This window comes from Mycobacterium sp. IEC1808 (assembly GCF_002101935.1).
In the GTDB taxonomy this organism is placed as follows: domain Bacteria; phylum Actinomycetota; class Actinomycetes; order Mycobacteriales; family Mycobacteriaceae; genus Mycobacterium.
Genome location: NZ_LQPV01000024.1, coordinates 1 through 57,671 on the forward strand (window position 1 = coordinate 1; position 57,671 = coordinate 57,671).

At 67.6% G+C, this 57,671-nt stretch carries 46 protein-coding genes (1 of these 46 running past the window's edge); 27 read left to right on the forward strand and 19 right to left on the reverse strand.

What is annotated here, in order from left to right; all coding sequences use genetic code 11:
• Together AWB92_RS14910 and AWB92_RS14915 are read right to left on the reverse strand one after the other, a co-directional pair.
• On the reverse strand, window positions 1-2,149 hold a 2,149-nt coding region (locus tag AWB92_RS14910; RefSeq protein ID WP_142282105.1), incomplete at its 3' end, for a PE family protein.
• Between the two features lie 262 nt (window positions 2,150-2,411).
• The gene (locus tag AWB92_RS14915; RefSeq protein WP_085186627.1) at window positions 2,412-3,407 is read right to left on the reverse strand and encodes a Gfo/Idh/MocA family oxidoreductase; all 996 of its coding nucleotides are present in this window, start codon (window positions 3,405-3,407) and stop codon (window positions 2,412-2,414) included.
• An 89-nt stretch (window positions 3,408-3,496) separates the two neighbouring features.
• Between AWB92_RS14915 and AWB92_RS14920 the strand changes: the two genes are divergently transcribed.
• On the forward strand, window positions 3,497-4,708 hold the full coding sequence (locus AWB92_RS14920; RefSeq protein WP_085186629.1) for a glycosyltransferase family 4 protein: 1,212 nt from the start codon (window positions 3,497-3,499) through the stop codon (window positions 4,706-4,708).
• Window positions 4,709-4,810: 102 nt separating this feature from the next.
• On the forward strand, window positions 4,811-6,460 hold the full coding sequence (locus AWB92_RS14925) for a GMC family oxidoreductase (RefSeq protein WP_142282106.1): 1,650 nt from the start codon (window positions 4,811-4,813) through the stop codon (window positions 6,458-6,460).
• Window positions 6,461-6,494: 34 nt separating this feature from the next.
• Here AWB92_RS14925 and AWB92_RS14930 read toward each other — a convergent pair whose 3' ends face one another.
• A complete protein-coding gene (locus AWB92_RS14930; protein ID WP_085186631.1) occupies window positions 6,495-7,763 on the reverse strand; it encodes a glycosyltransferase in 1,269 nt (422 codons plus the stop codon).
• A 481-nt stretch (window positions 7,764-8,244) separates the two neighbouring features.
• Here AWB92_RS14930 and AWB92_RS14935 point away from each other — a divergent pair, with 481 nt between their 5' ends.
• The 5 genes from AWB92_RS14935 (at window position 8,245) to AWB92_RS14955 (ending at window position 17,811) form a co-directional block, all read left to right on the forward strand.
• Complete coding sequence (locus AWB92_RS14935) at window positions 8,245-9,579, forward strand: hypothetical protein (RefSeq protein ID WP_241523459.1); 1,335 nt, start codon at window positions 8,245-8,247, stop codon at window positions 9,577-9,579.
• A gap of 125 nt (window positions 9,580-9,704) precedes the next feature.
• Window positions 9,705-11,189 carry a wax ester/triacylglycerol synthase family O-acyltransferase gene (locus AWB92_RS14940; RefSeq protein ID WP_241523460.1) on the forward strand — a complete coding sequence of 495 codons (1,485 nt, stop codon included), beginning with the start codon at window positions 9,705-9,707 and terminating at the stop codon, window positions 11,187-11,189.
• A gap of 278 nt (window positions 11,190-11,467) precedes the next feature.
• Complete coding sequence (locus AWB92_RS14945) at window positions 11,468-11,884, forward strand: MmpS family protein (RefSeq protein ID WP_068184521.1); 417 nt, start codon at window positions 11,468-11,470, stop codon at window positions 11,882-11,884.
• Window positions 11,881-14,751 carry an RND family transporter gene (locus AWB92_RS14950; RefSeq protein WP_085186635.1) on the forward strand — a complete coding sequence of 957 codons (2,871 nt, stop codon included), beginning with the start codon at window positions 11,881-11,883 and terminating at the stop codon, window positions 14,749-14,751. Before AWB92_RS14945 ends, AWB92_RS14950 begins: the two co-directional genes overlap by 4 nt.
• Window positions 14,752-14,895: 144 nt before the next feature.
• Complete coding sequence (locus tag AWB92_RS14955; RefSeq protein WP_085186637.1) at window positions 14,896-17,811, forward strand: RND family transporter; 2,916 nt, start codon at window positions 14,896-14,898, stop codon at window positions 17,809-17,811.
• A 24-nt stretch (window positions 17,812-17,835) separates the two neighbouring features.
• Here the strand turns inward: AWB92_RS14955 and AWB92_RS31075 are convergent, their stop codons facing one another.
• From AWB92_RS31075 to AWB92_RS14970, 3 genes are all read right to left on the reverse strand, one after another.
• Window positions 17,836-18,411 carry a PE family protein gene (locus AWB92_RS31075; RefSeq protein ID WP_277622294.1) on the reverse strand — a complete coding sequence of 192 codons (576 nt, stop codon included), beginning with the start codon at window positions 18,409-18,411 and terminating at the stop codon, window positions 17,836-17,838.
• A gap of 317 nt (window positions 18,412-18,728) precedes the next feature.
• Window positions 18,729-19,196 (reverse strand): hypothetical protein, encoded by a 468-nt coding sequence (locus tag AWB92_RS14965; RefSeq protein WP_241523461.1) that lies wholly within the window; start codon window positions 19,194-19,196, stop codon window positions 18,729-18,731.
• A 68-nt stretch (window positions 19,197-19,264) separates the two neighbouring features.
• The gene (locus AWB92_RS14970; RefSeq protein WP_085186643.1) at window positions 19,265-20,602 is read right to left on the reverse strand and encodes an adenosylmethionine--8-amino-7-oxononanoate transaminase; all 1,338 of its coding nucleotides are present in this window, start codon (window positions 20,600-20,602) and stop codon (window positions 19,265-19,267) included.
• Window positions 20,603-20,665: 63 nt separating this feature from the next.
• Between AWB92_RS14970 and AWB92_RS14975 the strand changes: the two genes are divergently transcribed.
• The 6 genes from AWB92_RS14975 (at window position 20,666) to treZ (ending at window position 30,814) form a co-directional block, all read left to right on the forward strand.
• Window positions 20,666-21,121 (forward strand): hypothetical protein, encoded by a 456-nt coding sequence (locus AWB92_RS14975; RefSeq protein WP_085186645.1) that lies wholly within the window; start codon window positions 20,666-20,668, stop codon window positions 21,119-21,121.
• 390 nt (window positions 21,122-21,511) lie between these two features.
• On the forward strand, window positions 21,512-22,258 hold the full coding sequence (gene ripD, locus AWB92_RS14980; RefSeq protein WP_085186647.1) for an NlpC/P60 family peptidoglycan-binding protein RipD: 747 nt from the start codon (window positions 21,512-21,514) through the stop codon (window positions 22,256-22,258).
• 119 nt (window positions 22,259-22,377) lie between these two features.
• A complete protein-coding gene (locus tag AWB92_RS14985) occupies window positions 22,378-24,534 on the forward strand; it encodes an acyltransferase family protein (RefSeq protein WP_085186649.1) in 2,157 nt (718 codons plus the stop codon).
• Window positions 24,535-24,627: 93 nt separating this feature from the next.
• The gene (gene glgX / locus AWB92_RS14990; RefSeq protein WP_142282107.1) at window positions 24,628-26,784 is read left to right on the forward strand and encodes a glycogen debranching protein GlgX; all 2,157 of its coding nucleotides are present in this window, start codon (window positions 24,628-24,630) and stop codon (window positions 26,782-26,784) included.
• 3 nt (window positions 26,785-26,787) lie between these two features.
• Complete coding sequence (gene treY, locus AWB92_RS14995) at window positions 26,788-29,088, forward strand: malto-oligosyltrehalose synthase (RefSeq protein WP_085186650.1); 2,301 nt, start codon at window positions 26,788-26,790, stop codon at window positions 29,086-29,088.
• Entirely contained in the window at window positions 29,081-30,814 is a 1,734-nt protein-coding gene (treZ, locus tag AWB92_RS15000) for a malto-oligosyltrehalose trehalohydrolase (RefSeq protein WP_085186652.1), read from the forward strand. The genes treY and treZ overlap by 8 nt, the downstream gene beginning before the upstream one ends.
• 58 nt (window positions 30,815-30,872) lie before the next feature.
• Here treZ and AWB92_RS15005 read toward each other — a convergent pair whose 3' ends face one another.
• Window positions 30,873-32,111 (reverse strand): GNAT family N-acetyltransferase, encoded by a 1,239-nt coding sequence (locus tag AWB92_RS15005; RefSeq protein WP_085186654.1) that lies wholly within the window; start codon window positions 32,109-32,111, stop codon window positions 30,873-30,875.
• Window positions 32,112-32,229: 118 nt separating this feature from the next.
• Between AWB92_RS15005 and AWB92_RS15010 the strand changes: the two genes are divergently transcribed.
• Window positions 32,230-33,132, forward strand: a complete 903-nt coding sequence (locus AWB92_RS15010) for a class I SAM-dependent methyltransferase (protein ID WP_085186655.1) — start codon at window positions 32,230-32,232, stop codon at window positions 33,130-33,132.
• On the opposite strand, the gene AWB92_RS15015 is transcribed toward AWB92_RS15010, so the two are convergent.
• Complete coding sequence (locus AWB92_RS15015; protein ID WP_068184442.1) at window positions 33,129-33,779, reverse strand: response regulator transcription factor; 651 nt, start codon at window positions 33,777-33,779, stop codon at window positions 33,129-33,131. The genes AWB92_RS15010 and AWB92_RS15015 overlap by 4 nt on opposite strands.
• 103 nt (window positions 33,780-33,882) lie before the next feature.
• Here AWB92_RS15015 and AWB92_RS30055 point away from each other — a divergent pair, with 103 nt between their 5' ends.
• The 4 genes from AWB92_RS30055 to AWB92_RS15030 all read left to right on the forward strand — a co-directional run bounded on the left by AWB92_RS30055 (window position 33,883) and on the right by AWB92_RS15030 (window position 35,893).
• Entirely contained in the window at window positions 33,883-34,038 is a 156-nt protein-coding gene (locus AWB92_RS30055; RefSeq protein ID WP_173817425.1) for a DUF6131 family protein, read from the forward strand.
• Window positions 34,039-34,125: 87 nt separating this feature from the next.
• Window positions 34,126-34,701: a hypothetical protein gene (locus AWB92_RS15020; protein WP_085186657.1), complete on the forward strand. Its 576-nt coding sequence runs from the start codon at window positions 34,126-34,128 to the stop codon at window positions 34,699-34,701.
• On the forward strand, window positions 34,698-35,231 hold the full coding sequence (locus AWB92_RS15025; protein WP_142282108.1) for a hypothetical protein: 534 nt from the start codon (window positions 34,698-34,700) through the stop codon (window positions 35,229-35,231). The genes AWB92_RS15020 and AWB92_RS15025 overlap by 4 nt, the downstream gene beginning before the upstream one ends.
• Window positions 35,232-35,287: 56 nt before the next feature.
• Window positions 35,288-35,893, forward strand: coding sequence for a mismatch-specific DNA-glycosylase (locus tag AWB92_RS15030; protein WP_173817426.1), 606 nt, complete (start codon window positions 35,288-35,290; stop codon window positions 35,891-35,893).
• On the opposite strand, the gene AWB92_RS15035 is transcribed toward AWB92_RS15030, so the two are convergent.
• Window positions 35,871-37,184, reverse strand: a complete 1,314-nt coding sequence (locus AWB92_RS15035) for an aminotransferase class I/II-fold pyridoxal phosphate-dependent enzyme (RefSeq protein ID WP_085186658.1) — start codon at window positions 37,182-37,184, stop codon at window positions 35,871-35,873. The two genes, AWB92_RS15030 and AWB92_RS15035, sit on opposite strands and share 23 nt — an antisense overlap.
• Window positions 37,185-37,224: 40 nt before the next feature.
• Here AWB92_RS15035 and AWB92_RS15040 point away from each other — a divergent pair, with 40 nt between their 5' ends.
• Window positions 37,225-37,875 carry a pyridoxamine 5'-phosphate oxidase family protein gene (locus tag AWB92_RS15040; protein ID WP_085186659.1) on the forward strand — a complete coding sequence of 217 codons (651 nt, stop codon included), beginning with the start codon at window positions 37,225-37,227 and terminating at the stop codon, window positions 37,873-37,875.
• Here AWB92_RS15040 and AWB92_RS15045 read toward each other — a convergent pair.
• Genes AWB92_RS15045 through AWB92_RS15060 form a run of 4 tightly spaced genes read right to left on the reverse strand, consistent with a single transcriptional unit; the run spans window position 37,847 to window position 41,080 of the window.
• Complete coding sequence (locus AWB92_RS15045) at window positions 37,847-38,746, reverse strand: phosphatase PAP2 family protein (RefSeq protein ID WP_085186660.1); 900 nt, start codon at window positions 38,744-38,746, stop codon at window positions 37,847-37,849. The two genes, AWB92_RS15040 and AWB92_RS15045, sit on opposite strands and share 29 nt — an antisense overlap.
• A 7-nt stretch (window positions 38,747-38,753) precedes the next feature.
• Entirely contained in the window at window positions 38,754-40,034 is a 1,281-nt protein-coding gene (gene ilvA, locus AWB92_RS15050; protein WP_068184425.1) for a threonine ammonia-lyase, read from the reverse strand.
• A gap of 23 nt (window positions 40,035-40,057) precedes the next feature.
• Window positions 40,058-40,495: a nitroreductase family deazaflavin-dependent oxidoreductase gene (locus AWB92_RS15055; protein ID WP_085186661.1), complete on the reverse strand. Its 438-nt coding sequence runs from the start codon at window positions 40,493-40,495 to the stop codon at window positions 40,058-40,060.
• Window positions 40,496-40,522: 27 nt separating this feature from the next.
• Complete coding sequence (locus AWB92_RS15060; RefSeq protein ID WP_085186663.1) at window positions 40,523-41,080, reverse strand: TetR/AcrR family transcriptional regulator; 558 nt, start codon at window positions 41,078-41,080, stop codon at window positions 40,523-40,525.
• A 94-nt stretch (window positions 41,081-41,174) separates the two neighbouring features.
• Here AWB92_RS15060 and AWB92_RS15065 point away from each other — a divergent pair, with 94 nt between their 5' ends.
• Genes AWB92_RS15065 through AWB92_RS31080 form a run of 3 tightly spaced genes read left to right on the forward strand, consistent with a single transcriptional unit; the run spans window position 41,175 to window position 43,028 of the window.
• Window positions 41,175-41,582 (forward strand): hypothetical protein, encoded by a 408-nt coding sequence (locus AWB92_RS15065; RefSeq protein ID WP_085186665.1) that lies wholly within the window; start codon window positions 41,175-41,177, stop codon window positions 41,580-41,582.
• A complete protein-coding gene (locus AWB92_RS15070) occupies window positions 41,579-42,454 on the forward strand; it encodes an FAD-dependent oxidoreductase (RefSeq protein WP_277622295.1) in 876 nt (291 codons plus the stop codon). The genes AWB92_RS15065 and AWB92_RS15070 overlap by 4 nt, the downstream gene beginning before the upstream one ends.
• Window positions 42,348-43,028 carry an FAD-dependent monooxygenase gene (locus AWB92_RS31080; RefSeq protein WP_277622296.1) on the forward strand — a complete coding sequence of 227 codons (681 nt, stop codon included), beginning with the start codon at window positions 42,348-42,350 and terminating at the stop codon, window positions 43,026-43,028. Before AWB92_RS15070 ends, AWB92_RS31080 begins: the two co-directional genes overlap by 107 nt.
• Before the next feature lie 49 nt (window positions 43,029-43,077).
• Here the strand turns inward: AWB92_RS31080 and AWB92_RS15075 are convergent, their stop codons facing one another.
• The 4 genes from AWB92_RS15075 to AWB92_RS15090 form a co-directional block, all read right to left on the reverse strand.
• On the reverse strand, window positions 43,078-44,967 hold the full coding sequence (locus AWB92_RS15075; protein WP_142282113.1) for a lysophospholipid acyltransferase: 1,890 nt from the start codon (window positions 44,965-44,967) through the stop codon (window positions 43,078-43,080).
• 14 nt (window positions 44,968-44,981) lie between these two features.
• Entirely contained in the window at window positions 44,982-46,808 is a 1,827-nt protein-coding gene (fadD11, locus tag AWB92_RS15080; protein WP_085186669.1) for a fatty acid--CoA ligase FadD11, read from the reverse strand.
• A gap of 73 nt (window positions 46,809-46,881) precedes the next feature.
• Window positions 46,882-47,361: a VOC family protein gene (locus AWB92_RS15085; RefSeq protein ID WP_085186671.1), complete on the reverse strand. Its 480-nt coding sequence runs from the start codon at window positions 47,359-47,361 to the stop codon at window positions 46,882-46,884.
• Between the two features lie 16 nt (window positions 47,362-47,377).
• On the reverse strand, window positions 47,378-47,779 hold the full coding sequence (locus tag AWB92_RS15090) for a MerR family transcriptional regulator (protein WP_085186673.1): 402 nt from the start codon (window positions 47,777-47,779) through the stop codon (window positions 47,378-47,380).
• A gap of 61 nt (window positions 47,780-47,840) precedes the next feature.
• Here AWB92_RS15090 and AWB92_RS15095 point away from each other — a divergent pair, with 61 nt between their 5' ends.
• The gene (locus AWB92_RS15095) at window positions 47,841-48,287 is read left to right on the forward strand and encodes a PPOX class F420-dependent oxidoreductase (protein WP_085186675.1); all 447 of its coding nucleotides are present in this window, start codon (window positions 47,841-47,843) and stop codon (window positions 48,285-48,287) included.
• Window positions 48,284-49,231: an MBL fold metallo-hydrolase gene (locus AWB92_RS15100; protein ID WP_085186677.1), complete on the forward strand. Its 948-nt coding sequence runs from the start codon at window positions 48,284-48,286 to the stop codon at window positions 49,229-49,231. The genes AWB92_RS15095 and AWB92_RS15100 overlap by 4 nt, the downstream gene beginning before the upstream one ends.
• A gap of 29 nt (window positions 49,232-49,260) precedes the next feature.
• Here AWB92_RS15100 and AWB92_RS15105 read toward each other — a convergent pair whose 3' ends face one another.
• Both AWB92_RS15105 and dnaE read right to left on the reverse strand, forming a co-directional pair.
• A complete protein-coding gene (locus AWB92_RS15105) occupies window positions 49,261-52,440 on the reverse strand; it encodes an adenylate/guanylate cyclase domain-containing protein (RefSeq protein ID WP_085186679.1) in 3,180 nt (1,059 codons plus the stop codon).
• A gap of 180 nt (window positions 52,441-52,620) precedes the next feature.
• On the reverse strand, window positions 52,621-56,166 hold the full coding sequence (gene dnaE / locus AWB92_RS15110; protein WP_085186681.1) for a DNA polymerase III subunit alpha: 3,546 nt from the start codon (window positions 56,164-56,166) through the stop codon (window positions 52,621-52,623).
• 100 nt (window positions 56,167-56,266) lie between these two features.
• Between dnaE and AWB92_RS15115 the strand changes: the two genes are divergently transcribed.
• The 3 genes from AWB92_RS15115 to AWB92_RS15125 all read left to right on the forward strand — a co-directional run.
• Window positions 56,267-56,875 carry a TetR/AcrR family transcriptional regulator gene (locus AWB92_RS15115; RefSeq protein ID WP_085186683.1) on the forward strand — a complete coding sequence of 203 codons (609 nt, stop codon included), beginning with the start codon at window positions 56,267-56,269 and terminating at the stop codon, window positions 56,873-56,875.
• Between the two features lie 118 nt (window positions 56,876-56,993).
• Complete coding sequence (locus AWB92_RS15120; RefSeq protein WP_193791404.1) at window positions 56,994-57,440, forward strand: MmpS family transport accessory protein; 447 nt, start codon at window positions 56,994-56,996, stop codon at window positions 57,438-57,440.
• Window positions 57,437-57,671 carry the start of an MMPL family transporter gene (locus AWB92_RS15125; protein WP_085186685.1) on the forward strand. Its footprint extends 2,702 nt past the window's final position, so only the first 235 of its 2,937 coding nucleotides appear in the window; its start codon is at window positions 57,437-57,439; the stop codon falls past the right edge of the window. Before AWB92_RS15120 ends, AWB92_RS15125 begins: the two co-directional genes overlap by 4 nt.

Genomic DNA, 57,671 nt, shown 5'->3' on the forward strand with positions numbered 1-57,671 from the left:
TGACGGTGGCCGAAGAGGCAGCGTTCTGGACAGCCACGCCACCGCCGGCCCCGCCCGCACCGCCCACACCGGTGCCGCCGGTGCCGCCGGCGCCGCCATGGCCGCCGCCGGTGGCTCCCGTTCCGTTCGTGACGACTACCCCACCGGCCCCACCGGCACCGCCGGAGGTGCCGTTCCCGCCGGTACCGCCGTCGCCGCCGGTGACCGCGGCCGTAGAGGCGGCATTCTGCAGTTGCACGCTGCCGCCGGCCCCGCCGACCCCACCGATGGCGCCGTTCCCGACGCCACCGCCGCCGCCGTGGCCGCCGATGGTGATTCCCGTTCCATTCGAGACGACCACTCCACCGGCACCACCGGCACCACCGGCACTACCCTGCCCGCCGTTGCCGCCGGCACCGCCGGTGACCGCGGCCGTGGACGAACCGTTCTGGAATTGGACGCTACCGCCGGCCCCGCCGGCGCCGCCGAGGCCGCTGCTGGCGGTGCCCCCGTCGCCGCCGTGGCCGCCGGTGGTGTCGCCGCTTCCGGCGGTGATGACCTGCCCACCGGCCCCACCGACCCCACCGAAGAGGCCGCTTCCGCCATGGCCCCCGGTGCCGCCGGTGACACTGGCGGCATTGGAACCATTCGTGATGAGCACGGCACCCCCGGCCCCACCGGCCCCGCCGACACCGCCGCCGCTGCTACCACCGTCGCCGCCGGTGCCGGGTGTGACGGCCCCGGTGCCGGCCGTGACGACGGCGGCCCCGGCGCCGCCCGTACCGCCGTTACCGTTGCCCGGGGCGTCGCCGCCCTTTCCACCGTTGCCCGCCTGCGCGGCGGCGGCGCCGCCGTTACCGCCGTTGCCGCCGTTGCCGTTGCCGGCGCCATTGCCGCCGGCGCCGCCGTCGCCGCCGGTGCCTGTCTGCGAAAGGGCGGCGCCGCCGGTGCCGCCGTTACCGCCGTGACCATTGCCGGCGGCGCTGCCGCCGGCGCCACCCATGCCGCCGCTGCTACCGCTGCCGCCGGCGCCGCCGTTGCCGCCGTCCGGATGGAGCGCGGTGCCGGCCGCGCCTTGACCGCCGGCGCCGCCGGCGCCGGATGTGCCGGTAGTGCCGGCTGTACCACCGGCGCCGGGAGTGCCGAAGATGCCCGCGGTGCCGCCGGCGCCGCCCGCTCCGGCCGCACCGCCCAGCCCGCCCGCGCCGCCGGCGCCACCAGTGCCGTCGTTGATGCTGAAGTCGCCAGCGCCGCCCGTGCCGCCGGCACCGCCGTTGCCGCCGAATCCGCCCTGGCCGCCGTGCCCGCCGGAGCTCAGGAACCCGACGGCGTTGCCGCCAGCGCCGCCGGCGCCGCCGGCGCCGCCCGCGAAACTCGACCCCGGAGCGCCGGGAGCGCCGGTGGCGCCGACGCTGCTGAACCCGCCCTGACCTCCGGCACCGCCGTTGCCGCCGGCTCCTCCAAACAGCGACTCGCTCGCGCCGCCGGCCCCCCCGTTACCTCCGGCACCACCTAATTGACCGGCCGCCGTGGCGGAGCCGCCGGCTCCGCCGTTGCCGCCATTCCCGGCGGCGCCGCCGCCGAACAGTCCATTCATACCGCCGGCCCCGCCGTTACCCCCCGCCACACCGGGCGTAGTTGACGACGCTCCGGCCCCGCCGTTGCCGCCATGGCCGAAAAAGCCCGCCGACCCGCCGTTACCGCCGTTTTGTCCGGTTCCCGCCGCCCCGGCCGCGCCGTTGCCGCCGTTGCCCCACAGGATCCCTCCGTCACCGCCGTTACCGCCCGGGGTGGTCGCGTCTGCGCCGTCGCCGATCAGCGGACGGCCAGTCAGCGCCTCAACGGGCCCATTGATCGCCGCCAGCGCGGAATCCAGCGGTGAAGCATTGGCCGCCTCCGCGGCCGCATAGGCGCCCGCGGCGCCGTTCAGCGCCTGCACGAACTGTGCATGAAACGCCTCCGCCTGCGCGCTCAGCGCCTGCTGTTCCTGCGCAAAGGCGCCGAACAACTTCGCGATCGCCGCGGACACCTCGTCCTGCGCCGCTGCCACCACCGACGTGGTTGAAGGCGCCGCGGCCGCGTAGGCCGCACCGATTGTCTGCCCGATCCCGGTCAAATCCGCCGACGCCGAGGCCAAAGCTCCCGATGTTGCGATCACATAGGAAGACATTGGTTCCCCCTCGGTGGGGATCAGACGGCTACGGGACGCGGGTGATTTTAGGCGTAGGTTACGCGTGTCTAATACCGTTTGGAATCCGATTCCGAAAGTTTGAATCGAGTATGAATTGCGTACCCCGGGCCGCCGCAGCACCGCACAGCCTGCGTGTGTGACTGATGCGACAGGTGCGACTAGGGGTCAGGTTTGCTTTTTTGCGGCCGTTTTCGCCGATGCAACCCCGCCGAAGCGGTCCGATTTGCCGGTCGGTTGGGGTTCAAGCGGCGGGCTCGCGCAGCGGAAGGCCGGCCGCGCGATACGCCGCATCGATGACGATCATGTTCTCGATCGCCTCTTCCGGTGTCGTCTTCACCGGTTCACCGCGCAGCACCGCGGCGGCGAAAGCGTCGAGCTGATGCCCGTAGGTGGAGCGCCCCGCGGTGAAGTTCTCCACCCGCTTTCCGGCGGTCGACCGGACCGAGAACCGCTGGAACGGGATCAACGGATTGAGCCGCAGCTCGCCGCGCTCGCCAACCACCTTCACGGTTAAGCGCGGTGGGGCGGTCGACCACATCGAGCAGTGGATCCGCCCGGTGTGCCCGCCGGCAAACCGCAGCTCGGCCGTCATGGCTCGGTCGACGTTGGGACCGCGTAGTTTGGCCTGTGCCGCAACGACGTCCGGAGTCGAGCCGCCGAACCTGCGCACCATGTCGACGGCGTAGCATCCGAGATCCATCAGCGCGCCACCGGCCAGGGCGTAGTTGTAGCGGTTGTGGGAGAGCTTCGGCATCCAGAAGCACCACTCGGCGTCGACGCGCTCGAGCTTGCCCAGCTCTTCGGAGGCAATGATCTCCTCCACGCGCGCCGCGCACGGGTGGTAGCGGTAGTGAAAAGCCTCCATCACGACCCGATCCGACGTGGCGGCAAGCGCGGCGACCTCGCGGGCCTCGGCGGCATTGGCGGTGAACGGCTTTTCGCACAGCACGTGCTTACCGGCGTCAAGCGCGGCCCGAGTCCACCTGCCGTGCAACCCGATCGGCAGCGGGTTGTAGACAGCGTCGAGGTCCGGATCGGCGAGCAGCGCCTCGTAGCTGTCGTGCACCCGGGCGATGCCGTGTTTGGCGGCAAAGGCTTGCGCCCGGGACACATCGCGTGCGGCCACCGCGGCCAGCACGACCTCGGCGTTGTCCCGAGCCGGTTTGATGAGCGCCGTCGGCGTGATGCGCGCCGCCCCCAGGACGCCGATCCGCACCGGTGCGCCGCGTCCAGACACGGACGGGATGCTAGCAGTCGACCCGCAGGTCGGTCGGCAAGATTTCGAGACGCAATTTCACCGGAAACGCGCCGACATACACTCTCGCAATGGTCGCCGCTGATACCTTGCGCCGCGTGGGAACTCGGCTTCGCGCGATCACCGCGTCGCATAAGGCCAGCCCGATCCCCCGCGTGATGGTGATCTCCAACGTGGGCAGTTTTGGCGGAGGAGGTGCGCTCGACTTTCGCGATATGGTCCTGGCCATCCACGAAATGCGGCCCGACGTCGACGTCGTCGCCGTCTGCCCGTGGAAGGGCAGCCTGGTGACGGAATGCGCTCGGCACAATATCCGGACCAAGATCACCTGGATACCGGGCTGGGCCTTTCTCGTCCGGTCGCGCGCGCCACGCGTTGAGGCGCTCATCGGCACGGTTCCGTATCTCGCCATTCTGCTTGTCGGCATCTTGCAGGCGCTGTTCCTACTTGTTCGACAGCGCCCGACCATGGTGCTCACCAATACGATGGTCATTCCCGCGCACGCGATCGCTGCCAAACTGCTCGGCATCCCCCATTACTGGCTGGTCCGCGAGTTCGGCAAAGACGACCACCGGCTCTGGTTCCTGTTGGGCTACCGCAGAACCATCCGCCTCATCGGGCGGCTGTCGGCGGCGGTGATCTGCAATTCGCACGCGGTCGAGAACGCTCTGCTCGCGGTGGATCCGACGATGACGACGCACGTGGTCTACCCGGTCGTCGACACCCCGCTCGGCACACCGCCGGAGCGACGACCGGGCGAACGCATGCGCGCTGTGTTGATCGGTTACTTCTCCGAAGCGAAGGGACAGCGCATCGCGGTCGAGGCGGTGGCCATCGCCCGGGAGGCCGGCGTCGACATCGAGTTGACCCTGGTCGGCGCCGGCAACCAGAAGCCGCTTCGCGAGCTCGCGCGACGCCTGGGCGTCGAGGACCTGGTGGATATCCACGGACGCACACATGACGTCGGCCCCTACTGGTCCGCCGCTCACGTCGGCCTGATGTGCAGCCAATGCGAGGCGTTCGGGCGGGTAACCGTGGAGGCCATGCGAGCCGGATTGCCTGTGTGCGGGACGAACGCGGGCGGCACACCGGAGATCATCGATCCGGGGATCAATGGGCTGCTAAGCCCGGCCGGCGACGCAAATGCACTCGCAGCCAACCTGATGACGCTGGAATCCGACGAAGACCTGCGTCGTAAGCTCGCCTTTCGCGCGGTGGAAACGCCACGCTTCCAGCGCGACCGTCACGACGATGAATTCACCGCAATTCTCGGCCTGCGTTGAGGTGTAATTTTCCGCCCATTCGCCCGCGATATGCGATGCTACGATCTCGATTCGCCCGGGACCGGGCCAAGCGTGGGCCATCATCCGCTGAGGAGTTGAATTTTGGCTGTCGGCGAGCTGAGTGCCCGTGAGGCCGAACGCGTTGTGTGGGACGTGATCGTCGTGGGCACCGGCATGGGCGGCGGCACGCTGGGCTTGTCGCTGGCCCGCGCCGGCCGCCGGGTGCTGTTCGTCGAAAAGGGCCGCTCCACACTGCCCGGAACCCCCGGAACGATTCGCGCCGCCATGCCCGAACTCGCCGAGCCGCGCGCCGCCCGTTCGGCGGAGGCCTATTACGACGCGTTAGCCCGGGCCGGGCGCTCCACTGACGAGATCGAAGACATCAGCGGCAGACGCCCGAAACGCTTCGTGCCGTTCATCGGCAGCGGCACCGGCGGTTCATCCGCCCTGTATGGAATGGTCTGCGAGCGGTTCTTCGCCCAGGACTTCACCCCGCGGCAAAACTTCCGCGACCCCGGGGATTCCACCGTGCCCGAGGCCTGGCCCATCACCTATGACGAGCTGAGTCCGTGGTATGCCGAGGCCGAAAAACTCCTCAATGTGCGCGGCGCGCCCGATCCGCTGCGCCCCGAAGCCGCCGACGTGGGTTTGCCTGCGGCCCCGCCGTTTTCCCCCGACAACCAGCCGCTGGTCAACTACCTGGCCGGGCGCGGACTACACCCCTACCACCTGCCGATGGCCTGCGACTACACCGACGGCTGTCCCACCTGTCAGGCCCATCTCTGCGAGCGGTCTTGCAAGAATGACGCGGGCCGCAATGGCGTGCTGCCCGCCGTTACCGAGCACGGGGCGCACCTGCTCGACCAGTGCCGAGTCGTGCATCTCGAGGCCGATCGCGCCCGGGTGCAGCAGGTGATCGCCCAGCATGGCTCCGACATGCTGGCGTTGAAAGGCAAGGTCGTGGCGCTGGCCGCCGGCGCCCTGGCCACCCCGGTCTTATTGCTCAACTCCCGCTCCGGCGAGTGGCCGCGCGGACTGGCCAACGGCTCAGATGTGGTGGGGCGCAACCTGATGCGCCATCTGATGGATTGGATCGAGGTCTGGCCGCAACCCGGCTGCAGGATCACCGCCGAGAACAAGGAAATCGGGTTCAACGATTTCTATTTCTCCGACGGCCAGAAATACGGCACCGTGCAGTCGGCGGGCGCGATGGCGAATTTGGCGTCGATGGATATGTTCACCAACCAACCCGGATGGCAGCCGAAGGCACTGCGCCTGATCAGCCCGGCGGTGCGGCCGATCTACGATCGCTTCTTCAATGGCGGGCTGGTGCTGGCCCCGATCATGGAGGACCTGCCGTATCTGGACAACCGGGTCCTGCCAAGCGACCGGCCCGGCGAGGATGGGCGCCAGCGGCTGCGGCTCCAATACCGTTTGCACCCAAGCGAGGTCGACCGCCGCGCAGTGTTCATTCGGAAGATAAAAGAGGTGTTGAAGCCGTATCGCACCCTCACACTGCGAACCGGCGCAAACAACTCCACCCTGGGCCATGTCTGCGGCACCTGCCGCTTCGGCACTGATCCCAAAACCAGCGCTCTCGACCCACAGAACCGGGCGCACGAGGTGGACAACCTCTACGTGGTGGACGCCTCGTTTTTTCCATCCAGCGCCGGGTTGAATCCCAGCTTGACGGTGGCGGCCAACGCGCTGCGGGTGGCCGAACACGTGAACCAGGCGCATTTCGCCACCTGACCTGGGGTTGAAACTGCCTGTGCGCGAACCTGATTCACCCAACTCGGTTGAGGCGGGCGAAGTCTTCCACAAAATTCGCCGCGGCCGCAACGCTTTCGGCGGGTTTGGTCATCCGAGCGGCGATCTCACGGGCACGGGCGACGTATTGCGGGGCGAGGATGGTCCGCAGGTCCTCGACCAGTGATTTCTCGGTAGCGGTCGAAAAGCGCCTTGCGGTGCCAACCTTGAGCCGTTTCACCGCGGCTCCCCAGATCAGCTGAACGTCCGCCATCCAGAGGATCAGCGTCGGGACTCCGGCGCGCAGGCCCGCGGCCGTGGTGCCCGCACCACCGTGGTGAACGACCGCGCGACAAGCCGGAAAGATTGCCGCGTAATTCATTGCGCCCACCACTTTGACGTGGTCGAAATGCGGGACGTTGCCGAAATCGGTCGCGGCGGCGCAAACCAGCGCTCGTTCACCCAACCGAGCACATGCCCTACCGATCATCGCGATCGTCTCGCCAGCGGATTCGACGGGAATGCTGCCGAACCCGAAGAAAATCGGCGGTTCCCCCGCGGCGATCCACGAGGCAACCTCATCGTCGGCGTCCGTCGGTGATTCCAGCGTCAGCGTGCCGACAAAGGGCCGTTGACGGTCGAATTTCGCCCATTCGGCGGCCAACCCGGGAAAGCACACTTCGTCGTATGCCTGGATTTCCAGCGATCCTCGTTCGGCGATGCGCGCCGGCCCGGAGCCGGTGGCCTTCGGTAGGCCCAATTCCTGACGCTGTGCCTCCTCGACCTTTTTGACGCCGCGCCAAACCAGCCAGTCGTAGACCCTCATCGCCGACCGGATGACCGGGGGCGGCAGCGTCGGAACCAGGCGGCCGTTGACGCGTATCGGGAACCAAAGCAGCGTGGCCAGCGGAATGCCGCGATACTCAGCGACGTTGGCGGCGAGCTCCTGGTAGCTCATACCGGTCAACAGCAGGTCGGACCCGTCCGTCAGCGAGGTCAGCATCTCGCTCATCTCGGCCCAATGCCGCGTGCCGGGCTCCCGAGATTCCCGCAGGTACGCGCGCACATCCCTAATCCGCCAGAAGTTCCGGAAGAAATACGTCCAGAAGTTGCGTGTCGATTCGAGCCACGTCTGGATATCCGGCCCGTAGTCGGTCGCCGTGAGTCCCGCCGCCTCGGCGAAGCCGACCAGGTCAGGCGGGACCGCCATGCACACGTCGTGCCCGCGGCGTCGCAACTCACGGCCGAGGGCGACGCCGGGCTCGACATCGCCGCGAGTCCCATAGAACGCCAGCACAAATTTCATGCGTAATCCTGGTCCTTCACTTCCCGTGCGCGTTCTGCGAAATGAAAGCGGCAGACCCGGTGCCCAGCTCAGCCGCCCAGCAGCATAACCCCGACACCGGTGCCATCGACCGCCAATCCGAAGTTTTGAAAAGGCCCGCCAATGCCGCCGTCTACTGGGGGGATTGGCCTAGCACAGACTGCGTTTCAGCCAATTCGTCGCGGGCGTCAACACAACACGGAATGCAACCCGACCGGAATTGGTCAACGGTCAAGTCTTAGCCGAATGCTCGGCCGAGCGGATGCACCGAGGCTAGTCTGCTGTGATGAATCGGCGACGCCAACGCCGCCATTCGCGGCGGTCGTCCCCCTGTGATCGGGTGTACGCACCACCAGGCGTTACCGGCGAATCGTGTGCCAGTGGAGGCTGATTAGTGCGACTCCGGGTACGTCCCGCACGCCCATCCAACGGTGATGCGCGGCCGGACGATCGGCTGGCGTTCGTGGACCAAGGCTTCTTTGCCGGCCAGCATGCCGCCGGCCTGGAGGAAGTCATGCAGGTCGTGTGGGTTTATGAGCACGCCATCGACTTCGATGGGCTCAGGCGTTTCCACGACAATTTTCGTTACGGGTTGTTTGGGCGGCTGATCGAGCGTTCGCCGCTGCCGTTCGGCCGGCATCGGTGGGTCTTGGATTGCGAGTCGCCGGGCATCGATATCGCTGAGTGCGCCCGTCCACGCGCTGAACTCAGCGACTGGGCTGATGAACGCTCGCAAGTGCCCGTTGATCCGGAGTCGGGACCCGGCTGGCATCTCGCTGTCCTCCCCCTGACGGACGGCTCGACCGCGGTCACCCTGGTGGCATCCCACTATTTGGTCGACGGCATCGGGCTGTTGAGCGCGATAGTTGAAGCGCTCTGGGGAGACAAGCGCGAGCTGGGGTACTCGCGGCCGCGTTCTCGCACTCGACTGCGTGCGCTGGTTCAGGATGCCGGCCGAACGGTCCGGGACGCACCTGAGGCCGCCCGAGCGCTTGTCGCGTTTACAAAACTGATGCGTCGGCAACGGCGTGAAGCAGCCCGATCGCCGTCACCGCGACCCAACGCCCCTGGTAGAGAAAACGGCGGAGGCAGCGGCGACGATCCCTTCGTCGTGCCCGGCATCACGATCGGCATCGAACTGGACCATTGGGATGCCCGGGCCAAGGCTCTTGGCGGCACGAGTAACACGCTGGCCGCGGGGCTCGCCGCGAAACTCGGGGAGCGCATGGGGCGCCGACGTCCGGGTGACGGCGCCGTCACGCTGCAACTGCCAATAAGCGAACGCGCGCCTCGTGACACGCGCGCGATCGCAGTGTCCTTTGCGCGCGTCAGCATCGACCCGACGCTGGTAACGACCGATCTGCGTGACGCCCGCGCCGCCATCAACCAGGCACTGAAGACTTTGCGGGAAACGCCGGCGGAGTCAGCGCTGCTGGCTCCGCTTGCCCCGTTCACGCCGAAACGGACGTGGCGACGGGGAGTCGACGCGGCGCTCGCCGACCCCGATCGCCCCGTCGTTTGTTCTAACCTCGGCGACGTCGGCTCGGTGGTCGGCTACCTCGATGGCACCCACTGCGAGTACGCCTACGCACGAGGGATCAGGCAGCACGTAACCCGACAAACGCTGGAGCGAACGGGCGGGCAATTGCAACTGCTTTCTCTTCGCTCGCCGGGAATCGGCAAGATTTTCATCCACGTGCTCGCTTACCATCCCGGCGCTGAGAACACCAAGCCCGCATTGCGCGGGACGGCGGCGCGCTCGCTGGCCGAGTTCGACCTGACTGGCGAGATCGAATAACGGATCCTTCCCGACGGCGATTTGGCTGCCGCAGAGTGCATTTCAGCCACGAGGCGCCCCCGAACCCGGTTAAGTATTGGCTAAACGCTCGGCCGAGCCGAAGCACCCGATGCCAATCTGCTGTGATGAATCGGCTCGACCGCAGGAATGCCCGCGAGGCGTCACGGGCGAATGTTGGAGGCTTAGGAGGCCAATCAGTGCCAATCCGGATACGCCACGCCCGCGCATCCTCTAGCGAATACGCGTCCAACGGCGACGGCCGGCCGGACAATCTGCTGGCATTGGTGGACCAAGGCTTCGTTGCCGGACAGCGCGCCATTGGCCAGACGGAAGTCATGCAGGTCGTGTGGGTCTACGAGCACGATATCGACTTCGACGGGCTGAAACGGTTTCACCACAATTTTGGTTACGGGTTGTCCGGACGGCTTATCGAGCGGTCGCCCCTGCCGTTCGGCCGGCATCGGTGGGTCCTCGATCGGGGGCCGGCGGCGATACATTTCGCCGACCGCGCCCGCCCACGCGCCGATCTCAGCGACTGGGCGGACGAACGCTCGCAGGTTCCCGTTGACCCAGAAGCGGGACCCGGCTGGCATCTCAGCGTGCTTCCCCTGACGGACGGCTCGACGGCGGTCACGTGGGTGGTCTCTCACTACATCATTGACGGCGTCGGCGGTCTGGTCGCGGTCGCCGACGCGATCCTGGGCACCAACCGCGACCTCGGCTACCCGCCGCCACGCTCGCGGACCCGCCTGCGCGCGCTGGCGCAGGATCTCGGCCAAACAGCTCGAGACGCACCCGAAGTTGCTCGGGCGCTGGTCGCGTTGGCAAAACTGAGTCGCCGTCAGCGGCGCGACGCGGCCCCATCGTCGCCGGCACCACGGGCGGTCGCCCGCCGTGTCGACGACGGCGCGGACCCGGTCATCGTGCCGGGCATCGCGATCCTCGTCGACCTGGATCAGTGGGATGCGCGCGCGAAGTCGCTAGGTGGAACGAGCACCACGCTGGCCGCCGCGTTGGCCGCAAAACTCGGGGAGCACCTGGGGCGCCGACGTGCGTCTGACGGCGCCGTGACTCTACAAATCGTCATGACCGACCGCACCGAGGGTGATACCCGTGCGCTCGCGGTGTCGTTTGCCCGGGTCAGTCTCGACCCGACCGGGTTGAGCACGGATCTGCGCGACGCGCGAGCCGGCATCAAGCAGGCACTGAAGGCTCTGCAGAGTAAACCGGACGAATCTTCGCAACTGGCTGCCCTGTCCCCCTTCACCCCCAAGCGGACGTGGAAACGGGGCGTCGAGACGCAGCTCAACGACCCCGACATGCCGGTGATCTTTTCCAACCTCGGCGACGCGGGCTCGGTGGTCAGCCGTGCGGACGGCACCCAATGCGAATACGCCTGGGCCCGCGGAACGAGGCAGCGCGCAACGCGTCAGCAGCTTGAGCGAACGGGCGGCCATATGCAGGTGGTGTCTTGCCGCACACCGGGTATCGGCACGATTTACCTCACCGTCGTGGCCTACCACCCGGGCGCCGAGAACACCAAGCCCGCACTGCGCCAACTCGCCGCGCGGACGCTAGCGGAGTTCGGCCTGACCGGTGAGATCGAGTAACGAATCGTTCCCTGCGCCGGCTTCGCGGAAGCCATGCTGAGAAGTTCCTTAAATCCTGGTCAGGCGCTGTTGGACTCCATTAGGTTTGCATCCGTAATTCAACTCGTGTCGGTTAGGGTGGTGCGGTGGTCTGGGGCAGTGTGCGCGATGTTGAGCCGACGCGGTCCGATATCGCCGTCGAGAGCGGGCAAGATGCCGGCCCGCCGCCATTGACGCCTCCCGTCCAAGGCGCACCTAAAAAGAGTCGTCGCAACACGGGGCCCGCGATCTTCCGGGGCCTGCGGCGGCTTTGGATCCCGCTGGTTATCGTGGCCGTGATCGCCGTCGGCGGATTCACCGTGTCGCGCCTGCACGGCCTCTTCGGCTCCGAAAAGCGCCTCTCGTATGCCGACACCCGAGTCGACAACAAGCCCTACAACCCCCAGCACCTGAGGTACGAAGTCTTCGGACCACCGGGGACCGTGGCACTGATCAGCTACTACGACGACACCGGTACTCCGCAGCATATTGACGCGGCGACCCTGCCGTGGTCGCTGGAATTCGCGGTCACGGCGGCCACGGGCATCGGAAGTGTTGCGGCGCAGGGTGATACCGACAGCATCGGTTGCCGCATCCTCCTCGACGGAGTGGTCAAATCCGAGAAGGTCACCAACGAGGTGAGCGCCTTTACGTCCTGCATGCTGAAGGGCTCATGACCAACCACCAGCCGCAGACCGGTCGGCCTTTGGTGGCGCGGACGATCCGTCGATTTTCGGTCGCCATAATTCTGGGGTGGTTGGCGATCATCGCGGTGTTGAATTTCTTCGTCCCGCCGCTGGAGCAGGTCGAGAACCAGCATTCTGTTTCCCCGACGCTCACTAACGCGCCGTCCGCCACGGCGTCACAACGGCTGAACGAAGACTTCAAGGCGGCCGACCAATCTGGTCAATCGGGTTCAACCAGTGTGGCGACGATCGTTTTGGAGGGTCAGCAACCCCTCGGCGACGATGCCCACCGATATTACGATCGACTGATTTCTCAGTTAAAAGACGATCCGAAGCATGTAGTACATGTCAACGATTTCTGGGGCGATGAATTAACCAGACAGGCCGCGCAAAGCGCCGATGGTAAGGCCGCATATGTTCTGGTGATTATCACCGCGGGCAACGAATCGATCGAAGCCGTTCAGCATATCGTCGCGCGGACGCCGGCGCCGCAAGGGGTCAAAGCGTTTGTCACCGGGCCCGCGGCGATCATTTCGGACATGAGCCACAGTGGTGACAGGACGGTTGCCACGATCACCCTGGTGAGCATCGCGGTGATCTTCTTTACGCTGCTCATCGTCTATCGTTCGGTCATCACGGTAATTCTTTTGTTGCTGGTGGTCGGCATTGAATTAATGGTTGCCCGGGGAGTTGTCGCATTTATCGGCTATCACGGGATCATCGGTCTGAGCACCCTCGCCGTAAACCTGCTGGTATCCCTCGTAATCGCGGCCGGAACCGACTACGGGATATTTTTCATTGGGCGGTATCAGGAGGCGCGTCAGGCCGGCAGCGACCGAGAGTCGGCTTTCTACACGACGTACCACGGGGTCACCAAGGTCGTCGTGGCCTCGGGTTTGACGATCGCCGGAGCACTTTACTGCCTGGTATTTACGCGGCTGCCCTCGTTCTATGTGCTGGCCGTCCCGTGCGCGGTGGCCGTTGTGGTGGCCGTCGCGGTCGCCATCACGCTGATCCCGGCGGTTCTGACGGTCGGAAGCCGGTTCGGATTGTTCGAACCCAAAAGGAGAATCAGCTATCGCGTATGGCGACGGGTGGGCACGGCGATCGTTCGTTGGCCTGCACCCATCCTCGCCGCGGCACTTGCGGTGACGCTTATCGGGCTGTTGACGCTGCCGGGCTACAACCCCAGCTACAACGACCAGAAGTTCATTCCCAAAGATATCCCGGGAAATTTGGGGTACGAGGCCGCGGCACGACATTTTCCCCCGTCGGCGATGATGGCACCCGAAATTCTGTTGGTCGAGGCCAATCACGACCTGCGCGATTCGGCCGATTTTCTGGTGCTGGATAAACTTGCCAAGGCCGTCCTGGCCGTGCCGGGGATTTCGTCGGTGCAGGCCGTGACGCGGCCCGAGGGCACCCCGATCAAGCACACGACCATCCCGTATTTGCTCAGCATGCAAGCCGCCGGCCAGCAGCAATTCCTCACTTTTCAGCGAGCGCGCATGAACGACCTGCTCAAGCAGGCCGACCTGATCAGCGAAGCGATCAACATCACGCAGCGCATGTATGAGGTGATGAAGCAATTGGTCGCCACCACGCATGACGTCGTCGCCAACACGCACGAAATGCAGGCCCTCACGAGCGAACTGCGCGACCACATCGCCGATTTCGAAGATTTCTTCAGGCCGCTCCGCAGTTACTTCTATTGGGAAAAGCACTGCTACGACATTCCGATTTGCTTTGCGATCAGAAGCATCTTTGATTCGCTCGATGGCGTCGACGCGGTCAGCGACAAGCTGATCCTGCTGGTGGCGGACCTCGATCAGGTCGACGCGCTGCTGCCGCAGATCCTGGCCCAGCTGCCGGCGACGATCGCGATCATGCAGGAATCGCGGACCATGTTGCTCACCATGCACAGCACCATGTCCGGCGTCCTCGGCAACATGGGCGACAACAGCAACAACTCGACCGCCATGGGGAGGGCGTTCGATACCGCCCAGAATGACGATTCCTTCTACTTGCCGCCGGAAACGTTGAAGAACAAAGACTTCCAGCGGATCATGAACATCTTCGTGTCGCCGGACGGCAAGGACGTCCGCATGCTCATCCTGCAGAAGGGCGACCCCTCGTCGTCCGACGGCCTTTCGCGGGTGGACGCGATCAAGAGCGCCGCCGAGGAGGCGCTCAAGGGAACTCCGCTGGAGGACTCGAAGATTTACCTATCCGGCACGGCGGCGTCGGTGCGGGACCAGGTGCGGGCATCGACAATCGACCTCATGATCGCGGGAATCGCCGCGCTCTGCCTGATTTTCATCGTCATGCTGATCATGACGCGGAGTTTCATCGCCGCCCTGGTCATCGTCGGTACGGTTTTGCTGTCGCTAGGCGCTTCCTTCGGGCTCTCCGTATTCGCCTGGCAGAATTTGCTCGGCATACAAATACATTGGTCAGTGCTTGTGATGTCGGTGATCGTGCTTTTGGCGGTGGGCTCGGACTATAACTTGCTGCTGGTGGCCCGGATGAAAGAGGAAATCGGCGCGGGCATAAATACCGGCATCATTCGCGCCATGGGCGGCACCGGCAAGGTCGTGACGAACGCGGGGCTGGTGTTTGCCTTCACCATGGGGTCCATGCTCGTCAGCGACCTGCGCACCATCGGTCAGGTGGGCACGACGATCGGCCTGGGGTTGCTGTTCGACACGCTGGTGGTGCGCGCGTTCATGACGCCGTCCATCGCCGCGCTGCTGGGCCGCTGGTTCTGGTGGCCGCAACAGGTTCGCCCCCGGCCCGCGAGCACCATGCTGCGGCCCGCGGGACCCCGTCCGTTGGTGCGTGCCTTACTGCTGAGATAGCGGCGATCAAGTGGCGCATTTCCAGTTCAGGACGAGACCGGCAACCGTGGAGATCATCGTGGCACCAGGCGATAGCGGAAGCAGTGGCTGCCGCTTCGAGGCGCCCGGTCCGCGCGCGTCCACCGGCTGCGCATTGAAGGCCGCATGAGCACCGAAAGCCAACGGCCACCCTTCTTCGCGCGGATGATCCGCCGGATTTCGCTCGTCGTCATCCTGGCGTGGGTGGCCTTGACGGCGCTTGTGACGTTCGGGGTGCCTCCCTTGGAGCGGGTCGGCGAAGAGCACTCCGTACCCCTGGCACCGCAGGATGCACCCTCGGTGCAGGCCATGACGAGCATGGGCAAGGCCTTCAAGGAGTCCGATTCGGACAGCTTCGCGATGATCGTGCTGGAGGGGAAGCAGCCGCTCGGGAACGACGCGCGCACGTACTACCGGGAACTGGTCCGCGAGTTGAGAAACGACCCCCGGCACGTCGAGCACGTGCAGGACCTGTGGGGAGATCGCCTCACGGCGACGGGCGTGGAAAGTGCCGACGGCAAGGCCGCGTACGTGCAGCTGAACCTGGCCGGCAATCAGGGCACCACCCTGGCGCAGGAATCCGTGACCGCGGTCCGCCAGATCATCAAGCAGACGCCGCCCCCGCCCGGTGTCGAGGCCCATCTCACCGGCCCGGCGGCGCTCATCCCGGACATGGTGCGCAGTGGCAACGACTCGCTGCTGAAGATGACCCTGATAGCCGGGGGGATCATCTTCGTGGTCCTGCTGCTGGTCTACCGGTCGGTCACCACCGTGATCCTGGTGGTGATCGGGGTGGGCGTCGAAGTGGGCACCGCCCGAGGGATCATCGCGTTCCTCGGCGATCACAACATGGTTGTGCTCTCGACGTTCGCTATCAACCTGCTGGTGACGCTGTCGATGGCGGCCGGGACCGACTACGGGATCTTCTTCTTCGGTCGTTATCAGGAGGCCCGTCAGGCCGGCGAGGATCCCGAAACCGCGTACTACACCACCTACCGCGGCGTCGCTCCCGTCGTCCTGGGTTCCGGTTTGACGATCGCCGGCGCGATGCTGTGCCTGAGCTTCACCCGGATGCCCATCTTCCAGACCATCGGCGTGCCCTGCGCGGTGGGCATGCTCGTCGCGGTCGCCGTCGCGGTCACGCTGGTCCCGGCGGTTCTGACCACCGGGAGCCGGTTCGGGCTGTGTGACCCCAAGCGCAGGCTCGCGCAAAAACGATGGCGGGGGTTCGGCACCGCGATTGTCCGCTGGCCCGCGCCCATCCTCGTCACGACGTTGGCGGTCGCCCTGGTCGGCCTGGTGACCCTTCCGGGCTACAAAACAAGCTACGACGACCGGCCATATCTGCCCAAAGACCTTCCCGCTAATTTGGGGTTTGCGGCCGCCGACCGCCATTTCTCGCAATCGCGAATGTTGCCGGACATTCTGATGATCGAAGCCGACCACGACATGCGCAATCCGGCGGACTTTTTGGTGCTGCACAAGATAGCCAAGGCGATATTCCGCGTTCCCGGGATTTCTCGGGTGCAGGGCATTACCAGGCCCGAGGGAACGCCGATCGAACACACCTCCATACCGTTCCTGATCAGCCTCCAAAATTCGTCCATGATGCAAAACATGCAATTCATGAAGGCCCGCATGAACGACATGCTCACCGAGGCCGACTCGCTTGCCAAACAGATCGCAATATTGAAGCACCTGTACGAATTGCAGAAGCAGCTCACCGCCGTCGCCCATGAAACGGTCGGCGTGGCGAAAGAGATGGAATCCATCGTGGACGAGCTGGAAGGCCACGTGGCGGATTTCGACGACTTCTTCAGGCCGATTCGGAGCTACTTCTATTGGGAGAAGCACTGCTACGACATCCCCATCTGCTTTGCGTTGAGGTCGATATTTCAGCTGTTCGACAGCGTCGATGCGCTCAGCGACAGATTGCACATGGTCGTCAAGGATGCGGAGAAGGCGGACGAGCTGGCGGCACAGCTGCTCCTGCTGACGCCGCCACTGATCGCGATCGCGGAAGCCACGCGCGTGACGCTGTTGACGAACCACAGCACCACGTCCGGGCTGTTCGGTCAGCTGGACGAAGCGAGCCGGAACGCGACCACCATGGGGCAGGCGTTCGACGCCGCCAAGAATGACGACTCCTTCTTCCTGCCCCCCGATGTCTTCCAAAACGCCGACTTCCAGCGCGCGATGAGTTCCTTCGTGTCCCCGGACGGGAAGGCGGCCCGGTTCATCATTTCGCACCGTGGCGATCCCGCGACGCCCGAGGGCATAGCGCGAATCAATCCGATCAGGACGGCGGCCGAAGAGGCGCTCAAGACGACTCCGCTGCAGAGCGCCAAGATTTCGATTGCCGGCGCCGCGGCGACCTACAAGGACTTCGACGACGGTTCGAAATACGACCTGTGGATCGCGCTCGTCGGTGCGCTCTGCCTCATCTTCGTCATCATGCTGGCGCTGACGCGAAGTTTTGTGGCCGCCCTGGTGATCGTGGGGACGGTGGTGCTTTCACTGGGCGCATCGTTCGGGCTGTCGGTTTTGGTGTGGCAGTACGTTCTGGGCATCAAATTGCACTGGATGGTGCTGCCGATGTCGGTGATCGTCCTGTTGGCGGTGGGATCCGACTACAACCTGCTTCTGGTCGCCCGAATGAAAGAGGAAATAGCCGCCGGGATAAACACCGGCATCATCCGCGCCATGGGCGGCACCGGAAAGGTCGTGACGAACGCCGGCCTGGTGTTCGCCTTCACCATGGCCTCGATGATATTCAGCGATTTGCTCGTCATCGGCCAGCTCGGCACCACTATCGGCCTGGGCCTGTTGTTCGACACCTTGGTCGTGCGTTCGTTCATGACACCGTCGATCGCAGCGCTGCTCGGAAGGTGGTTCTGGTGGCCCCAGACGGTCCGCCCGCGCCCGGCCAGCTACATGCTTCGCTCCGAGGGCCCACGCGCGCTGGTGCGGTCGCTGCTGCTGCATGAGGAGCGCAGCGACGACGACCCGGCCACGGTCGAACTCCCCCGGCTCACGGTCTAGGCCGAAGGCAACAGCGCGGGAAAACTACGGAATCGGGATCGGTGCGCCGGTAAGGAATTTGGCCAAGGTTTGCTCCAAGGCGATCAATCCGGCCAGCGTCAAATACGTCAAAACCAGTCCCTCATATGCGATATAGACCGGTAGCTCGAAGAAGCTCAAGAAGAATTTCAAAACGCCCGTCGTGCTGTTATAGAGGCTGTTAAAGGCTGCGAGGAACCCGCTCGGCGCGTCGATGAGCTGTTGAATGATCGAGCTCGAATCGGCGGACACGGACGCGGCATTGACGGCCTCGGCGGCCGCATAGGCGCCCCCACCCGCCGTCAACTGCTGCGCGAACTGCTGACCGAACGCCGACGCCTTCCCGACCAGCCCCTGGAAGCTCTGGGCGGCCTGGGAGAACACTTGGGCGACGGCCGCCGACACCTCGTCGGCAGCCGCCGGTATCACCCCGACGGTCGGGGCCGCCGCCGCCAGGTGTGCCGCGCGGAGCGTCGAACCGATACCAGCCACATCCGCCGCTGCTGCCGCCATCAACTCCGGCGACGCGATCACATACGACATATCTATCCTCCAGCCGGTCACCAACGGACCCAGCGGCAAAGCACGAAGGATGACTGGGTCACGCCCGTCACGGAGATTACACACAAGTACAACGGCGCGCGGGCGCTTCCGGGAATCGCGATCAACAAAACTTGGCGGCGCCGCATACCCGCTGCTAGACGGCTTTCGAACATGGTGCGCGCAGGCCGAAAAGCATGCGGTCCTCCGGGTCGTTGCGCTCCTACCGGGACGCGCGGTTGGAGCCGCCCCGGAAACCGTCCCGGTTGGCTTCGATCAGCCACAACTTCATCGTCGGCGGTCGGGCCCACGCTGGCGGGACGGCGGCGCCGTCGCGCCCGGCCGTGCGCGTCAGAATCTCAGCTGGCGTCGCGCAACATCGGCTGCGCCGTCGAGGTCAACTCGACAACCACGGTCGCCTCAGCAAACAGGTCGACGGCGTCGGCGATGGTGCGGTCGACGAAGGAAGCGAACTCCTCGAACGAGATGCTGTCCTGGATCCACCGGGACCTGCGGGCCACGAGGCCGACGCGTTGCGGGTCCGAGCAACTGTGCACGATCGCGGTGACTTTGCGGTTCTGCTTGTTCCACGTGTCAGCTAACCGGGTGAGCCAGGGGCGGTCAGCGGCGCGGAAGGAGCCCGCCGGAGCGATCCCGATGATCAACATGTCGCCGAACGACCGTGAGATCTCGAGGTGGATGTGCAGCCGCCTGGCATCGGCATTGGCGACACAGAAGTATTCGCCGTCGTGCTCGCCCTTGAGGAACTGCAGGCCGCAGGTGCGTACGTAGCGGTCGATCAACTTGGCGCAGAGCGACTGACTCATCATGAGCTAGATCCTGCGGCCTGCGACTTTGAGGACCCTTTGAGCCGAGCTAACCGGCTTCGAAGAATCTACTGAGAATTCGCTGAGTGACCGCGACCGGTTGAGCCCACCACCCGCGCAACCTCGACCATCGCCGACGTGATCTGCGCGATCTCCTCGCCGGAGCTCACGTACGGCGGCATCGCGTAGATCAGGTTGCGGAACGGGCGCAGCCACACGCCGTGGTCCAGCGCCGCCGGGGTGGCGACGGCCAGGTCGACCGGCCGGTCGCATTCGATGACTCCGATGGCGCCGCACACCCGCACGTCGGCCACGCCGGGCAGCTCCCGGGCCGGTCGCAGTCCGTCCACCAGGCCCGCGGATATCTCCCCCACCGTGGATCGCCAGTCCTGGGCGAGCAGCAGCTCGACGCTGGCCACCGACACCGCGCAGGCCAGCGGATTGGCCATGAACGTGGGCCCGTGCATCAGCGCGCCGGCCTCCCCCGAGCTGATGGTGTGCGCAATGTCGGTGCTGCACAGGGTGGCGGCCAGACTGAGGTACCCGCCGGTCAGCGCCTTGCCCACGCACATGATGTCCGGGCTCACCCCGGCGTGGTCGGCGGCGAACAGCTCGCCGGTGCGCCCGAAGCCGGTCGCGATCTCGTCGAAGATCAGCAGCACGTCGTGCCGTCGGCACATTTCCCGAAGATCGGTCAGGTAGCGCGGATCGTGGAAGCGCATCCCACCCGCACCCTGTACCACCGGCTCGACGACGACGGCCGCCAGTTCGTCGGCGTGCTCGGCAAGCTGTGCCTCGAACGCCGCACTGTAGGCGGCGTCGTAGTCGCGGGGTACCTGGGGCGCGAAGACCTGTCGCGCCAGGATGTCGGTCCACAGCGAGTGCATGCCGCCGTCGGGGTCGCAGATGCTCATCGGGGTGAAGGTGTCGCCGTGGTAGCCGCCCCGCCAGGTCATCAGCCGGTGCTTGGCGGGCCGGCCGCGGCTGCGCCAGTATTGCAGCGCCATCTTGACCGCCACCTCAACCGACACCGACCCCGAGTCGCTGAAGAACACCGTCTCCAACCCCGCCGGCGTGATCTCCACCAGCAGCCGCGCCAGCCGGGCCGCGGGCTCGTGGGTCAGCCCGCCGAACATAACGTGGTTCATTGTGGCCAGCTGCGCGGCGAGCGCGGCGTCCAGGTCCGGGTGGCCGTGCCCGTGGATCGCGGTCCACCAGGAGCTCATCGCGTCGAGCGCCTCGACCGGCTCGCCGTCGCGGATCAGCGTCAGCCGGGTGCCCCGGGCGGCGACGGCCACGACGGGCGCCATCGCCTCCCTGCCGATGGTGCTGTATGGATGCCACAGGTGCGCCGCGTCGATCGCGCTGATCTCCTCGGGCGTCAGCCCGGCCCTCGCCGCAGGCATAGAGATCGAGCGTAGAGGCAGCCGGTTCGCACAATTCGCGGCCATCGGGGACCATCTATGGCCATGGCTTCGCCGCATCAGACCGACGGCCCCAACCCGGGTGACCACATCGCCGCCCCGCCGGCGCCCGAGCGCCCCGACCAGCGCGACCACGAGCCGCCCCGGGTGCTTCGCCTGCGGATCGCGGCCTGGGACGTCATCTGCACGGTCACGCTGCTGGTGCTGCTCCTGGTCCTCGCCACGGCGACGGACTGGCCGGCGCGGCTCTTCGGCTACCTCGGGAAGGTCTGCCAGGGCGAGGACTGCGGACCGGTTCCGTTCGGGATCGACTACTACATCCACCCGGTTGTGTGGGGCGGCATCGGCGCGGCGATCGCCGCGGCCGCAATCGGCCCGTTCGTTTCCCTCCTGAAGGGCTGGTACATGTCCTTCTGGCCGGTCCTGTCGCTCGTCCTGCTCATGGTCGCCTCGGCGGCCGGCTTCATCCTGACCACCTTCAGCGAGCGCTACTGGCTCTGAGCCGGGCGCGCGGTCTTCACCCAGATCGACGGCAACGTCGAAAAAATGCGAGTGGGTGTCGCGCTGACGTCGGTTTCAGCGAGTCCGGCGCAGGCGCGCGACTGAGACCCAAATCACAACGGGGCGCACGCGATTGGGGCGGCCAGTCACCGTCCGGTCACGTTACGACAAATAATCCTTTCCGAAGCTCACCAGGCGTTTTCCGCCAGCCACTTCTGTTGTAAAAGTGTCTGTAGTGACTGGTGTGAATTCGGTAGGCCGGCCGGGTTCATCGCCAAGCGTCATGCAGCGGCGTCGGGCCCCGACGGGGAGGCCCAAGCCGCCTGCACTAGCGGCCGCCGCGCGAAGTCACCGCGACGGAGGCCCAGGACCCAAGAAGGTGGGAACCCCATGAAACGCATCTCCGCTTTCGCGATCGGTCTCGCGATGCTGGTGGCCCCGTTGGCCACCGCCAGCATCGCGACGGCCGACCCCGGCACCCGGTCGATGGACTACCAGCAGGCCGCCGACATCGTCGTCATGCGCGGTCTTTCGCAACGCGGCGTGCCGTTTTCCTGGGCCGGCGGCGGCGTCACCGGCCCCACCCGCGGCAAGGGCACCGGCGCCATGACCGTCGGTTTCGACGCCTCGGGCCTGATGCAGTACGCCTACGCCGGCGCGGGGATCAAGCTGCCGCGTTCCTCCGGTGAGATGTACCGGCTGGGCCAGAAGGTGCTGCCGCAGCAGGCGCAACGCGGCGACCTGATCTTCTACGGCCCCGAGGGCACCCAGAGCGTCGCGATGTATCTCGGCAACAACCAGATGCTCGAGGTGGGCGACGTGGTCCAGGTGTCACCGGTGCGCGCCAACGGCATGACGCCCTACCTGGTCCGGGTTCTCGGGGTCCAGCAGACGCCGTTCCAGCAGGCGCCGCTGCAACAGGTGCCCGCCCAACAGGCGCCGGTGCAGCAGGTCCCGACGCAACAAGCGCCGGTGCAGCAGGTCCCGACGCAACAAGCACCGCTGCAGCAGGTCCCGACCCAGCAGGCCCCCCTGCAGCAGGCGCCGGTCCAGCAGGCGCCGGTGCAGCAGCTGCCCCTGCTGCAGCAGCCGCAGCAGGCGCCGGTGCAGCAGTCGCCCTACGGCATCACGCGGTAGCCCTCAGCCGGGGCCGTTTCGCGCCGCCGAACACCCGCCACTTGCTCCCCTGAACAGGCTCGCCGGAAGGCCGGCCGCCAGGAGCGGGTGGCGGTTTTCGGTTAAGTTGGCGGTTGACCATGCAGACCCTGTCGCCGCCTCGTCCACCGGTTGCCGCCGCACCGGTGCCGGCGCGTGCGGTCGGGTTCTACCGCTACGACCTCGACGGGCTGCGCGGCATCGCGATCGCGCTCGTCGCCGTGTTCCACGTCTGGTTCGGGCGGGTCTCCGGCGGCGTGGACGTTTTTCTGGCGTTGTCCGGGTTCTTCTTCGGCGGGAAGATCCTGCGCGCCGCGCTCAACCCCGATGTCCCGCTGTCGCCGGTTTCCGAGGTGACCCGGCTGATCCGCCGCCTGCTGCCCGCCCTGGTGGTGGTCCTGGCCGGCTGCGGGCTGCTGACCGTCCTGGTGCAACCCGAAACCCGCTGGGAGACGTTCGCCGACCAGAGCCTGGCCAGCCTCGGCTATTACCAGAACTGGGAGCTGGCCAACTCGGCGGCGGACTACCTGCGCGCGGGTGAGGCCGTCACCCCGCTGCAGCACATCTGGTCGATGTCGGTGCAGGGCCAGTTCTACATCGCCTTCCTGCTGCTGGTCGCCGGCTGCGCATTTCTGCTGCGCCGCCCGCTCGGCCCGCACCTACGGACGGGGTTCCTGCTGCTGCTCGGCGCGCTGACGGTGGCCTCGTTCGTCTACGCCGCCGTCGCCCATCAGGACAACCAGGCGCTGGCCTACTACAACAGCTTCGCGCGGGCCTGGGAATTGCTGCTGGGCGCGCTCGTCGGCGCCGTGGTGCCCTACGTCCGCTGGCCGATGTGGCTGCGCACCGCCCTCGCCACGGCCGCGCTGGCGGCGATCGTGTCGTGCGGCGCCCTCATCGACGGCGTCAAGGAATTCCCCGGCCCCTGGGCGCTGGTGCCGGTCGGGGCCACCATGCTGATGATCCTGGCCGGGGCGAACCTACCGGCCGGCGCCCATAACCGGATGCCGCTGCCCAACCGGATCCTGGCGGCGGGACCGCTGGTGGCGCTGGGTGCGATGGCCTACTCGCTGTACCTGTGGCACTGGCCGCTCCTCATCTTCTGGCTGTCCTACAGCGGCCACCGGCACGCCAGCCTCGTCGACGGTGCGGCGGTGCTGCTGGTGTCCGGGGCGCTGGCCTACCTGACCACCCGCCTCGTCGAGGACCCGCTGCGTTACCGGACATCCAGCGCGTCCCCGCCGCCCGAGCCGAGGATCCCCCCGGTCCCCTGGTCGCTGCGCCTACGCAGGCCGACGATGGCGCTGGGATCGATGGTGGTGCTGCTCGCCGTCACGCTCACCGCGACGTCGTTCACCTGGCGTCAGCACGTCACGGTGTTGCGCGCCGCGGGCAAGGAGCTCAGCGTCCTCAACCCGCAGGACTACCCGGGCGCGCGCGCCCTCACCGAGCACGCGCGGGTCCCGGCGCTGCCGATGCGGCCCAGCGTGCTGGAGGTCAAGGAAGACCTGCCGATCTCGACCCGGGACGGCTGCATCAGCGACTTCGTCAACCCCGCGCTGGTCAACTGCACCTACGGCGACGTCGAGGCCACCCGCAGCATCGCCCTGGCCGGCGGGTCGCACGCGGAGCACTGGCTGCCCGCGCTGGACCTGCTGGGCCAGCTGCACCACTTCAAGGTGGTCACCTACCTGAAGATGGGCTGCCCGTTGTCCACCGAGGAAGTCCCGCTGATCATGGGCAACAACGCCCCGTACATGCAGTGTCGGGAGTGGGTCCAGCGGACGATGACCAAGCTGGTCACCGACCGTCCCGACTACGTGTTCACCACGACGACCCGCCCGTGGAACATCAAGGCCGGCGACGTGATGCCGGCGACCTACATCGGCATCTGGCAAACGTTGTCGGACAACAACATTCCGATCCTCGGCATGCGGGACACCCCGTGGCTGGTCAAGAACGGCAAGCCGTTCGACCCCGCGGACTGCCTGGCCAAGAAGGGCGGCAGCCCCGATTCGTGCGCGGTCAAGCGCTCCGACGTGCTGGGCGATCGCAACCAGACGCTCGACTTCGTCACACAATTCCCGTTGCTGAAGGTCCTCGACATGTCGGACGCGATCTGCCGCGCCGACGTCTGCCGCCCCGTCGAGGGAAACGTGCTGATCTACCACGGCGCGCACCACCTGTCACCCACCTACGTGCGGACGATGACCAACGAGCTGGGCCGCCAGATCGGGGCCGGCACCGGTTGGTGGTGACAGGCCGCCGCGCCCGGGCGCGGATAAGGTCAGATGATGCCTACGAACAAACCAGGCTCGGACGAAGGCGCCGCCGTCGCACATGATGCCGGCATGGCCCAGCCCCGACTGGCCACCGTTTGGCCGGGAAATCCTTACCCGCTCGGCGCCTCCTATGACGGGGCGGGCACGAACTTTTCGCTGTTCTCCGAGATCGCCGACAAGGTCGAGCTGTGCCTGATCGACGGCGACGGCAGCGAGTCGCGCATCCCGCTGGACGAGGTCGACGGGTTCGTCTGGCACGCCTATCTGCCGAACATCGTCCCGGGCCAGCGCTATGGCTTTCGGGTGTACGGGCCCTTCGACCCGACGGCCGGGCACCGGTGTGACCCCAGCAAGCTGCTGTTGGACCCGTACGGCAAGGCCTTTCACGGCGATTTCCAATTCGGGCAGGCGCTGTTCTCCTACGACCTCAAGGCCGTCGACCCCGACGGCCCGAACGCCGACGGGCTCGATCCCGGTACTCCGCCCATGGTGGATTCGCTCGGCCACACCATGACCAGCGTGGTGAGCAACCCGTTCTTCGACTGGGGCTCCGACCGGGCCCCGCTCACCCCGTACCACGAGACCGTCATCTACGAGGCCCATGTCAAGGGCATGACGCAGACCCATCCCGGCATCCCCGAGCAGCTTCGGGGCACCTACGCCGGGCTGGCCCACCCGGTGGTCATCGACCACCTCAAGTCGCTCAACATCACCGCGATCGAGCTGATGCCCGTTCATCAGTTCATGCACGACTCGCGACTTCTGGACCTGGGGCTGCGAAACTACTGGGGCTACAACACCTTTGGCTTTTTCGCCCCGCACAACCAATACGCGGCCAACCGCACCGCCAGCGTCGCCGAGTTCAAATCCATGGTGCGCAGCTTCCACGAGGCCGGCATCGAGGTCATCCTCGACGTGGTGTACAACCACACCGCCGAGGGCAATCACCTCGGCCCCACGATCAACTTCCGCGGCATCGACAACGCGGCCTACTACCGGCTCGTCGACACGGACCTGCGGTTGTACAAGGATTACACGGGCACCGGAAACAGCCTGAACCCCCGACACCCGCACGTGCTGCAGCTGATCATGGACTCGCTGCGCTACTGGGTGCTCGAGATGCACGTCGACGGGTTCCGCTTCGACCTGGCCGCCACGCTGGCCCGCGAGCTGCACGACGTCGACCGGCTGAGCGCGTTTTTCGACCTGGTGCAGCAGGATCCCGTCATCAGCCAGGTCAAATTGATCGCCGAGCCGTGGGACATCGGCGAGGGCGGCTACCAGGTCGGAAACTTCCCGGGTTTGTGGACCGAGTGGAACGGGAAGTATCGCGATACTGTGCGCGACTACTGGCGGGGGGAGCCCGCGACCCTGGGCGAGTTCGCCTCCCGGCTGACCGGGTCGTCGGACCTCTATGAGGCGACCGGCCGGCGCCCCAGCGCCAGCATCAACTTCGTCACAGCGCACGACGGGTTCACGCTGAACGACCTGGTGTCCTACAACGAGAAGCACAACATGGCCAACGGCGAGGACAACCGCGACGGCGAAAGCCACAACCGGTCGTGGAACTGCGGTGTCGAGGGCCCCACCGACGACCCCGACATCGTGGAGCTGCGCGGCCGCCAGATGCGCAACTTCTGGGCGACGCTGCTGGTCAGCCAGGGCACCCCGATGATCGCGCACGGCGACGAGATCGGGCGCACCCAGGACGGCAACAACAACGTCTACTGCCAGGACTCCGAATTGTCCTGGATGGACTGGTCATTGGTCGAAAAGAACGCCGACCTGCTGGCCTTCGCGCGCAAGGTGACCACCCTGCGCAAGAACCATCCGGTGTTTCGCCGGCGCCGGTTCTTCGAGGGCGAACCGATCCGAAGCGGCGACGAGGTGCGCGACATCGCCTGGCTGAATCCGAGCAGTCGCGAGATGACGCACGAGGACTGGGGCGAGAGCATTCACAAGTGCGTCGCGGTGTTCCTCAACGGCGAGGCCATCACCGCACCGAATGCCCGCGGCGAGCGGGTGGTCGACGACTCGTTCCTGTTGTGCTTCAACGCCGGCGAAGACCCGATCGAGTTCGTGATGCCGCCCGAGGACTACGCCCAGGAGTGGACCGTGGAACTGGACACCAATCATCCCGCCGGTGAGGCGGACCAGGTGGTCAACGCCGAGGAGAAGGTCTCGCTGCCCTCACGTTCGCTGCTGATCCTTCGTAAGACCTTGTGACGCATGGCTTTTCCCGTCCTGTCCACCTACCGGCTGCAGTTGCGTGGTGAGTCCAGCGGGTTCGGGTTCACCTTCGCCGACGCCGAGAACCTGCTGGATTACCTCGACGAACTCGGCGTGACCCATCTCTACCTCTCCCCGGTGCTGACCGCCGCCCGGGGGTCGAACCACGGCTACGACGTCACCGATCCCACCACGGTCGCACCGGAGCTGGGCGGCGCCGACGGCCTGGCCCGGCTGTCCGCGGCGGCCCGGTCGCGCGGCATGGGCCTGATCGTCGACATCGTGCCCAACCACGTCGGCATCGACGACCCCGAGCAGAACGCGTGGTGGTGGGACGTGCTGCGGCACGGCCGGGGCTCGCAGTACGCGGCGTTCTTCGACATCGACTGGGACCTCGACGACGACGGCCGAATTGTGCTGCCGATACTGGGTTCCGACGACGACGCGGCCGACCTGAAGGTCGACGGCGACCGGCTGCGGCTCGGCGATCTGGCGCTGCCCATCGCCCCGGGCACCGCGGAGGGCAGCGGCCCGCAGGTTCACGACCGCCAGCACTACCGGTTGGTGGGCTGGCGCAACGGGGTCACCGGCTACCGGCGCTTCTTCTCGATCACCTCGCTGGCCGGGCTGCGGCAAGAGGACCGCGAGGTGTTCGACGCCAGCCACGCCGAGGTCGCCCGCTGGTTCGAGGAGGGGCTCGTCGACGGCGTGCGCATCGACCACCCGGACGGATTGTCCGATCCCTGCGGGTATTTGGCCCGACTGCGCGAGCTGCTCGGGCCCGACGCGTGGATCGTCATCGAGAAGATCCTCGCCGTCGACGAGGCCCTGGAGCCGACGCTGCCGGTCGCCGGCACCACCGGCTACGACGTGCTCCGGCAGGTGGGCGGCGTCTTCGTCGACCCGGCAGGTGAGGAGGCGCTCACCGCGCTCGTCGACTCGGCGGGTGTGGATTACGAGGCCATGCCGGCGCTGCTCGCCGAGCTGAAGGTTCGCGCCGCCACCCAGACCCTGGGCAGCGAGCTGGCGCGGCTGCGACGGGCGGTCGCGGCGACGGCGGGCACCGATCATCCGCTGCTGCCCGACGCGATCGCCGCGCTGCTCACCCACATCGGCGTCTACCGCAGCGACTACCCCGGCCTGGCCGCGCTGCTGCCCACGGCGTTGGCCGAAACCCAGGCCCAATCACCGCAATTGGGGCCTGCGCTGCAGGTGCTGGCGGCGGCGCTGGCCGAGGGCGGCGAGCCCGCGACCCGGCTGCAGCAGCTCTGCGGTGCGGTGACCGCCAAGGCCGTCGAGGACTGCCTGTTCTACCGCGACGCCCGGCTGGTCTCGCTCAACGAGGTGGGCGGCGAACCGCACCGCTTCGGCGTCGGCCTGGCGGAGTTTCACCAGAGCGCCGCCGACCGAGCCCGGTTGTGGCCGCACACGATGACGACGCTGACCACCCATGACACCAAGCGCGGCGAGGACGTGCGGGCCCGCATCGGCGTGCTGTCGCAGGTGCCGTCGCTGTGGACCGAGTTCCTGGCCCGCTGGGAGGTCCAGGCGCCCTCGCCCGATCCCGCGACCGGACAGTTCCTGTGGCAGAACATCTTCGGGGTGTGGTCGGTCAGCGGCCAGGTGACCGGGGAACTGCGCGCCCGGCTGCACGCCTACGCCGAGAAGGCCATCCGGGAGGCGGCCTGGCACACCTCGTGGAACGACCCGGACACCGCCTTCGAGGATGCGGTGCACCGCTGGCTGGACACTATCCTCGACGGCCCGGTGGCCGGTCAGCTGACCGAGCTTGTGGCCCAACTCAATCCGCACGCCGCAAGCGACGCGCTCGGCCAGAAGCTGCTCGCGCTCACCGTGCCCGGGACACCGGACGTCTACCAGGGCAGCGAGCTGTGGGACGACAGCCTGGTCGACCCCGACAACCGGCGCGCCGTCGACTATGCCGCCCGCCGCGCCGCCCTGAAAGACCTGCAGCATCCGAAGATTCGCGTCGTCGCCACGGCGCTTCGGGTCCGCCGTGGCCGCCCGGAGACGTTCCTGCGGGGGGTCCATCGGCCGGTGCTCGCCGAAGGCGATGCCGCCGAACACGTGGTGGCGTTTCGCCGCGGCGACGACGTTCTGGTCGCGGTGACCCGCTGGACCGTCCGGCTGGCCGAAATGGGCTGGGGCAACACCGTGGTGCCGCTGCCCGAGGGCACCTGGACCGACGCCCTGTCCGGCGCCGTGGCCAGCGGGGCGACGTCGGCCGCCCAGTTGTTCTCGGACCTGCCCGTCGTCCTGTTGGAACGCCGGCATGACTGAATTCCGGGTCTGGGCGCCCAAACCCGCGCGGGTGCGCCTCGACGTCAACGGAGCCGTGCACCCGATGACACGGTCCGACGACGGCTGGTGGCACGCGGACGTCGATGCGTCGCCGGGGGCGCGATACGGGTACCTGCTCGACGACGACCCCACGGTGCTGCCCGACCCCCGCTCGCCCCGCCAGCCCGACGGGGTGCACGCCCGCTCGCGGCTGTGGGACGCCGCCGACGCCGCCTGGACCGACGACGGCTGGGCCGGCCGGTCGGTCGAAGGGGCGGTGATCTACGAGATGCACGTCGGCACGTTCACCGCCGGCGGCACCTTCGATTCGGCCATCGAAAAGCTGGGCTACTTGGTTGATCTCGGGGTCGACTTCGTCGAGCTGATGCCGGTCAACTCCTTCGCCGGCACCCACGGCTGGGGGTACGACGGGGTGCTGTGGTACAGCGTGCACGAACCCTACGGCGGACCCGACGGCCTGGTCCGGTTCGTCGACGCCTGCCACGCGCGCGGGCTGGGGGTGCTGATCGACGCGGTGTTCAACCATCTCGGCCCGTCGGGGAACTACCTGCCGCGCTTCGGCCCCTACCTGTCGTCGGCGAGCAACCCGTGGGGCGAGGGCATCAACATCGCCGACGCGGACTCCGACGAGGTGCGCCGCTACATCATCGGCTGCGCGCTGCGCTGGATGCGCGATTTCCACGCCGACGGCCTGCGGCTCGACGCCGTGCACGCGCTGGTGGACACCACGGCCATCCATATCCTCGAGGAACTCGCGGCCGAAACCGACTTGCTGTCAAGCCAACTGGGCCGCCCGTTGTCGCTCGTCGCCGAAAGCGACCTCAACGACCCGCGGTTGATCACCTCGCGCGATCGGAACGGCTACGGGCTGACCGCGCAGTGGGCCGACGACATCCATCACGCCATCCACACCGCCGTGTCCGGCGAGCGGCAGGGCTACTACGCCGATTTCGGTTCGCTCGCCACCCTGGCGGAGACGTTGCGGCGCGGCTACTTCCACGCCGGCACTTACTCGTCGTTCCGGCGCCGCCGCCACGGGCGACCGCTGGACACCGCGACCATCCCGGCCACCCGGCTGGTCACCTACACCTGTACGCATGATCAGGTCGGCAACCGGGCGCTCGGCGATCGCCCCTCGCAGAACCTGAGCCCCGGCCAGCTGGCGGTCAAGGCCGCGCTGGTCCTCGGATCGCCCTACACCGCAATGCTTTTCATGGGTGAGGAATGGGGGGCGTCGACACCGTTCCAATTCTTCAGCTCGCATCCCGAACCGGAGCTGGCGCGGGCCACGGCCGAGGGACGCAAGGCCGAGTTCGCCGAACACGGCTGGAACGCCGACGACATCCCCGATCCGCAGGACACTGAGACATTTCGACGCTCCAAGCTGGATTGGGGGGAGGTCGGAGCCGGTGAGCACGCCCGCCTGCTCGGCACCTATCGGGGCCTGATCGCGCTGCGGCGCGACGACGCCGACATGGCCGACCCGTGGCTGGAGCACCTGGTCGTCGAATACGACGAGGCCGAGCGCTGGATCACGCTGCACCGCGGCGGATTACGCATCGCCTGCAACCTGGGCGCCGAGCCGGTGACCGTGCCGGTGACCGGCGAGCTCGTGCTCGCCTGGGGCGAGCCGAAGGTCGACGCCGACAGTGCGAAGCTGCCCGCGCATTCGTTCGCCATCCTCTCGGTGCGCGAGCAGACATAAAAGCCCCCCCCCAAAAAAAACTGGCATGTAATGGGGGCTTTTGCGACTGCTCGCCGACTCAAAACAGCGTGCCGCAGTAAGGCACCCGCCGGGTGTTGAAGGCGGCATCCAGGTCGCCCAGCGCACCGTCGCGCAGTTCGGTGATGCGGCTCGCCCGGTGCAGTTCCCAGGGGCGATGAGCGCCCATGTAAATCGATGCCAGGTCGCCCAGTCCGAGTTTCACGTCGGCCGGCCCGTCGTGCGGCGTGCACGTCCCGACGCCGTCGCGGGTCTGGAGCCGGAATCGCCCTCCGGCCACCGCCAGCGGATCCGTGACTTCCAGGACCACATCGGCGTCGGCCCAGTAGGTGCGGGCGCCGAGCGCGTCGGGCACGTTCATGATCCGCATCCACAGGAAGTCGCTCACCCGCGTCGTTTGGGCGGCAAGCTGGTCCTTCAGCTTGAGTGGCAGCGGATCGTCGACCGGCACCTCGATGATGATGTCGTCGAACATCTTCAGGCTCACCAGCGTCCCGAGCAGCTCGTCGTGCGCTTCATCGGTGACGGCGCAGAAGTCTTGGACGACGAGGGTGCCGAAAGGGCGGCGATACGCGTGCGGCGAGGCTCCGATCACCCGGTACGTCAGGAAGCCGTCCGGATGAACCACGAAATTGAGGGTCGATCCGTTGTCCCGCTGCGTGGGCCGGTCCTCCAAAAAGTCGGCCCACCAGGCAGCGTCGCGGCTCAGCGCCCCGGGCGTGCCGGCACACCACCGGTCGTAGACCGCGGCCAGGTGCTCCCCCACCCCGGACGCGTCGACCACCCGCGCCCGATTTTCAACCGGTTTGGTCCGCAACTCGGTGAAGCGTGGCTCGATGTTGTACGTCCGTGCGTGGCTGGCCACTCCAGCACCCAATATCTCGTAAACCGTTGGCTGGGTGGGAACCCCGCAGAGGATGGGATAGCCACGCTCCTGCAGTATGCCGAAGCCCTGGATGCTGATCTGCTGCCAGATGCCCCTGCCCTGATGCGTCGCCGCCACCGCGATCATGGCCAACCACGCGGCCTCGAGGCTGGCGCCGCCGGGCACCGTGAGCCGCAACCTGTAGTACAGCGACGTCCCCACCAGCAGTGGCCGCTGCGGATCGGAGACGTCCTCGGCGACCAGGATGTCGTCACACCGGACCCGGCGCCGCCACGCCTCGACGTCGGCCGGGTCGACCGAAACTCCGTACGCCTGAGCCTGATTGGCGTAGACCGCCGGCAATTCGTCGTCGGTCGCGAATCTTATCCTGATGTCGTCGTTCGAGGTGTTCACCGCTGTATCGGTACCCATGCCTTGCCCTCGGAAACGTGGCCCAGTCCACAGCGCGGGTACAGTGGGGAAGTATCCCTTAAATGGCCTAAGTAACGACTGCGTGGAAAGAGGTTGGCGGATGACCCGTACCGAAAACGACTCCTGGGATCTGGCGTCCAGCGTCGGCGCGACCGCGACGGCCGTCGCCGCATCGCGCGCCATGGCGTCCCAGGGCCCGGATCCGCTGCTCGACGACCCGTGGGCGGACCCGCTGGTGCGGGCGGTCGGCATCGACACCTTCGTCAAGCTGATCGACGGCGAGATCGGGCCCGCGGAGGACGATCCGGTGCTGAGCCGCCGGACCATGAAAGAGCAGATCGCCGTGCGCACCCGCTTCTTCGACGACTTCTTCACCCAGGCGACCGGCTCGGGCATCAGGCAGGCCGTCATCCTGGCGTCCGGCCTGGACACCCGGGCCTACCGGCTGAACTGGCCGGCCGACACGGTGGTCTACGAGATCGACCAACCCGCGGTCATCGACTTCAAGACGCGCACCCTGGCGGGCCTGGGCGCCGAACCGGCCGCGCAGCGCCGCACCGTCGCCATTGACCTGCGCGACGACTGGCCGGCGGCGCTGGTGGCGGCCGGGCTGGACACCGCGCGGCCGACGGCGTGGAGCGCCGAGGGCCTGCTCCCCTACCTGCCGCCCGACGCCCAGGACCGCCTGTTCGACAACGTCGCCGCGCTCTCGGCGCCGGGCAGCCGGATCGCGACCGAGCACCTGGACATGCGCAACGTCCCCTCGGACTGGGCGCAACGGCTGACCGAGCGGTCGCGCCGCATCGGCTCCAACATCAACCTGGCCGAGTTGTTCTACACCGGCGAGCGCAACACCGCCGCGGAATACCTCGCCGGGCACGGTTGGCGGGTGGACATCCGCACCACCGAACAGTGCTACGCCGCCAACGGGTTCGAGTTGCCCAACGACGAGCTGAGCCCCTTCGGCCGCAATTCGGGCTACCTGACGGCGACCCTGGCCTAGGGCCCGCCGCGCCAATGCTCGATGCGGTGATGATCCGGCGTGAACCCGTGGTCGACGCCCCACAGCACCGCCTGGGTGCGGCTGGCGACGCCTAGCTTGCGGTAGATCGTGCGAATGTAGGACTTCACGGTGTTGGGGCTCAGGTAGGTCAACCGCGCGACGTCGGCATTGCTCTTTCCCTGGGTGATCAGCGCCAGAATCTCCGCCTCCCGGTCGCTGAGCCCCTCGCCGCGGCCGGGCCAGTCCAGGCCGGGTGCGCTGCGGGCGCGCAAGGCCACGTCGCTGATCACCTCCTCGCCGGAATGCACGGCCTCCAGCGCGGCGACCAGCTCGCGCGCGGGCAGCGTCTTGGACAGGTACCCGTGCGCGCCCTGTCGCCGCGCGCTCTCGACGAGATCTGGATGAAAGTTCCAGGTGTAGACCACAACTCGGTGTGCCCGGGGATTGGCCACCAGGACGGCGATCTCCTCGTGGTCGGATTCCGGCTGGGCAAACGAGTCGTACAGGACGATGTCGACGGTGTCCTCGACGGGCATGGTGGAGTCGAGCTCCGCGATCACGACGCGGTCGCGGTAGGGCTCGAGCATGTTGGCCACGCCCTTGACGACGACGTCGTAGTCGTCGACGAGCGCAACCGTGATGGGCACGCCCCGAACATTACCTACCTAGGGGTGTATTGCTACCGCCCTTAGGGGTGGTCGACTGGACTCAGCGTCGGGGGAAACAGCCTTCATAAAGAGAGGTTTCGTCATGATCATTCTCGGCATCGTCCTGCTCGTCGCGGGGTTCCTGCTCAAGATTTCCATCCTGTGGACCATCGGAATCATCCTGCTGGTCATCGGCGCCATCCTGGCGATCGTCGGTCATACCGGACACGCCGTCGCCGGCCGCCGGCACTACTTTTAGCGAAACCTACGGGCAGGGTCCGCCGCGGAATCGCGTTTGCCCCGGCGGCGCCCGGGTTATTCGACATGAGTACGAGAGGAGCGCGAAATGCCCATCTGGCAATGGATTTTGATCGCTGCCTGTGTCGTCGTCGTGGTCGCCGTGGTGGTTGTCGCGGCGATCGTGGGGAACAGACGTCGGAAATCGCAGCGACTCAGGCAGCACTATGGCTCAGAATACGAGCGCCTGGTGTCGCAGGCCGGAGACAAACAGGCTGCCGAGAAGGAGCTGCTCGCCCGGGAACGAAAGCGAGAGAAACTCAACATCGTTCCCCTGAAGCCGGCGGCCCGATCGGATTTCAACGTCCGCTGGCAGCAGGTGCAGACCACGTTCGTCGACGATCCGGCGACGGCAGTCGGCGTCGCCGATCGTCTGGTAACGGAGGTCATGTGCGAACGGGGTTACCCGATCGATGATTTCGATCAGCGGGCGGCCGACATTTCGGTCGACCACCCGCAAATCGTCGACGACTACCGCGCCGCGCATGGCATTCACCTCGCGCAGCAGCGCGGTGATGTGAGCACCGAGCAGCAGCGGGAGGCCTTCGTCCACTACCGGGCGCTGTTTGAGAAGTTGCTCGGGGAGACAGCAGACAACGACACATCAAGGGAGAGAAGCGCATGACCACGCACGAGCACCCCACCGAGACGACTCGGACGTTCGACGAACCCGCTGGTGTTCCAACACCATCGGCGAGCCAGGGCTCGGCGTCGCCGGTGTCGAACGACCCGCCGACGGCTTCGACGCAACCGTCGCAACCGTCGACCGGCACGCCATCGGGGATGTCGGGCGGATCCCCGAATGTCGGCGCCGAGGCGGGACGCGGCGGCGAAACCGCCGCGGGCGTTGCCCACACATCCGAGGCGCAGCGTGAGTCCTCAGCGGAGGAAAGCCTCTTCGCCGATGACGAACTCGCGGACCTGCGGGCGCGGTGGGCGGGCGTGCAGGCGGCGTTCGTCGACGATCCCAGGGACTGCGTGCAGAAGGCCGACGTGCTCGTCTCGGATCTGGTCGACCAGCTCACCAGTGGCTTCGCGCATGCCCGCTCCAGGCTCGAAGAACAGTGGGCTCGCGGCGAGGAAGCTTCCACCGAAGACTTGCGGGTGGCGCTGATGCACTACCGAGAATTCTTTGAGCGGTTGCTCGCGGTCTGAGCGGGCGGTGCGCACTGCAATGTGACCTGTCGGCGCAGGGGCTGCAATACTGCGTTGTGGATGACGCCCCGCCCGACAAGGCCCCATTCACCCGTGAGCAGCTGAAGCGGTTCGCCGGTGAGACCCTGCCGGACTTGATATCCGACCGGGTCCGGCTGCTGTTCGTCGGGATCAACCCGGGCCTGAGAAGCGTTGCCGTGCAAGCCCATTTCGCTCCCCGGGGCAATCGGTTCTGGCCGGCGCTGTTCCGCGCCGGCGTTACCGATCATCTGATCGACGCCTCGGCCGGGTTTACACCCGCCGACCGGAAGTATTTGTTGGACCTCGGAATCGGCATCACCAGCCTGGTCGAGCGGGCGACCGCGAGCGCGGACGAGCTCACCGTCGCCGAGTTCATCGAGGGCAGGAACCGGCTGGACAAAACCGTCCGACAGTACTCTCCCCGGGTGGTCGCCGTCCTGGGGGTCACCGCCTACCGCGACGCCTTCGGCGACCGCCTGGCGAGGACCGGCATCCAAGTGTCGCCTTACCCCGGAACCGCGCTGTGGGTCCTTCCCAACCCGAGCGGGCGCAACGCCCATGCGTCGCTGCCGAACCTCGCGGCCGCCTACGGCGAGGTCGCCCGCGCCGCCGGCATCCCTACACGCTCGGACGGCCGGTAGCCAGCACCGCCTCGGCGATTGCGTCGGCCAGCGGCTCGATCTCGCGCGCGCCCAAGTCGGCGACGGTGACCCGGATCCCGGGTGCGGTGCGAATCCGGAACCGCGCCCCCGGCGCCGCGGCCCAACCCGCGCCGAGCAGCCGGGTGATCGCCACCGTCTCGTCGGGCACCGGGACCCAGACGTTGAGCCCGGAGCGCCCGTGGGCGACGACGCCGCGCTCGGCCAGCGCGGTGCGAAGTTGCGTCCGGTTGGCGGCGTACTGCTTCTCGGCCTCGCCGACGAGGCGCGCTGCCGCGTCATCGGACCACAGGCCGACGGCGAGATCCTGCAACAGGTGGCTCACCCAGCCCGGGCCGAGACGCAGGCGGCCGTGCACGCGCTCGACGGTGCGGTGATCCCCGGCCAGGACGGCGACGCGCAGGTCCGGACCGTAGGCCTTGGACGCCGATCGCACGAACGCCCAGTGGCCGGTCGATCCGGCCAGCGTGTGCAGGGGCGCCCCGGCGATGCCCGCGCAGTGGTCGTCCTCGATGAGCAGCACCTCGTCGGCGCGCGCGGCCAGCAGTCCGCGCAGCGCGTCTGCGCGGGCCGCGGACAGCGCCGCACCGGTCGGGTTGTGCGCGCGGGTGGTGACGACCACCGCCCGCACCCCGCGCCCGAGCGCCCGGGACAGGTCGGCGACCAGCGGGCCGTCGTCGTCGACCCGCACCGGCTCCGCCGAAAGACCCAGGGCGGCAAGCAGATCCAACAGGTTGGCCCATCCCGGGTCCTCCACGGCCACCCGGTCACCCAGGCGCAGGTGCGCGGTCAACGCGCGCTCGATGCCGTCCAGCGCGCCGCTCGTCACCGCCAGGTGATCGGCCGGGACGCCGTCCGCGGCGAACGCCGCGCGGGCGTGATCGACCAAGGCGGGCGACATCGCCGGCTCACCGTAGACCAGGGGCCTGGGGCGCGGGGCGAGCGCGGAGGCGATCGGCAGCAGCGCCGGATCGGGGTTCCCGCTCGACAGGTCCCGCATGCCGACCGGGATGTCGAGCCCCAGCAGCGAACGGGGCGTCGTCGCGGGGCGGTGCCGCACCCGGGTGCCGCGGCGCCCCGCGGTCTCGATGGCGCCGCGATCGCGCAGCAGGCGGTAGGCCGCGGCCACGGTGTTGGGGTTCACGCCGAGTCGGCCCGCCAGGTCGCGGATCGGCGGCAGCGCGTCCCCGGGCGCCAGCGCGCCGTGGGAGATGGCCTCCTCGACGTTGGCGGCTATGGATTCCGCACCCGTCCCCGTATATTGTACTGGCACGATGGTAATTATGTACTAGTACGAAATCAAAGGCAATCCAGTGGACACCGCATACCGCCCGACGGCCCGAACCACGCCCACCCGCTACCGCGAACGCGCGCGCTACGACCGGCCCACCGTCCACGCGATCCTGGACGAGGCCTTGATCTGTCACCTCGGCTACCAGGGCGCCGGTGGGCCGGTGGTATTGCCGACGACGCACGCCCGCCTCGGCGAGACCCTCTACCTGCACGGTTCCACCGGCAGCGGCCCGCTGCTGGCCGCCAAGGCGGCACCAGATGGCCTGCCGGTCTGCGTCACCGTCACGCTCGTCGACGGGCTGGTGCTGGCCCGATCGGCCATGCACCATTCGGTGAACTTCCGCTCGGTGGTCGTGCTGGGCGCCGCTCGGGTGGTCGACGATCCCGCGGAGAAGCTGCGCGCGCTGCGCGGCCTGCTCGACCACATCCGGCCCGGCCGCGCGGACGACTGCCGCAATCCCAACGCGCGCGAACTCGCCGCGACCGGGGTGCTCGCGCTGGACCTGGCCGAGGTCTCGGCCAAGGTGCGAGCCGGCGGCCCGGTCGACGATCCGGAGGACAGTGTGTTGCCGCACTGGGCCGGCGTGGTGCCGCTGAGCCTGACGGCCGGAACCCCGGTGCCGGCCGACGACCTGGAACCCGCTACGCCGCTGCCGTCGTACCTTCTCTAGCCCCGGCGCGAGGCGCCCGGCGGGCGCCGTCCCACCACGATCCGACCAGCATGACCACGGCGGCCCAGGTCGTGCCCAGCAGCAAGCCGGCCAGCACATCGCTGAGGTAGTGCACCCCCAGATACGCACGCGAGAACCCGATCACGACGGCCAGCCCGATGGCCACGCTCCACACGATCACGTGCCCAGTCCAGGAGGAGATCACCCAGCGGGTCAGCATCCAAGCGGACAGCAGCGCCATCGCCGCGGCGCCGGCCGCGTGTCCAGACGGGAAGGAAAATCCGTCCTCGGCGAGCACGGCCAGCGACACGTGTGGACGGTCGCGGACCACCAGGGCTTTGGCGACGACGATCACCAGCGCGATCCCGCCGACCCCGACCAAGGCGAGCACCACCGGCAACCACGACCTGTACCGCCAGACGACGGCGGCGCAGGCCAGGCCCGCGAGTGCGGCCAGCGCAACGGGGCCGCCCGCCTCGGTGGCCACCCGGAGCGTCGTCGTCAACCACGGGTCACGGTGCGTTGCGAGCCACCCGGCCACCGGCTGGTCCACGCCCGCGATGCCGTCACCCTCGAGCACGTCCTCGAGCACGGCGGTGAAGGCGGCCGCCAACCCCACGACCGCGGCCGACCCCACCAGCAGCGCGGCGCCGGCGACCTCGTACGGGGGCAACCGGCGGAGTAGCGGCCACGCCGCGGCGCGCTCGTGTGCCCATGCCACCGCTCGGGCAAGCCCGGCACCCTCGCGCACCCGCGCCCAGACGCGGCATGCCAGGCGCTCGTGCCGAGCGATCCAGATCGCGACCGCGGCCAGCAGTGCGAGCGACACCACGGTGCCGGCGCTGACCGGCCCGAAGCCGTGTTGACCCATGTTTCGGCTATAGGAGGTAGCGGTAGGCCGGCGAACCGGGCTCGAGAGCCTCGACGTGGATTTCCGTCGCCCGCATCCGCGCCATCAGCCCGTCCAGGCCCGCGGCCGAGCCCAGCTCGATCCCGACCAGCGCCTCACCGGTTTCCCGGTTGTTGCGCTTCACGTACTCGAACAGGGTGATGTCGTCGTTGGGCCCGAGCACCTCGTCGAGGAACCGGCGCAGGGCGCCCGGCTCCTGCGGGAAGTCCACCAGGAAGTAGTGCTTGAGACCGAGGTGCACCAGCGAGCGCTCCAGCACCTCGCCGTAGCGCGACACGTCGTTGTTGCCGCCCGAGATGAGGCACACCACCGTGGACCCGGGCTCGACGTTCGCCTCCAGCAGCCCGGCGACCGCCAGCGCGCCCGCCGGTTCGGCGATGATGCCCTCGTTCTGATACAGGTCCAGCATCGCGGTGCACACCGCCCCCTCGTCGACCGTGGTGATCGACACCATGTCGCCGGCGGCGGCCAGCGCCGCGTAGGTCAGCGTCCCGGCCCGTTTCACGGCGGCGCCGTCGACGAACTGGTCGACGTGGTCGAGCGTCACCGGCTCGCCGGCGGCCAGCGCCGCCATCATGGCTGCGGCGCCGGCGGGCTCGACGCCGAGCACCGCGGTGTTCGTCGTCCGTTCGGCCAGGTAGGTGGTGATGCCGGAGATGCAGCCGCCGCCGCCCACCGGGACGACCACGAGGTCGGGCTCCGCCTCGAGTTGGTCGAGCAGCTCCAGCGCAATGGTGCCCTGCCCGGCCATGGTGCGCGGGTCGTCGTAGGGCGGCACCAGCGTGGCGCCGGTGCGTTGGACGTCGTCGAGCGCCGCCTCGGCCGCGAGGTCGTAGGTCGACCCGCCCACGATCAGCTCGATGAAGTCCCCGCCGTGGTAGCGGATCCGATCGCGCTTTTGCTTGGGAGTCTTGGCCGGCACGTAGACGCGGCCGTGCACGCCGAGCGCGCGGCAGGCGTAGGCGAAGCCCTGCGCGTGGTTGCCCGCCGACGAGCACACGACGCCCGCGGCCAGCTCCTCCTCGGAGAGCTGCACCAGCAGGTTGTACGCGCCGCGCAGCTTGTAGGAGCGCACCACCTGCAGGTCTTCGCGCTTGAGGAAGACCTGCGCGCCCGTGATCGCCGACAGCCGATCGCTCAGCTGCAGCGGGGTGGGCGTGACCACGGGGGCGATCCGCTGGGCCGCCGCATCGATGTCTGCCGCGCACAGCGGCGACTCACGCGGGGTCTGGCTCAGTTCAGCGGACACCGATCAATGGTCCCATGCCGCGTTCAGCCGACTGGGCTCAGCACGAACACCGGGATCTGGCGGTCGGTCTTCTTCTGGTACTCGGCGTAGTCCGGCCACGCCTGCACGGCACGCTCCCACCAGGTGGCCTTCTCGTCGCCGAACACCTCGCGGGCGTCGTAGTCGCGGGTGACGGTGCCGTCCTGCAGCTCCACGCGCGGGTTCTTCTTGATGTTGTGGTACCAGACGGGGTGCTTCGGGGCCCCGCCGAGCGAGGCGACGACCGCGTACTCGCCGTTGTGCTCGACGCGCATCAGCGGGGTCTTGCGGATCTTGCCGGTCTTGGCCCCGACGGTGGTCAGCAGGATGACGGGCTTGCCCTTGAGCTCGGTGCCTTCGGTCCCGCCGGATTCGGCGTATTTGTCGGCTTGTTCGCGGGACCAATCGAGCGGGCTGGGTGCGTATTCACCTGAAAGTGGCATGTCACCAACTCTAGGCGGCGTTCCCGGCTAGGGCGCCGGGCCCGTGAGATAGCGCGCGAGCACCGGGCGCACCCATTCGGTCAGCGTCGCGTCGTCCATATCCACCAGCGCCGGCACCCCAACGACGTTGCGGGCCATGGCGATTCCCAGCACCTGGGAGCCCACCAGCGCGGCGCGCTCGGCGGCGCGGTCGGGCGTGACGACCGCCAGCGCCGGAGCCACCTGCTCGACGAACACCTCGAGCAGCGCGTCGGCGGCGGCCCGGTTGGTCGCGGCCGCGCGCAGCAGCGGCAGGAAAGACCCGTGCGGGTCCCACACCCTGACGAACAGCGGCACCAGGACATCCGCCAGCCGCTCGGGCGCGACGCCCGAGAGATCGGGAAAGGTGACTTCGAGCCGGGAAACGGCGGCGAACAGGTCCGCCTTGCTGCCGAAGTAATGCATGACCAGGGCGGGATCGACGCCGGCCTCCGACGCGATCGAGCGGATGGTGGTCCGCTCGAAGCCGTGGGCGGAGAACTGGCCGCGCGCGACGCGCTGGATCGTCGCGCGGGTGGCCTCCCCGTCGCGAGTCTTGGCAGGCATGGGCGAAATTGTATTCAACAACTGTTGACACGGCCAGCACCAGGGGCCTACCGTCGAGTTCAACAACTGTTGAACTCATCGAGGAGGCCCCGCCATGACCGTCACCGTCATCCAGATCGGACTCGATCCCGAGGTGATCGACTGCTCATCACCAGATTTCGCCCAGTTCCCGGGGCTGTCCAGGGAGTCGCTGCGGGCGGCCAACGACGACAACGTCGCGGGCCTGCGCGCCGCCGGCTATGACGTGGACAATTGCCTGATCGACTCCGGCACGGCGGGCGCCGACAAGGCCCGCCAATGGCTGGAGGCCAAGCCCTACGACGCGGTGCTGGTCGGAGCCGGGATTCGGCTCGTCCCCGGCAACACCCTGCTGTTCGAGTCGATCGTCAACGCCGCGCATGCGACACAGCCCGGTTGTCGCTTCGTCTTCAACCGCGCGGCGGTGTCCACGCCCGGCGACATTCGCCGCTGGTTCCCCGAGCCGGAGGGAGCGGCCCGATGAGCACCGTGCACACCGTCGACGTCCTGGTGGTTGGCGCGGGCCCAACGGGCCTGACCGCCGCCGGCGACCTGGCCCGCGCCGGGCGATCCGTCGCAGTGCTGGAGCGCTGGCCCACCGAAAACCCGTCGAGTCGCGCGTTCGCCACCATGGCCCGCACCCTCGAAGTCCTCGACGCCCGGGGGCTGGCCGACGACCTGTTGGCGCTCGGGCACCGCGCGCCGGGCGTGAAACTGTTCGCCGGGGCCCGCATCGACCTGACCCACCTCGACTCTCCGTACCCGTTCGTGTTGGTGACCCCGCAGACCAACGTCGACGCGGCGCTGCACCGCTACGCGGCGGGCGAGGGCGCCGACATCCGCCGCGGCATCGAGGTGATCGCGCTCGGTCAGGACGCCGATGGCGTCACCGTCACCGCCCGGCCGAAGGACGACCGCGATCCCGCGCATCAGCAGACTTGGCGGTCGCGGTATGTGATCGGCGCCGACGGCGCCCACAGCACTGTTCGAGCGTTGCTGGGCGCCGATTTTCCCGGCAAGACGGTGCTGATGTCGATCGTGCTAGCCGATGTCAAGCTCGCCGACGGACCTTCCGACGGCGGGTTGACGGTGGGAGCCACCGGGGACGTCCTGGGCTTCCTGGCGCCCTACGACCGCCACGAAGCAGACGGCTCGTGGTATCGGGCCATGGTGTGGGACCGCGACCACCAGGTGCCCGACCGTGAACCCGTCGACGACGGCGAGATCATCGATATCCTTACCCCGGGCCATGCGCACCGATTTCGGTGTGATCGATATCAGCTGGAAGTCCCGATTCCATTGCGACGAAAGACAAGTCGAGCAGTACCGGCACGGCCGAGTGTTCCTGGCCGGTGACGCCGCGCACGTGCACTCCCCGATGGGCGGGCAGGGCATGAACACCGGCATCCAGGACGCCGCCAACCTGGCCTGGAAGTTGGATGCCGTGCTCGGTGGCGCCGACGACCGATTGCTGGACTCCTACCACGACGAGCGGCACCCGATCGGCCAACGCGTGCTGTTCCAGTCCGGATTGATGGCCCGCGCCGCCACGCTGCATCCGCGGCCGGCCCGGTTGCTGCGTAACCTGTTGGCTCCCAGTCTGCTTCGGATCCCTGCGGTGCGAGACCTGGTGGCGGGCAGTTTTGCGGGCACGACGTTGCGTTACGGCCGGCGCGGGCTGGTCGGCACGCGCGCCACCCAGATCCCCCTGGTGGAGGGACGGTTGACCGAGTTGCTACGCACAGGCGGATTTGTCTTGGTGCGCGAACACGGTGCCGCGCCGGTCGAGGCACCCGGCACACTGCAGGCCGAGCGGGCCGACCAGGGTCCGGGCGTGCTGGTGCGACCCGACGGGTACATCGCCTGGGCGGGGCCGTCGGCCGAGGCACCTGTTCGGCAGGCGAGCGCGGCCGGCACTCCTGCCTACTAAGGCACCTGTGGTGCGACCTTCCGGGCTAGATCTCCCGTAGTCACCGTGGCTAGGTCGCCGCCGTCCGGGCCAGCTCCGCGATGGTGTTGACGCGCCTGATGGCGGTGGCGATCTCGTCGGCGAACTCGCGCCGTCGCTGGGCGAGTTGCGGGTCCTCGAACGCGTCCACCAGCTCGCGGTGCCGCGCCAGCCGCAGCGCGGTCTTGAACAGCTCCATCGACCGCGACTCGGCGTTGGCGATTCGGCGCTGCAGCTCCCACTGCTTGCCCACCTCGAGACATTCGGTGAGAAACGTGTCCTCGTCGAAAGATTCGTCGTCGTAGGCGGCCAGCCGGTCGGCGACGATGTGGTAGGCGTCCAGGAACGGGCGCAGCACCAGGTGCGCCAGCAGCAGGTCGGCCTTTTCCAGCAGCCCCCGCACGTCTGCCGCGGGGGCGGCCTTGCTGGTGTCCTCCACCCGCCCGATCAGGCGCACCTCGCCGGCCAGTTCCTTCTCGAACTGGGCCCGCGCGGAGAACAAGAACTCGAACTTCAGCAGCTCGCGCAGGCGCAGCGCCTCGTCGCGCACGGTCGTCGGTAACACCAGCCGGTCCACGGAATTCTCGGCGTCTTCGACCGCGGCGAGCAGTGCCGTCTCGGCGATGGCGCGATCGACCAGGATGTGGATAGCGGTGTTGCGGTAGAACGCCGCGACCAGATGCTGGTCGGCGCCGATGCCCCAGACGGGTTCCGTGCCGGCGTCGTAGACGCTCACCACGCCCGAGGCGACGAGCTGGTGCAGCGTCCAGCGGATCGTCGAGCGGTTCGTCAGGTCGGCGGCACCGGCCACCGTCCAGTTCCGCGCCGCGATGTAGCTCGCCAGCGGACGCACGGTGGCCAGCACCTCGCTGATGGACAACGACCGGTCCGCGCCCAGCAGCGCGAGGCTGACCACCGCGGTGGGGGTCACGGGCGTCGCGCGGTTGATCCGGTGTTCGACGTCCAAGGCGATCCGCTCGATTTCCGTCCCGGTCCCGGACGCCGAGGTATCCAAAGCGCGCAACTCCTCCAGGCGCTTGCGCAGCGGCAGCGGTTCGCCGAAGTCCAGGTAGGCGCGCCCGAGCCGCTCGCCCTGCTGTCGCGCCAGCCGGACCAGGAACCGGAAATCCTCCGGCCGTTTCGCCGCACCGTAGGCTTCGGCGGTCATCGCCTCCACCTCGTGCAACTGGTCGTAGACGATCGAGGTCGGCACCAAATAGACCTCGGGGCCGTCGATTTCGTCGACGGCATCGCTGATGTAGCGCAGGATGCCGTACACGGGTGGGCGGAGCTTGCCGGTCCGGGTGCGGCCCCCTTCGATCGACCAGGTGAGGTTGGCGTGGTTTTGCACCAGCTGTGCGGCGTAGGCGCGCAACACGAACCGGTACACCGGAATGTCCTTGGTTTGACGGCGGATGAAGATCGTGCCCGTGCGCTTGGCCCAGGCGCCCATCGGGAAGAAGTTCAGGTTCGCGCCGCCGAAGGTGAGCGCGGGCGAGAGTCGGTTGGCCTGGATCGACTCGGGCAGCAGCAGCCCGTCCAGGTAGGAGCGATGCGAAAAGGCAAACGCCAGAGTCGCTTTGCGGTCCAGCTTGCGCAGCTGGGCGATCTGATCCTCGTCGACGAGGATGTCGTAGGCCCGCATCAGCCAGCAACTGAAGCTGCGCCAGGCCCTGACCGCCCGCTCGTCCAGCGACGGCGCCATCTCGCGCAGGTAGCCGGCCGCCTCGGCGCGCACGTCGTCGCGATCGCGCCCGAGCTCTTCGGCCAGCTTGGCCAGCCGCTCGTTGTACCACGGGGCCGCCAACAGCTCGACCACCTCGTCGGGATCGGTCGGCAACGGCGTCGTCGACTCGTCGACAATCCCGGTGCGCTGCAGCAGCTTTCGCACCCCCGTACGACCCATTTCGCGCGCCGACACCACCGGTCCCCCGCTCACGCCGGCTGCACCGTCGCGGCTTCGGCAGGCTCGTGAACGTCGGGATGAAGGTCGGGAGAATACAGTTCCTCGATCTCGGCCGCGTACTTCGCCATGATCGGCTTGCGCTTGAGCTTCATCGTGAGCGTGATCTCGTCCCCGCCCGGCTCCCACACGGTGGGCAATACCCGGAAGCGCTTGATCTGCTCGACCCGAGACAGTTTCGCGTTGCCCTCGGCCACACCCGCGGCGATCTGCGCGATGACGTCCGGGTGGCTCGCCAACGCGGACGGAGACGCATCCGCCAGCCCGTGCTGGGCCGCGAAGGGGCCGACCGAGTCGGCGTCGAACACCATCAGGGCGGCGTTGTACGGGCGGCCGTCCCCGATCGTGATCATCACGCCGACCATCGGGCAGGCGGCCAGGACGGTGTTCTCAATGTTGGCCGGCGACATGTTCTTTCCGGCCGCGTTGATGATCAGCTCCTTCTTGCGGTCCACCACCCGCAGGTAGCCCTCGGCGTCGGCCTCGAAGATGTCGCCGGTGTGCAGCCAGCCGTCCTCGTCGATCGCCTCGGCGGTCTTGGCGGGTTCCTTGCGGTAGCCCTTCATCACCAGCGGACCGCGGACCAGCAACTCGCCGTCGTCGGCGATCTTGCCCTCCAGGCCGGGCAACAACTTGCCGACGGTGCCGAGGCGAGCTTCGCCCGGATGGCTCACGGTCGCCACGCAACTCAGCTCCGACATGCCCCAGACCTCGGCGATCGGGATGCCGATGCTGAGGAAGAAGGCCAGCGTCTCGATGGGAATCGGCGCCGCACCGGAGACCGCCCAGCGCAGTTCGCCGAAGCCGAGTCGCTCCCGCAGCTTCGACAACACCAGTTCGTCGGCCTTGGCCCACTCGGCGGACAGCTCCTCCGACATCTCCTCGCCGGCCACCAGGGCCGCGGCTCGCCGGGCGGCCACCGACATCGCCCACTGCAGCGCCTGCCGCTTGACCTCGTCCGTCTCATGAGTCACGGCGAATTCGATTGCGGCCTTGAGCTTTTCCCACACCCGGGGCACCGCGCCCCACACGTTGGGCCGCACGTCGGGCAGCGCGGCGGCGATGGCCCGCGCGTCCGAGACGGTGGTCACCTGGGAGCCGAACACCTCCAGGCTGTAGAGACCCTGCACCCGGTCGGCGATGTGCGCCGTCGGCAGGAACGACGTGACCCGGTCACCGAACTTGGCCGGCAGCACGGAGTCGAGGGCGAACGCCTCGAACAGCAGATTGGCGTGGGTCATCTCCACGCCCTTGGGGTTTCCGGTGGTCCCGGACGTGTAGATGAGCGTGACCACGTCGTCGGATTTGACCGCCCGCCAGGTGGATTCGAAGTCGAAGCCGTCGCTTGCGGCGGCATAGAGGTCGTCGACCGAGATGGTGCCCGGCGGCGAACCGTCGATGCAGACGATGTGCTCGATGGACGCGCCGCTGGCGCGAATGCGGTCGACGTACTGCTCCTCGCAGATCGCGACCTTGGTGCCGGCGTTCTCGAACAGGTAGGTCAGCTGCTCGGCGGGCAGCGTGTTGTAAACCGAAAACGAAACGGCACCAACGTGTTGGGCGCCGATCTCCAGCGGGTAGAACTCGATCCGGTTGGCCATCATCAGTGACACCGTGTCGCCCCGACCCACCCCGAGGCCCGCCAGGCCGGCGGCGACCTTGCGCACCTGCTCCGCGAGCTCGCGCCACGTCAGCGTCTGGGTGCCGCCGGGAGTCCGCAGCGCGACGGCGTCTGGCTCGATCGACGCGGTGCGCTGGAACGCCTCGCACAACGTTGCCGGACGTTCGGTTGTCGTCATTTCCGTTCTCCTTGCCGCCGGATCAGCACAGCCCTTGGTGAGCGTACGTCCGTGGGTTGTGGCGCGGAACACATCACCCCGCATCGGGGCGCCACAGCTGCACCGTGGTCGAGGCGCCGCCGGGCAATTCGAGCAGTTCGATCGGGGTGCCGTCGGGATCGTAGATGAAGAACATCCGCACGCCACCGATGTCGACGGGCGCCTCGGCGCGCACGCCGGGATGGTGGCGGCGGACGGAGTCGTAGGTGGCGTCGAGATCGTCGACCCGGAACGACATGTTGGTATAGCCCAGGTGCGGGCCGCTCGGGGTCTCCGGCACCGCGCCCAATGACAGCAGCTCGACCATCGCGGCGCCGATCAGGCCGCCGACCATGCGGCCCTGCTGCGCCGCGCCGCCGGTCACCGAGTCCAGTCCGGCGCCTGCCAATTCGACGTCGAACACGACATCCATGCCGAGCACCTCGGTGTAGAACGCCACGGAGGCCTCGATGTCGGAGACGCCGATGCAGATGTGCGAGAAGTTCTGCACGGCGATCGGCTGCGGTGGGGTCATTGCTGCTCCTCGAGTCCTAGATCGCGTACGGGACCGCCGGCGCGGTGTGAATCCCACAGGTGCAGGCGTCGATCGACGGGCACGTGCAGCGCATCCCCCATTCGATGACGGCCCGCGCCCGGGCCAGTGACTCGAGCTGAGCGTCGATCTCGGCCAGCTTTGCCTCGGCCAGGGCCCGGCTGGCGGGACGACCGGGCGCGTCGTCGGCGAACAGCAGCTGGATCTCCTCCAGCGCGAAGCCGGCCGACTTGCACAGGCGGATCACCTCGAGGCGGGCGAGCACCGAATCGTCGTAGCGGCGCTGGCCGCCCAGCCGCGCGGGCGCCGACACCAACCCGATCTGCTCGTAGTAGCGCAGCGTGGTGGCCGCCACGCCCGCCCGGCGCGCCACCTCCCCGATCGTCAGGGTTGGGGCCATGGCGCCTCCCGAGAAACTCGATGCTTGACTTAGAGCTAACTCTAAGTCGTTGACTGGGAGCATGCATACTCCCACGCTCGATGAGCTGAGCCGCGCCCGCTACGCCCTGCTCCGGTCCTTCCGCCGCGACGGCATCCCGGTCGACACCCCGATCTGGTTCGGCCTCGACGGTGACGCGCTGGTGTTCCGCACCAAGGTGGGACCGAAGACCAGGCGGCTGGCCGCGCGTCGCGATGTCGAACTGGTCGCGTGCGACTACCGGGGACGGGTGCGCCCGGGCGCCACGACGCTGGCCGGCCGAGCGACGATCCTGTCCGGCGCCGACGCCGAGCGGGCCAACCGCCTGCTGCACCGGCGCTATGGCTGGCAGTGGAACATCGTCCCGCTGATCAAGGTTCCGGGCGTGACCAACGTCCACGGGGACTTGTGCGTCGGCGAAAAGCTGCGGCGCGCCCGCGACCGTCGCGTCTGGGCCGACAGCGCGATCGTGCGGGTGGAGCTGCCATGACCGCCACCAAGGCCGGACTGCTCGACCCCGTCCGCTCCCCCACCGTCCTCGAATGCTGCAGCGCGGCAACCGGACTCGTTCGCGGTCTGGTGTGGCCCCGGCGGCTGGACGGGCGCCTCATCCGCAGCATCGCCGACGCGGGACTGCCCGATCCCCGCGGCACCGTCGCGGTGACCGCGCTGCCGCAGGTGCCCGGGTCGGTGCCGACGGCCGCCATCGTCGAGGGCACGTTCCGCCCTGCGCGCCTGGAGAACTCGCTGACGTCGTTCATCGTCACGCACCCGGAGGCCACGTTCATCGTCGACCCCGCCGTGTGCACCGACGTCGATCGGCGGGCGATCGCCCAACTGCCCGCCGTGCTGCGTGGCGTGGTCCGGCCCCCCGCGGACACCATTCCAACCGTCGCGGCGTTGGCGCGTCTGCCGGAAACGCCGCGGTTGGATTTCGCGCTGCCTACCCACGCACATTGGGATCACGTGTCGGGGCTGCTGGACCTGCCCGAGCTGCCAGTGCTGCTGCACCGCAAGGAAAACGAGTGGGTCGGTGCCGGCCCGGTGGCGCCGGTGGGCGGTGTCCGCGATTCCCTGCGCAATCGGCGCCTCACCGAATACGACCTGGACGGTCCGGCGGTGCTGACCTTCACCGCAAGCCACGACCTCTTCGGCGACGGCTCCGTCCTGCTGGTGGACCTGGCCGGGCACACCCCGGGCAGCGTCGGGGTGCTCGCCCACACCGCCCGCGGATGGATCTTGATCGCCGGCGACGCCGCCTGGCACCGGCTGCAGATCGAGAAGGTCCGCCAAAAGTCCAGCTACCCAGGGGCTTTGGTCGATGTGGACCGCGATCAGACCTTCCGGACGCTACACCGGCTGCACCTGGCGCGGCACGCGGTGACGATCATCCCGACCCACGACTACCACGCGGCGCAGCAGCTGCCGGCCTAGAACCTCTCGCGCGGGGCGCGCCTTCGCGACTACGCGCTTCGCTCCAGTAGGACCTGCGCCGCCGCCATGTGTCCTTCGAAGCCAAATGATGTTGACATCGCGTGATAGCGCTCGGCGAAGTCCTGATACGCGGAGTCTTCACCGCGAGCCCGCGCCAGCAATGCCCGCAACCGCAGCAGCGCAACGTCGAACAACACAAATCCGGGCTCGGTCGGCAGGGCGGCCAGCCGCTCGACCGCTCCCGCAGCCTCATCCAGATCCTCTGGCCGGCCGCGTTGCAGCAGGGATTCCACGAAAGCGGCAGTGGCGGCCGCGTGGAACGTCGTCGGGTCGGTTGCCGAGTGCGCCTCGACAACCGCCCGCAGCTGCGCTATCGCATTGTCGAGGTCACCGGCACGTGATTGCTCCTTGGCGCGCTCGACCTTGAGCTGCTGCAGAGCCGCCTGGTTGAGCCGGTCCTGTGAGCCGGTCACCTGCGATTGGGCAAGCAGATCGAAACCTTGGGCGCGGTGCGCGTCGTCGAGTTGCACCAGGATGAGGCCGCGCAGAAACCTGGCCCACGCCAACGCGAATTGGTCTCCCCTCTCTTCGGCAGCGCGAAGGGCTTGTTCCGATACGCTCAGCATCGCCGCGTCGGGAACCAGGAGCCCGTTTACCACCCCGATGCCGTAGATGTGCAGGAGCATTATCGAACGCGTACCGGGTTCGATCTCGTCACCCAGAGCGACCGCATGGTCGACATCCTGCCGCCAATGCGGGGCGCCCCAGCACATCCGGGCGGCCGCGCGCATCATTGTGGCGATTCCCAAGGACGACCCGACGATAGTGTCGGCGTTCTGCGGATCCGCGCGGGCCTCGTCGATGATCCTGTCGGCCAAACGCACCACCTCGGCGAGCTCGCCGGCCCCGAACTTCGCGGTGAGGGCGCCTGGCCGCAAGGTGACGGAGAGAACCGAATCGCCCAGCGAATCAAGAAGGTTCACAAATTCCGTCACCATTGCCGCGGCTTGGCGGTAGCGGCCGTAGGTGTTGAGTGCCATGATCTGTCCGGCCATACCCATGGCGAGCGAGGCTTTGTCATCGGCGGCGGTCGCCAGCTCGTGCAGTTCGTCGAAGATGGTGTCGTCCACACGGCCGCCGAACCGCCAAGCGCTGAGACTAAGCAGCGCGCGCGGCGCGATTTGCATTGCGGCGCGCCCCGGCTGGTCGTCCGGCAGCCGGTCCGCAACGTGACACGCGCGTTGCCAGCTCATGCGCGCGGCACGAATGTCGCGGCGCGTCAACCAGGTCCCGGCCCGCATGTGCCACCCGAACGCTGCCGCCAGGTCACCGGCCGCCTCCAGATGTTCGGCGATCAGCGCCGCGCTCTCGTCCACCGATCCGGGGTCGCGCTCCGCAAGCGCCGCCGCCAGCCGCGTATGCAGCGCAGCGCGACCAGCCTTGAGCTGTGATCGGTAGGCCACCGTCTGGATGAGCGGCTGGCGGAATGCGTACTCGGCGAACGGCGTGAAATTCACCTGCTCGACCAGATGGGCGTGCACCAGTCGGTCCAACGTCGAGCAATCCGCCAGCGCAGCCAGCAGGTCCGCGCGGAAGCGGACACCGATCACCGCCGCCGCGTTCAATGTCGCTTTGGTCGCACCGTCGAGCCGGTCGATGCGCGCGGCGATGGCTGCCTGAAGCGTGGCCGGGACGGCGACGTCGGTTGATCCACTTGCGTTCAGGTATGCGCCGGGGGCGCCTTGGAGCACATTTCGATCGGTCAAGTCGCGCACGATTTCCTCGACGAAAAACGGGTTGCCGGCCGCGCGCTCGGCGATCCGCTCGACCAGCCCGGCAACCGACGGGTCGGTACCCAGCAGCTGGGCGACCAGCGCTTCGGTGTCCGAAAAACTAAGCGGTGCAAGGGAAATCTTCTGTGCGCCAGCCAGCTGACTCAGCGCGCCGGTGTACTCGGGACGATAGGTGATCAGCACCAACGAATGGGTCCGAGGGACGACGCTGATGAAGTCGGCCAACAGTGATTCGCTGGACGGATCGATCCAGTGAGCGTCTTCGATGACATAGACGGTGGGAGCCGTGCTGGCGAGGGCCGCATCGCAGACCAGCGCCGTCAGACGCCGCCGCCGGGCGTCGGGGGCGATATCGGGCAGTTCGTCGTCGGGGTCGCGGATTCCCAGGGTGTCCTCGAGGAGCACCTGATCGGCGTGATCGGCGGCGGGCACTCTCTCGCGCAGAAGCGTCCTGGCCTGGTGGTCACTCATGTCTTCCACCCCGAACGCCGCCCGCATCAACCGCTCCACCACCAGGAAGGGGACTTCGCCGGTGTGGGATTCGCAGTACGTCGAGAAAACCCGAATCAAACGCGGAATCGCTACGGCCACAATCTCGTCGACAACGCGGCTCTTGCCGATCCCGACGGGACCGACCACGCCCACCACACAACCACGGCCCGCCGCCGACCGATCAAGCAACGCCGTCAAGGTGGCGAGCTCCCAACTGCGCCCAACCAGCTTCGACACCCGCCGGCTGTAATGAAAGCGTCCCGTCCGCATGGACAGCAAAGGCCATGCGACCACCGGGTCCTCCACGCCCTTGAGGAGAACACTTTCGGGGGTGCCAAGCGCGGCGACGTCGTCGACGAGGCGCGCGGTCGACTCGCTGAGCATGACTCCGCCGGGCGGCGCCACCGATTCCATCCGCTGGGCCATGCCGACCTGAACACCGACGGCCGTGTAATTCCACGGGTTCGAGCCGATATCGCCGGCAATAACCTCACCCGAGTTCAGCCCTACCCGCAATTGAAGGTGGATACCGTCTCGGCTCTGCACCTGCCGGGCCAGCTCTTGCACCGCGTCCTGAATGTCCAGGGCCGCCAGACAGGAGCACAATGCGTGATCCTCCAGCGCGATCGGTGCCCCGAAAACGGCCATGATGCCGTCGCCGGTGAATTTGTCCACGGTTCCGGCGTAACGGTCAACTATCGCGGCGCAGCGGTCGAACAGGTCCGCCATGATCTCGCGCAAGCGCTCGGCACCGACGGCCTCTGCGATGTCCATCGAACCCACCACGTCGGCGAATAACACCGTCACCTGCTTGTACTCCGCGGATTGCTGCGGCGTTATCGGCGAACCGCAGCTGTCGCAGAAACGGGCCCCCTCGCGCAGTTCGATTTCGCACGTCGCACACGTGGATGCTGCCGCCGCCATTCGGGCCCCTAGTTCTCGAGTACACCAGTACACCCACCCGAAACGCTAACAATAGGGCTTCGCGGCACGAATGGCCCTAGTTGAAATGGTCCACCGCGGCGACCGCCTCGCCCGGCTCGGCCGCGCTTGATCGATGGCGGCGACCCGCTTCGCCCGGCTTCGCCGCGCTTGCGATCGCCGCTAAACGCCCAGGCAGCCCGGACCCAGCAGCTCCTTGAGGTCGCCCATCAGGGCCGGCGACGGCGTCACCCGCAGCGATGCGTCCAGCTCGAGCGTGGTGATCCGGTCCCCGCTGATCAGCCGCAGGTGCACCTGCGACGTGCCGGGGTGACGGGCCAGCACCTGCTTGAGCGCGCTGACCTTGTCGAAGGTGCACTGGCGCGTCGGCATGCTGACCGCCAGCGGCCGGTCCGGCTGGGCGTTGGAAAAGTCCGGCACCACAAGCTCGTTGGCGATCAGCGCGATCCGGTCGTCGCGGATCGCGACCTTGGCGTTGATCAACACCACGGCGTCGTCGACGATCTCGGCGCCGTACGTGGAATACGCGTGCGGGAAGAACATCACCTCGATGCCACCGGTGAGGTCCTCCAATTGCGCCGAGGCCCAGGGCATTCCGTTCTTGTTGACCCGCCGGTTCACCGAAGCCAGGATGCCGCCCACCCGCACCTGGGTGTCGTTGGGGACGTCGCCGTCGAGGATCGCAGGGATCGCGGTGTCGACCTGCGCGGCCAGCAGGTGCGCCACCCGGTTGAGCGGATGCCCGGACACGTACAGCCCCAGCATCTCCCGCTCGAGGGCCAGCTTGTGCTTGTCCTCCCACTCGTCGTCGGGCACCTTGATGGTGAACACCGAGTCGGTGGTGCCGGCCTCGCCGCCGCCGAACAGGTCGAACTGGCCCATCGCCTCGGCCTTCTTGGTGCCCAGCACGGAGTCGACGGCGTCGGTGTGGACCAGGAACAGGCCCTTGCGGGCGTGGCCGAGCGAATCGAACGCGCCGGCCTTGATCAGCGACTCGGTGACCTTCTTGTTGCATGCCGAGACGTCGATCTTGTTGAGATAGTCCGAGAAGTCGGTGAACTTGCCCTTCTCGCCGCGGGTGCTGATCAGCGAGCTCACCACGTTGGCGCCTACGTTGCGCACCGCGCCCAGCCCGTAACGGATGTCGGCGCCCACCGACGCGAAGTTCAGCCCGGACTCGTTGACGTCCGGCGGCAGCACCGTGATGCCCAGCTTGCGGCAGTCGGCGAGGTAGACGGCCGCCTTGTCTTTGTCGTCGCCGACCGACGTCAGTAGCCCGGCCATGTACTCGGCGGGATAGTTGGCTTTGAGGTAGGCCGTCCAGTAGGAGACCATGCCGTAGCCCGCGGCGTGCGACTTGTTGAACGCATAGTCGGCGAACGGAAGGATGGTGTCCCACAACGCCTTGATGGCACCCGCGGAGAAGCCGTTGGCCTTCATGCCGTCGGAGAAACCCTCGAACTCCTTCTCCAGGACCTCGCGCTTCTTCTTGCCCATCGCCTTGCGCAGGATGTCGGCTCGGGCGAGCGAGTAGCTGGCCACCTTCTGCGCGATGCGCATGATCTGCTCCTGATACACGATCAGGCCGTAGGTCTCGGCGAGGATCTCGCGCAGCGGTTCCTCGAGCTCGGGGTGGATGGGTTTGATCGCCTGGCGCCCGTTCTTGCGGTCGGCGTAGTCGTTGTGGGCGTTCATGCCCATCGGGCCCGGGCGGTACAGCGCGATGACGGCGACGACGTCTTCGAAGCCGGTCGGTTGCATGCGGCGCAGCAGGTCGCGCATGGGCCCGCCGTCGAGCTGGAACACCCCGAGCGTGTCGCCGCGGCCCAGCAGCTCGTAGGTGGCCTTGTCGTCCAGCGGCACCGACTCCAGGTCGAGGTCAATTCCCTTGTTGGCCTTGATGTTCTCGATCGCGTCGCCGATGATCGTCAGGTTGCGCAGCCCGAGGAAGTCCATCTTCAGCAGGCCGATGGCCTCGCAGGACGGGTAGTCCCAGCCGGTGATGATGGCGCCGTCCTGCGGCCGCTTCCACAGCGGGATCGCCTCCGTCAGCGGCTCGCTGCTCATGATCACCGCGCAGGCGTGCACGCCCGCGTTGCGGATCAGGCCCTCCAGGCCGCGCGCGGTCTGGTAGATGGTGCGGACGTCGGGGTCGGTTTCGATCAGCCCGCGGACCTCGGCCGCCTCCTTGTAGCGCTCGTGGTTCGGGTCGGTGATGCCCGACAGCGGAATGTCCTTGGCCATGATCGCCGGCGGCAGCGCCTTGGTGATCCGGTCGGCGATGGCGAAGCCCGGCTGGCCGTAGTGGATCCGCGCCGAATCCTTCAGCGCCGCTTTGGTTTTGATGGTGCCGAAGGTGATGACCTGGGCCACCCGGTCCGAGCCCCACTTGTCGGCGGCGTAGCGCACCATCTCACCGCGGCGACGGTCGTCGAAGTCGATGTCGATATCAGGCATCGACGTGCGCTCGGGGTTGAGGAACCGCTCGAACAGCAGCCCGTGCGGGATCGGGTCGATGTCGGTGATGCCCAGCGCGTAGGCCACCAGGGATCCGGCGGCCGAACCGCGGCCGGGCCCGACCCGGATGCCCACCGACCGCGCGTAGTTGATCAGGTCGGCGACGATCAGGAAGTACGACGGGAAACCCTTGTCGCAGATGACCCCGATCTCGTAGGCCGCCCGCTGCTCATAGCCCTCGGGCGGGCCCGCGGGAAACCGCCGGGCCAGCCCGGCGTCCACCTCGTGGCGCAGCCAGGACGCCTGGTCGTGCCCGTCGGGCACCGGGAAGACCGGCATCCGGTCGCGCGGCGCCCACACCTCCGCGTAGGACTGCACCCGCTCGGCGATCAATAGCGTCGAGTCGCAGGCGCCGGGCACCTCGTCGTCCCAGATCTGGCGCATCTCGGCGGCCGACTTGAGGTAGTAGCCGTCGCCGTCGAATTTGAACCGGTTGGGATCCGACAGCGTCTTGCCCGTCTGCACACACAGCAGCGCCTCGTGGTTGTGGGCGGCGTCGCGGGTGACGTAGTGGCAGTCGTTGGTGGCCAGCGGGCGAATATTGAGCGCCCGGCCGATCTCGAGCAGGCCCTCGCGGACCCGTCGCTCGATAGTCAGCCCGTGGTCCATCAGCTCGAGGAAGTAGTTGTCCGGCCCGACGATCTCGCGCCACCGTGCAGCCGACTCCAGCGCCTCGCGGTCGTGTCCCAGGCGTAGCCGCGTCTGCACCTCCCCGGACGGGCAGCCGGTGGTGATGATGATGCCCTCGGCGTGTTCGGCGATCAGCTCGGCGTCCATGCGCGACCATTTGCTCAACTGACCCTCGAAGGAGGCCAGCGAGGACAGCTTGAACAGGTTGCGCAGGCCGGCGGCGTTCTCGGCCAGCATGGTCAGGTGCGTGTAGGAGCCGCTGCCGGAGACGTCGTCAGCCTTCTGGCTGGGATCGCCCCAGGTGACGCGGCGGGTGTCGAAGCGTGAACCGGGCGCGATGTACGCCTCGACGCCGATGATGGGCTTGATCCCGGCCTTGGTCGCCTCGTTGTAGAACTCGCTGGCGCCAAACATGTTGCCGTGGTCGGTCATCCCGACCGCGGGCATCTGCAGCCGCTCGACCTCGGCGAGCATCGGCGCGATCTTCGCGGCACCGTCCAGCATCGAGTACTCGGTGTGGTTATGCAGGTGCACGAAGGACCCGGAAAATGAACCGCTCATAGGGACGCCAGTGTATGACCGACCTCCGACGCTTCCCCGGCGTGTCGCGTCGTGTGTCTCTTACTCCGCTGTTTGGGCGGGGCGGATTTAAGGTGGCGCTATGACCCAGATTGCAGACCCGTACGCGGTGTCGTCACCGTGGTCGCCGCGAGAGGCCGAACTGCTGGCGGTGACCTTGCGGCTCTTGCAGGAGCACGGCTATGACGGGTTGACGGTGGACGCCGTGGCCAGCGAGGCCCGGGCCAGCAAGGCAACGGTGTACCGGCGCTGGCCCTCGAAGGCCGAGTTGGTGTTGGCCGCCTTCATCGAGGGCATCTGCCAGATCGCGGTGCCGCCGGAAACCGGCACCCTACGCGGCGATTTGTTGCATATCGGGGACAAGATCTGTCAGCAGGGCCCCCAGCTCGCCAGCACCATCCGCGCGGTGCTCGTGGAGGCGTCGCGCCATCCCGCCCTGGGCGACGCCCTGCAGCACCAGTTCCTCGATCAGCGCAAGGCCCTGCTGCAGCACGTGCTGCGGCAGGCGATCGAGCGCGGCGAGATCCGCGAGGACGCGGTCGCCGACGAGCTATGGGACCTGCTGCCCGGATACCTGATATTCCGCTCGATCATCCCCGGGCAGGCGCCCGACCGTCGCACCGTGCAGGCCCTGGTCGACGGCTTCATCCTGCCGGGCCTCACCCGATCCGGCAGATATCAGGAAAATTGATACAAAGTGTACGGTCACGTCTCTTGTGCAGTACTGGTCAGTACCGTAGGGTCATATCCGACGGCCACGCTCGCAGGAGCCGCGTGATCGTCGCGCCCGCGCATCGAATGTCCTACGGGTGAAGGGGATTTCGATCATGTCCCTCGTCAGACGGGGATGGATTCCGCTAGTCGCGGCTCTCGTCGTCGCGCTCACGGGGTTCGCCATCTACCGCCTGCACGGAATCTTCGGCTCCCACTCCAACGTCTCGGCCAACAGCGGCCTGGCCCAAGAAATCGTCCCGTTCAACCCCAAAAAGGTGGTCCTCGAGGTCTTCGGCGCGCCGGGCGCCGTGGCGACCATCAACTATCTCGACGTCAACGCTCAACCGCAGCAAGTTAAGAACGCCCCACTCCCCTGGTCGTACACCATCACCTCGACCGAGCCCGCAGTGATCGGCAACGTGGTGGCGCAGGGCACCGGGAACACCCTCGGCTGCCGTATCACCGTCAACGGTGAGGTCAAGGACGAACGCACAGTGAACCAAGTCGACGCCTACACCTTCTGCCTGGATAAGTCGGGATGAGCAACTACGAAGAGAGACGGCCCCGCGTGCCGCACATCATCCGCCGGCTCGCGCTGCCGATCTTGCTGTTCTGGATCGCGCTCGCCGCGATCACCAACATCGCGGTGCCGCAGCTGGAAGATGTGGGAAAGACCCACAATGTGGCGCTGAACTCCCCCGACGCTCCGTCGTTGAAGGCGATCAAGCGCATCGGCCAGAAGTTTCAGGAATTCGACACCGACAGCCAGGCGA

Coding starts and splice junctions, on each gene's coding strand:
- AWB92_RS14920 (WP_085186629.1), top strand. CDS start 3,497: ATGGTCGCCGCTGATACCTTGCGCCGCGTGGGAACTCGGCTTCGCGCG.
- AWB92_RS14930 (WP_085186631.1), bottom strand. CDS start 7,763: ATGAAATTTGTGCTGGCGTTCTATGGGACTCGCGGCGATGTCGAGCCC.
- AWB92_RS14940 (WP_241523460.1), top strand. CDS start 9,705: ATGAATCGGCTCGACCGCAGGAATGCCCGCGAGGCGTCACGGGCGAAT.
- AWB92_RS14950 (WP_085186635.1), top strand. CDS start 11,881: ATGACCAACCACCAGCCGCAGACCGGTCGGCCTTTGGTGGCGCGGACG.
- AWB92_RS14955 (WP_085186637.1), top strand. CDS start 14,896: ATGAGCACCGAAAGCCAACGGCCACCCTTCTTCGCGCGGATGATCCGC.
- AWB92_RS14965 (WP_241523461.1), bottom strand. CDS start 19,196: ATGAGTCAGTCGCTCTGCGCCAAGTTGATCGACCGCTACGTACGCACC.
- AWB92_RS14970 (WP_085186643.1), bottom strand. CDS start 20,602: ATGCCTGCGGCGAGGGCCGGGCTGACGCCCGAGGAGATCAGCGCGATC.
- AWB92_RS14975 (WP_085186645.1), top strand. CDS start 20,666: ATGGCTTCGCCGCATCAGACCGACGGCCCCAACCCGGGTGACCACATC.
- ripD (WP_085186647.1), top strand. CDS start 21,512: ATGAAACGCATCTCCGCTTTCGCGATCGGTCTCGCGATGCTGGTGGCC.
- AWB92_RS14985 (WP_085186649.1), top strand. CDS start 22,378: ATGCAGACCCTGTCGCCGCCTCGTCCACCGGTTGCCGCCGCACCGGTG.
- glgX (WP_142282107.1), top strand. CDS start 24,628: ATGGCCCAGCCCCGACTGGCCACCGTTTGGCCGGGAAATCCTTACCCG.
- treY (WP_085186650.1), top strand. CDS start 26,788: ATGGCTTTTCCCGTCCTGTCCACCTACCGGCTGCAGTTGCGTGGTGAG.
- treZ (WP_085186652.1), top strand. CDS start 29,081: ATGACTGAATTCCGGGTCTGGGCGCCCAAACCCGCGCGGGTGCGCCTC.
- AWB92_RS15010 (WP_085186655.1), top strand. CDS start 32,230: ATGACCCGTACCGAAAACGACTCCTGGGATCTGGCGTCCAGCGTCGGC.
- AWB92_RS30055 (WP_173817425.1), top strand. CDS start 33,883: ATGATCATTCTCGGCATCGTCCTGCTCGTCGCGGGGTTCCTGCTCAAG.
- AWB92_RS15020 (WP_085186657.1), top strand. CDS start 34,126: ATGCCCATCTGGCAATGGATTTTGATCGCTGCCTGTGTCGTCGTCGTG.
- AWB92_RS15025 (WP_142282108.1), top strand. CDS start 34,698: ATGACCACGCACGAGCACCCCACCGAGACGACTCGGACGTTCGACGAA.
- AWB92_RS15045 (WP_085186660.1), bottom strand. CDS start 38,746: ATGGGTCAACACGGCTTCGGGCCGGTCAGCGCCGGCACCGTGGTGTCG.
- AWB92_RS15055 (WP_085186661.1), bottom strand. CDS start 40,495: ATGCCACTTTCAGGTGAATACGCACCCAGCCCGCTCGATTGGTCCCGC.
- AWB92_RS15060 (WP_085186663.1), bottom strand. CDS start 41,080: ATGCCTGCCAAGACTCGCGACGGGGAGGCCACCCGCGCGACGATCCAG.
- AWB92_RS15065 (WP_085186665.1), top strand. CDS start 41,175: ATGACCGTCACCGTCATCCAGATCGGACTCGATCCCGAGGTGATCGAC.
- AWB92_RS15070 (WP_277622295.1), top strand. CDS start 41,579: ATGAGCACCGTGCACACCGTCGACGTCCTGGTGGTTGGCGCGGGCCCA.
- AWB92_RS31080 (WP_277622296.1), top strand. CDS start 42,348: ATGCGCACCGATTTCGGTGTGATCGATATCAGCTGGAAGTCCCGATTC.
- fadD11 (WP_085186669.1), bottom strand. CDS start 46,808: ATGACGACAACCGAACGTCCGGCAACGTTGTGCGAGGCGTTCCAGCGC.
- AWB92_RS15085 (WP_085186671.1), bottom strand. CDS start 47,361: ATGACCCCACCGCAGCCGATCGCCGTGCAGAACTTCTCGCACATCTGC.
- AWB92_RS15090 (WP_085186673.1), bottom strand. CDS start 47,779: ATGGCCCCAACCCTGACGATCGGGGAGGTGGCGCGCCGGGCGGGCGTG.
- AWB92_RS15095 (WP_085186675.1), top strand. CDS start 47,841: ATGCATACTCCCACGCTCGATGAGCTGAGCCGCGCCCGCTACGCCCTG.
- AWB92_RS15100 (WP_085186677.1), top strand. CDS start 48,284: ATGACCGCCACCAAGGCCGGACTGCTCGACCCCGTCCGCTCCCCCACC.
- AWB92_RS15105 (WP_085186679.1), bottom strand. CDS start 52,440: ATGGCGGCGGCAGCATCCACGTGTGCGACGTGCGAAATCGAACTGCGC.
- dnaE (WP_085186681.1), bottom strand. CDS start 56,166: ATGAGCGGTTCATTTTCCGGGTCCTTCGTGCACCTGCATAACCACACC.
- AWB92_RS15115 (WP_085186683.1), top strand. CDS start 56,267: ATGACCCAGATTGCAGACCCGTACGCGGTGTCGTCACCGTGGTCGCCG.